The organism is Oceanisphaera sediminis (genome assembly GCF_039539745.1).
GTDB lineage: Bacteria > Pseudomonadota > Gammaproteobacteria > Enterobacterales > Aeromonadaceae > Oceanimonas > Oceanimonas sediminis.
In genome coordinates, this window is the sequence record NZ_BAABDS010000043.1 from 243 (window position 1) to 57,913 (window position 57,671).

Consider the following 57,671-nt stretch of genomic DNA (forward strand, 5'->3'; position numbering starts at 1 on the left):
TGAGCCATGATCAAACTCTTCAATTAAAGACTTGATGCTCAATGAATTACTGAAGTTTTGCTATTTCTAGTGCACTTCGACAAGACATTGAAAAACAATATTTTTTTGCTTCCCAACTGCCTGCGAGTGCCCACACAGTTTGCTTGATATATTGTTAAAGAGCGTTGACCTTGCTCAGGTCAGGGATGCGTATTCTACGCATTCCGGTTTGTTCGTCAAGCGTTGAATCAAACTTTGTTTTGTTCGTTTCAAACCCTTGTGACCGTTGGCGTGTTGCCCCGTGTCAGTGGATGCGCATTATAGGGAACCGCTGATTTTGCGCAAGGGCTTTTTTGATAAATAAAACCACCTGCTCACATATCAAACAATCCGCTTGTTTTTGTCGCTTTGCTATCTATATAGATGGCTTTCTCGCTTCTATTCTTAGCCTCAGGCTTATCGAGGACGCTTTGACGGATGCGCCCTTTGTGGGCTTGGGGTAAGATAGCGCCCCTTTTTTATTCCCCCTCTTCAGCTTGGAGAATTGAATGCCTTTTTCCCTCGGCCAACGTTGGATTAGTGATACAGAAACCGATCTTGGACTGGGCGCCATCGTCGCTATCGATGTGCGTATGGTGACCATGCTTTTTCCTGCCTGTGGTGAAAACCGCATGTATGCCAAGGACGATGCCCCTATTACCCGGGTGATGTTCAACCCCGGCGATAGCATCAGCAGCCACGAAGACTGGGAGCTGGAAGTGGCTTCCGTCACTGAAGACAAGGGTCTGTTAACCTACCACGGCACTCGCCTGGATACCGGCGAGCCTGCCAGCCTGCGGGAAACCTTTCTCAACCACTTTATCAAGCTGAACAAACCCCAGGAACGGCTGTTCGCCGGCCAGATTGACAAGATAGGTCGCTATAACCTGCGCTATCAGGCGCTGATGCACCAGTTCACCCAGCGCCGTTCGCCTCTGCGCGGACTGGCCAGCGGCAAGGTCAGCCTGATCCCGCACCAGCTGCATATCGCCAAGGAAGTGGGTAGCCGTTATGCCCCGCGCGTTCTGCTGGCGGATGAAGTCGGCCTGGGTAAAACCATCGAAGCCGGCATGATTATTCAGCAGCAATGGCTGTCGGGTCGCGCCAGCCGCATTCTGATCCTGGTACCGGACGCGCTGATCCATCAGTGGCTGATCGAAATGATGCGCCGCTTTAACCTGCATTTCGCGCTATTCGATGAAGAACGCTGCGTCGAGGCCTTTGCCGATGCGGCCAACCCATTCGACACCGAACAACTGGTGCTGTGCAGCCTCGATTTCATTACCAAGAAGCGCAAGCGTTTCGAGCAGTTGCATGAAAGCGACTGGGACCTGCTGGTGGTAGATGAAGCCCATCACCTGATTTGGGATGCCGAGCAACCCAGCCGCGCCTATGAAGTAGTGGAAGCACTGGCCGAAGATACCGCCGGTGTCTTGCTGCTGACGGCAACACCGGATCAACAGGGCCACGAGAGTCATTTTGCCCGTCTGCGCCTGCTCGATCCTGAGCGCTTCTATGATTACAACGCCTTTCTGGCCGAAGAAGAAGAATATCAGCCACTGGCCGCCGCCGCGGAAGCCCTGCTTTCCGACGCGCCACTGGATGAAACGGCAAAAGCCCGTCTGGCTCCCTTTATGGATGGCCAGGATGACGGCAGCCTGAGCGATCCGACCGCCCGCCAGCAATTGCTGGCTCAGCTGCTCGACCGTCACGGTACCGGCCGCCTGCTGTTCCGTAATACCCGTCAGGCCATCAAGGGTTTTCCCGCTCGTCAGTTGCATGTGCACCCCTTGCCGCTGCCAACCCAGTATAAAACCGCCATTCGCGTGGCCGGCATGATGGGCCGTCGACTGGACGATGCCAGCCAAGCGTTGCAGGCGCTGTATCCGGAGGAGATTTATCGCCAGTTTGAAGGTGGCGACAGTTCCTGGACCCAGTTCGACAGCCGGGTCGATTGGCTGCTGGAATATACCAAGGCCAGACGCAACGACAAGATTCTGATCATCACCGCCAAGGCCGGCGTGGCGCTGGCACTGGAAGAAGTGCTGCGGGTCAAGGAAGGCATTCGCGGGACCGTCTTCCACGAAGGCATGTCATTGCTGGAACGCGACAAGGCGGCCGCCTACTTTGCCCAGCAGGAAGGTGGCGCCCAGGTGATGATCTGCTCGGAAATCGGCTCCGAAGGCCGCAACTTCCAGTTCTCGCATCAGCTGGTGTTGTTCGATTTGCCGCTCAATCCGGATCTGCTGGAACAGCGCATCGGTCGCCTCGACCGTATCGGCCAGCAACACAACATCGACATTCATGTGCCTTATCTGGAAGGTACCGCCCAGCAGGCACTGACCCTCTGGTATCAACAGGGTATGGATGCCTTCAGCAAGCCCAATGCGGTTGGCCAGCCGGTCTATCAGCAAGTCGGCGAGCGACTGTTGGCGCTGCTGGCCGAACACGGTCAGGACGAAGCGGCACTGGAGCAGTTGATTGCCGATACCCGCATCCTCACCCGGGAACTCAACAGCCAGATGGAACAGGGCCGGGATCGTCTGCTGGAGCTGAACTCCAGCGGCGTGATTCTCGACCGGGATCTGGCGGCAGAGCTGACCGAGATTGACGAAGATCCGACGCTGGCCATCTTCGCCATCAAACTGTTTGATGAAGTGGGCGTGCATCAGGACGATCGCGGTGAAAACGCCATCGTGTTGCGTCCCACCGAGCAGATGCTGATCCCGAGCTTTCCCGGGTTGCCGGAAGACGGCGCCAGCATCACCTTCGACCGGGACACCGCCCTCAGCCGGGATGACTTGCACCTGCTGACCTGGGATCACCCGATGATCCGCGGCGGTATCGATCTGGTACTGGGCTCGGAAATCGGCACCACCTCGGTGGCCATTCTCAAGAACAAGGCACTGCCGGTCGGCACCCAGTTTCTGGAGCTGATTTTCGTGGCCGAATCGGCCCATCATGCCCAGCTGTATCGCTTTCTGCCACCCGCTCCTATTCGCTTGTTACTGGATAAAAACGGTAATGATCTGGCCGACAAGGTCAGCTTCGAGTCGTTCGACCGACAGCTCAGCCCGGTCAACCGTCATCTGGCCAGCAAGCTGGTGAATGCCTCGCAGACCATCATTCATCATCTGCTGCAACAGGCTCAGCCGGTGGCAGAAGCACAGATGCATGTGCTGGTCGAGCAGGCTCGTTCTCGCATGCAGGCGTCTATCGGCCAGGAATTACAGCGCCTGCAGCAGTTGGCCAAGGTCAATCCCAATGTGCGAGCCAGCGAGATTTCCCATGTGCAGGAGCTGCGGGACGAGATCGACAGCCTGCTTAGCCATACCCGCTTAAAACTGGACGCGATTCGGTATATCGTCGTCAGCCACCAATAAGGAAATAGCACCATGGTTTTGCTGCGTTACGATCCCCCGATGGATCCCCCGTTTGACGTGCTGTACCAGGATGACAGCCTGATCGTGCTGAACAAGCCCAGCGGCCTGCTCAGCGTACCCGGCCGGGATCCTGTTCATTACGACAGCCTGTCCTCTCGGGTAGCCCGCGTTTATCCCACGGTTCAGGTGGTCCACCGGCTGGACATGGCCACCTCGGGCGTGATCGTAATGGCACTGCACCCCAAGGCACACCGAGAGCTGAGTCGCCAGTTTCGCGAGCGTGAAACCGCCAAGTGCTATTACGCCTGGGTGTATGGTAATCCCAAACAAAGTGCGGGCAGTATCGATCTGCCCCTGTGCTGTGACTGGCCCAATCGACCACGGCACATGGTGGATCATAAAAACGGCAAGGCGGCGCTGACCCACTGGCGCTGTCTGCGCCGGCTGGAAGACCGCAGCCTGATCAAGCTGACGCCGATCACCGGCCGGTCACACCAGTTGCGGGTACATATGCTGAGCATCGGTCATCCCATTCTGGGCGACAATCTGTATGCCGAGGGAGAGGCACTGGAAATGGCGCCGCATCTGCAACTGCATGCCGCCGAGCTGGAGTTTCGCCACCCCCGAAGCAAGGAGTGGCTGAGCTTCACCGCCCCCGCCCCGTTCGACATGACATAATGGCGTTTCGGCCAAGGTGGTGGGCAGCATCTTTCCTGGCAGCCTGGCTGGTCGCACCGGTCAGCCAGGCTCGGCTCGACTGGGCGGCCTTCGAGCAATATCAGCCGGCCGCCCAGCTGCTGCGCTTCAACACCGCCAGCGCCAGTACCGCCGGCACCCTGATGATCTGGCCCGAACAGGGCCAGACTCATTATTGGCTGCCGATGGCCACATACTGGCAACAACGAGGCTGGGATTTCATTGTGCTGCAGCCCGATCCGGCTCAGCAGTCCTTCAATCCCGCCAGTGAGCAGCCCACCGCTCAACAGCGGCAATGGCAAGAGCAGACCGCGACTCGCCTGAGCGACGTGCTGGCCGGGCTGGAGTCATCCCCTCCCTTACTGGTGGTCGCACAAGGCAGCGCCGCACTCTGGTATCAACAGCTGGTCGACAGCACAGCACTGCCGCCGCCACAGGCACTGGTACTGCTGGATGCCTTGCCGGTTCCCTCTGCCGAACAGCAAATGCTGGCCATGAGCCTGGCCCGCAGCCCCTACCCGGTGCTGGATATCTATAGTCGACCTGACAGCCCATTAGCCTGGCACAATCAGCGGCGGCGCCGGCAACAGCTTGGTAGCAGGGGAAAAACCGATTATTTGGTGCAACACTTTGCCGCACCAGGCATGCTGGAAAAACAAATGGCCAGCTGGCTGATCCGTCTGGGTTGGTTACCCTTCCCCCCCAGCGCACCGGACTACTTGAAAGAACAATTAAAGGAACAACGCCATGAAACTGGTATTTCTGGATCGCAAAACCCTGGCACCGGAGATAACACTGCGCGCCCCGGCCTTCGAGCACCGCTGGCAAAGCCATGAAGAAACCGAACCCCATCAGGTACTGGAACGGCTGCAGGATGCGGATATTGCCATCGTCAACAAGGTGCGGCTCGGTGCCGACATACTGGCGCAACTGCCCCGGTTAAAACTGGTGGTGATTGCCGCCACCGGCAGCGACAACGTCGATCTGGACGCCTGCCGCCAGGCCGGTATTGCCGTGTGCAATATTCAGGACTATTCGAAAAACTCGGTGCCGGAACATGCACTGGCCATGATCATGGCGCTGAACCGCAGCCTCAATGCCTATCATGCCTCCGTGGTTGCCGGACGCTGGCAACAAAGCGGCCAGTTCTGTTATTTCGACTACCCGGTGCGGGATCTGGCCGACCAGACTCTGGGGCTGATCGGCTACGGCACCATCGCCAAAGACCTGGAAAAACTGGCCACGGCGCTGGGCATGAAGGTAATAGTAGGAGCACGCAAGGGACAGCCCGCCGGCAAAGGTCGGGTCGGCTTTGAACAACTGCTGAAGGAAGCCGATGTAATCAGCCTGCATTGCCCGCTGACTCCCGAGACCCGTCATCTGATCGGGGAGCGCGAACTGACACTGATGAAGGACGATGCCCTGCTTGTCAACGTGGGCCGCGGTGGCCTGGTGGACGAGGCGGCCTTGCTGGCGGCGCTGGCGCAAAAGCGCATCGGCGGTGCCGGGGTTGACGTAGTAAGCCAGGAGCCACCGGCACCGGATAACCCCTTGATGCAGGCGCTGCAGTATCCCAATTTCATACTGACGCCACATGTCGCCTGGGCCAGCCACAATGCCATGCAGCGACTGGCGGATCAGCTGATCGACAATATCGAGGCCTTTGCAGCAGGTCGGGAACAAAACCGGCTGGTCTAAAAACCGGGGACTCGGGATTGGGGATTAGGGAAGTAACGAATCCCTGCTCCCCGGTCCCCAATCCCGGTCTTTCAGCGGATCTTGCGCACCGCCTTGATGGTTTCCCACGCCTGCTGAATGTCCTGGGCTTTTTCCTTGGCCATGTCCATCATCTCCTTGGGCAGGCCCTGAGCCGCCAGCTTGTCCGGATGATGCTTGGACATCTGTCGCCGATAGGCGCGTTTCACCGTGCTGTCGTCGGCTCCCTCTTCCACTTCGAGAATACGATAGGCGTCACGTAGTCGCTCTGCTGGCGGTTGCGTATGGCCGGCCGAGCCATGACCCTGCCCCTGATGAAACCCGTGCAACTGGGCCTCGGCAAAGGCCAGCAACTGCTCCAGCTCGACTTCGGAAAAACCCAGTTCAACGGCAATGGTCAGCAACAGGCGACGTTCCTCCGGGTGCAACTCACCGTCGGCAAAGGCCAGCTGCAGCTGTACTTCCATGAAGAAGCGCAACAGGTTACGGCTGTCTTTGACTCGCGTGCGAAAACGGCGCAGGGTTTCGGTTAGCGGAAAATCGGCACTTTTACCCTCGCGAAAGGCGTTCTGGGCCTGCGCTCGTTGTTCGCCCTGTAACCGCATCTGGGTCATCAGCTGATCGGCCAGACGAATCTCTTCGCTCGATACCTGGCCACTGGACTTGGCCACATGGCCCATGGTGGCAAAGGTGGTATAGAGAAACTCGGCCTGAGCGCCCTTGTTGAACAGCCAGGCATTGGCCAGTTTCTTGTCGACCAGGTGCCCGAGCCATAACCCAAGCAGGGCGCCCGGAATATTGCCAATCAACAGGCCGAAGAAAAAGCCAATCAACTTGCCTTTTATATGTGCCAGCATTTATCCAGCCTCCGGGGCAGTCACTTGCAAAACGTGCCGAACGGCAACAGCAGTGCGCATCGGGAGCAAAAACCAATGGGGAACGGCTAACTTCATGAACGGGATCCTGGATGAAAAAATGACGCTAAAGCAGGGCCATAGTGCTGACCGCAAGAATGCTTTATCATAGCCCGCTACCATAAAGTAATGACACCAAAAGCTCAACCAGCCTCCAAGGGACGGTGTCGCCACGACAGGAATGCGAGCGTAAACCCATGAGAATACGGATTATCGGCTTTCCCCTGCTGCTTGTCTCAAGCCTGGCTCAGGCTCAGACCACAACTGAAACCACCGCAGAAGCGTCCCCGCTCCCTCTTAACTTCAGCCGTTGTTTCAGCCATGTTCCGCTGCGGGTGGACGCCACTCAGGGTGATCCCAACGCACCCATTACCGTCACCGCCGAGGTACTGAATGCCACGCGGGACGGCAAGATTCTGTATCGTGGCGATGTACAGGTCGCCCAGGAGCAACGTCGGTTCAGTGCCGATTACGTCGAGCTGGAACAGCTTAGCCGCGATGTGCTGGCCGAGGGCAACATCCACTTCACCGACGGCACCATCAGCGTAGACAGCGATGAGCGCCTGACCGGTAACCTCACCACCAGGGATACCGAGCTGGACGAGGCCAATTACCAGTTTCATGGCGAGAAGGGGCGAGGTCAGGCCAAACGGGTACAGCTGAGCGATAACGCCAACCAGGTTGAATTACAGGGCGCCAGCTACACCACCTGCCCGCCCGGCGAAGAAGTGTGGCAGCTCAAGGCCAGCTCGGTGCAGGTAGAACAGGATCAAGTGTTCGGCGAAGCCTGGAATGCGGTGCTCTGGCTGGGCGAAATGCCGGTGTTCTACTTTCCCTACATCAAGTTTCCGGTCAAGGACGAACGGCAAAGCGGCCTGCTCTACCCGACTATCGAGCTTGGTGGTTCAAACGGAAATGACTTCAGCTTACCTTATTACTGGAATATCGCACCCAACTACGATGCCACCCTGACGCCCCGTATCATGAGCAAGCGTGGCACCATGAGCCAGCTCGAATTCCGCTACCTGCCGGTAGAAGGACAAAGCGGCACCCTCTATGGCGAATATCTGTCTAGCGACGATCAGCTGGCCGACACCCAATGGCAGGATGACGCCCGCTGGCTATTCAACTGGCGCCATAACGCCCGCTTCGATGCCGATGGTCACTGGCGCGGCAACATCGACTACACCAAGGTCGCCGGCTGGGATTTCGCTTATTTTGACGATTTCTCGCCACCGGTCGGGCAACTGGTCGATAACCAGCTGATGCAATCGTTTCGCGGTGGCTATTATGACCGACACTGGCAGCTGACCACCGAGGTGCGGGATTACCAGATCCTCAGAGCCAATCAGCAGACCATGCCCTTCCAGCTGGCACCCAGCCTGGCGCTGACCAGCTATCGCGGCTTTGGTGAGTTCGATCTGGGGCTGGATTCCGAGCTGACCCGGTTCAACAACGACAACAACAATGCCTACCAGGCGACCCGTTTTCATGCGGAGCCCAAACTGGTGTATTCCGTCGTCAACCAGCCGGGAGCAAAACTCACCGCCGATGTGGGTGCATATTACACCCATTACGAGCAGGATATTCCAGACACGCTGGCTCCCTATTACCGTAACGTTCAGGGCTTTACCGCCGACAGTCTGGACTCCAGCGTCGACCGGCTGCTGCCCCGCCTGCGACTCAACGGCACCCTGGTGTTCGACCGGGAAGCCCAATGGTTTGAGCAGGACTTTACCCAGACCCTGGAGCCGCAACTGCAGTACCTGTATGTGCCGTTCAAGGAGCAGGATAATATCGGCCTGTACGACACCACCGATATGCGCCAGGACTACTACAGCCTGTTCAGCGACCGCCGCTTTGCCGGTCTGGATCGGATCAGTGACGCCAACCAGCTGACCGCCGGCTTCACCAGTCGCATCTACGATGCTGACAGCGTCGAACGGTTGCGCCTGGCCCTGGCCCAGACCTATAACTTTACCTCACCCCGTGTACGGCTGTTTCCCAGTGAGGAGCCCAGCGATTTCAAGCGATCCTTCCTGACTTTCGAGGGTGACCTGAACATCGACGGCAGCTGGTTTGTACATACCGAGGCCCAGCAGGACACCACCAATAGCCGGCTCGCCGCCGGCAATATCACCCTCGAATACAACGACGAGGGCAAGCTGGCCCAGCTTGGCTTTCGCCACCTGAACCAGACCTATTTTACGGATGCCAGCCTGGGCAATGATCTCAACCAGCTGGGGGGCACCTTCTCCTGGCCACTGGATCCGCAGTGGCGGCTGATTGGCGGTCATTACCGGGATATTGAACTAAGTCGCAATATCGATACTCTGATAGGGCTGCGTTACGACTCCTGCTGCTGGGCCGTCAGCCTGGTGTGGGAACAATCACAAAAAGAAGACTCGCTGCTCAGTCCGACCGAAACACAGCAGGAAACGCTGATCGGACTGCGCTTCGAACTGAAAGGCTTCAGCTCATTTGGCACCGGCAGCGGTGACTTTTCGCCGGGTACCAGCTTGTTGCCCTATTATCGCCCCTTTAATCTCAATAACTGATTTTCATTGCGCACAGGACTTGTCATGAATAATAGATGTAAACAACTGCTGATTGCCGCCGGTCTGGGCCTGATATCGGCCACCAGCCAGGCGGCGGAGCTGCTCGATAAAGTCGTTGCCGTCGTCAACCAGGATGTGGTGCTGGAAAGCCAGCTCGAAGGCCTGGTCACTCAGGTAAAACAAAGTGCGGCCACCGCCGGGCAGCCACTGCCGGATGAACAGTCACTGCGTCGACAGGCGCTGGATCGACTGGTACTCGAAAGCCTGCAACGGCAACTGGCCGAACGGCTGGGGCTGCGCATCACCGATACTCAGCTTGAACAAGCCATTACCAACATCGCCCGCAGCGAAGGCAAGACGCCCGAGCAATTGCGCGCCGGCATCAAGGCCGACGGCCTGACCTACGCCCGGTTTCGCGAGCAGGTACGCAACGAAATTCTGCTGAGTGAACTGGCGCGCAATCAGGTGCGCCGTCGCATCAATATTTCCGATCAGGAAGTCAAACAGGTGGTGCAGATGATCAAGGAGCAGGGCCAGAACCAGACTCGCTACCGGGTCGGTAATATACTGCTGCCGCTGCCCGCCACTCCCGACACCGAACAGTTGCGCCAGGCCAGCCGCCAGGCGGAAAAGCTGCTCAAGCAACTGGAGCAAGGGGCCGATTTCCGCAAGCTGGCCATTGCCCACAGTGCCGGTCCCAAGGCGCTTGAAGGCGGTGACTGGGGCATGCTGGGCATCAACGAAATGCCCTCCCTGTTCAGCGAAGCCGTGAAGAATAACCGCAAGGGTGATATCATCGGCCCAATTCGCTCCGGTGCCGGCCTGCATATTCTTACGGTGTTTGATACCCAGGGCAGCACAGCCAAAACCGTGCAGGCGGTTGAAGTCAGAGCCCGCCATATCCTGCTCAAGCCTTCCATCATTCTGAGTGAAGAAAAAGCCCAGTCCCGACTGGCCGGCTTTGCCCGCTCCATTCGTGTCGGTGAGGCCGGCATGGCCCAGCTGGCGGAGCAGTTTTCCGAAGATCCGGGCTCGGCCATCAATGGCGGTGACCTGGGCTGGGCGGCCCCGGAAATGTATGTCAGCAGCTTTCGTGACACCGTCAACCAGCTTGAGGTGGGCCAGCTCAGTGAGCCGTTCCGCTCCGAGCATGGCTGGCACCTGGTGCAGCTGGAGGACAAGCGTGTGATGGATGCCACCGAGCAGGCCACCGAGCAAAGAGCCTACCAGCTTATTTTCAACCGTCGCTTTACCGAAGAAGTGCAGACCTGGCTCGATGAGCTGAAAGATGAAGCCTATATCCGTATTGTCGACACTCATTTATCGAACGGTGAACTGTGATTTGTCAACGTATCGCAATAACGCCCGGTGAGCCCGCCGGCATCGGCCCCGAGCTGATGCTGGCCCTCGCCGAGCAAGACTGGCCGGCAGAGCTGGTGGTGATCGCCGATCCGGAGCTGATCCAGAGCCGGGCGGATGCCCTGGGCAAACAACTGACCCTGCAACCCTACCGGCCCGATCTGCCCCCTCGGCCCCAACGGGCCGGTACCCTGACCATAGCACCGGTCAAACTGGCCAAGCCGGCCTTGCCCGGCGTGCTAGACGAAGCCAATGGTCTCTATGTACTGGAAACCCTGAAACGCGCCTCCGACGGTAACATGAACGGCGAGTTTGCCGCCGTGGTAACCGGTCCCGTGCACAAGGGCATCATCAACAAGGCCGGGGTCTCGTTCAGCGGCCATACCGAATTTTTTGCCCAGCAGGCCAATGTGCCGGATGTGGTGATGTTGCTGGCCGCGCCGGGACTGCGTGTGGCTCAGGTCACCACCCACATACCGCTGGCCTATGTGGCCAAGGCCATCACCGAAGACCGGCTCAGCAAAATCATTCGTATTCTGCACGCCGAGCTGAAGACCAAATTCGCCCTGCCCAGCCCGCGTATCTATGTTTGCGGGCTGAACCCCCATGCGGGCGAAGATGGCCACCTGGGACGGGAAGAGCTGGATATCATCATTCCCACCCTCGAGACGCTCAGAGCCGAGGGCATGGATCTGGTGGGCCCCCTGTCGTCCGATACGGTGTTCCAGCAAAAATACATGCAGGATGCGGATGCCTTCCTGGCCATGTACCATGACCAGGGATTACCGGTACTGAAATATATCGGCTTCGGCAAGGCGGTCAATATCACTCTGGGGCTGCCCTTTATCCGCACCTCGGTGGATCACGGCACCGCCCTCGAACTGGCCGGAACCAATAAAATCGATGCGGGCAGCATGCTGTGCGCGCTTAATCAAGCCATTGAAATGATAGAAAAACGCGATGAATAGTAAGGTTCACCAGGGTCACAAGGCTCGTAAACGTTTCGGTCAGAATTTTCTGCATGATGACTACATCATCGATCAGATAGTCGATGCCATTCATCCCAGCGATGACTTTACCATGGTCGAAATCGGCCCCGGACTCGGCGCCCTCACCGGCCCGGTCTGTGATCGCATCCAGCGGCTCAACGTGGTCGAGCTGGATCGGGATCTGGCCGCTCGACTGGCCGAGCATCCCTTTCTGAAGGACAAGCTCAGCATCCATCAGGCCGATGCCATGAAGTTTGACTTCACTCAGCTGCAGGAGCCGGGCAAAAAACTGAAAATTTTCGGTAACCTGCCGTATAACATATCCACTCAGCTGATGTTTCACCTGTTCGAGTTTGCCGCGCACGTGGAAGACATGCACTTCATGCTGCAGAAAGAAGTGGTCAACCGGCTGGCTGCCGGTCCCGGCAGCAAGGCCTATGGTCGGCTGAGTGTGATGGCACAGTATTATTGCCAGGTGGTACCGGTACTGGAAGTCGGTCCCGACGCCTTCCGGCCCGCCCCCAAGGTAGACTCGGCCGTGGTCAAGCTGCTGCCTTACGAAGTACCGCCTTATCCGGCACAGGATATCGCCTGCCTGTCCCGTGTGGCCGCCGATGCCTTCGGCAAACGACGCAAGACCATTCGCAACAGCCTGAGCCATTTGTTCAGCGCCGACCAGCTCACCGCACTGGGGCTGGATCCGACCGCTCGGCCCGAGCAGCTGTCTCTGGTGCAGTACGTGACCCTGGCCAACGCCCTGGCCCAACGTAAGGAATAATTATGACCCCCGGCGCGATTCATATCATCACACAACCCCGTTATCTGGCCGACCGCTCCGCTCCCGATGAGCAGCATTATGTGTTTGCCTACACCATTACCATTCGTAACCGTGGTGATGAAAGGGTCAAGCTGATCAGTCGTCGCTGGGTGATCACCGATGCCAACGGCAAGGTCATCGAAGTGGAAGGCAGCGGTGTGGTGGGTGAGCAACCGAACATAGCGCCGGGGGAAGAATATACCTACACCAGTGGTGTCAGCCTGGAAACACCGGTGGGCGTCATGGAAGGCAGCTATACCATGACCCGGGAAGACGGTGGCGAATTCGAGGCGCCGATAGATGCCTTTCGTCTCGCCCAGCCCAACCTGATCAACTGATGGCCACCTACCTTATTGGCGATCTGCAGGGTTGCCTGGTCGAGCTGAATCAACTGCTGGCCGAAGTGGCCTTCAATCCGTCCCGTGACCAGCTCTGGCTGACCGGCGATCTGGTGGCGCGCGGGCCGGACTCACTGGGCTGCCTGCGCCGGATCATCGCCCTTGGCGATGCCGCCACTACCGTGCTGGGCAATCACGATCTGCATCTGCTGGCGGTGGCCCACGGCATCCGCAAGCCCAAGGCCGCCGACCGGATTGACGAGATATTACAGGCAGCCGACCGGGCCGATCTGCTGTACTGGCTGCGCCATCGACCGCTGCTGGCCGAACATGAACAGCACGGCTTTGCCATCAGTCATGCCGGCATACCACCACAGTGGTGTCTGGAGCAGGCTCGTACCTCGGCGCGCATGGCCGAAGCCGAGCTGCAGTCGCCTCATTACCGGGAGCGACTGCAACAGATGTATGGCAATCAGCCGGATTTCTGGCAGCCGACGCTGTCCGATACAGAGCGGCTACGCTATACCGTCAATGCCTTTACCCGCATGCGACTGTGCCACCCGGATGGTCGTCTCGACTTCGAGCACAAGGCCGCCCTGGCCGATGCGCCATCGACACTGGTACCCTGGTTCACATTACGCCAGGATCGCCAGGATCCACCGCTGATCTTCGGTCATTGGGCCGCACTGGAAGGCCGATGTGATGCCACCGATATCCATGCACTCGACACCGGTTGTGTCTGGGGCGGAAGCCTGACCATGTTGCACTGGGAAAGCGGAGAGCGTATCGCCACTCCCTGCCCGGTTTATGCTTGAAAGCCGTAAAGTGTGAGGTATAAAAAAGCCCGGCTCATCGCCGGGCTTTTTTATACCAATCTGGAAAACTAACTGGTCTCTTTAGCTGCCCTGTAAAGGTCGAACGAAGGGGCTACTCCACCGACACGCTAAACCGCATCCCTGCGACGCTCAGCACATGACGTCCTGTCATGTGATGGCCGCTGGAGTAGAACCCTTCATCCGCCCTCTGCTACGGAGTCACCTGCAGGGGCGACCTACAGACAACTCGGTGCTCGAGAAGAGGCAACAGAGATCGACTGCCACGACCGTGAAATGCCATGGACGGCATTTCCCGAGCCCTCAGGGATGAGTTTATGGCGTGTCGTGGGAGGCGGCTGTGTTGCCTCTGAGCTGAGGCCTTAATATGACCAAATCATTACTGAGATTGGTATAAAAAAGCCCGGCTTATCGCCGGGCTTTTTTACACACTCAGGCTCGCTCCAGCATCTGAAACCGGCAATCGTATCGATTGCGTTCGTCTGCCGGCCGTCGTTGCTCCGATACCAGCTGCCAGTCTGATTCAGCCAGAGGGAAATGGGTATCCCCTTCCAGGCTGGCTTCAATGCGGGTCAGATACAAACGGTGTGCCAACGGCATGAAGGCCGCATAGAGCTGACCGCCACCGATGATCATCACCTCGGCTTCATCCTTTAGCAACGCCAGCGCCTCGTCCGGAGAAGCAACCAGTTCGGTTCCCGCCGGCGCCTCGGCCAGGCGTGTGCTGACGATGACATTACGCCGTCCGGGCAGCGGCTTGCCGATGGAATCGAAGGTATTACGCCCCATCACCACCGGCTTGCCCAGGGTCGTTTGCTTGAAGTAAGCCAGATCTGCCGGCAGGTGCCAGGGCATACGATTATCTTTGCCGATGACCCGCTCTTGGGTCATCGCCACAATCAACGACACCATCATGAATTATTCCCGGGTATAGACAACATGACCATCGTCGTCGTCTTCATCCCAGTCGTCATCATCGTCATCGACCGACTCGGTATTTTCGGCCAGTGTAGCCTGATGATACTCATCCCACTTGAAGTTGACCGGCTCACGGGCTTCTTCCAGCTCTTTCTGGGTACGCGGGTTCTCATCCAGGAAGCTCATCAGCGCCTGAGTCAGCTCCTTGGTGCCTTCTTTACCGATGGCACTGATGCGGAACACGGGGCCTTTCCAGTCCAGTAGCTCGATGACCTTCTGTATGGTGGCTTCGGCTTCGTCTTCCAGTACCAGGTCCAGCTTGTTAAACACCAGCCAGCGCGGTTTGGCGGCCAGGGCATCGCTGTACTGCACCAGTTCATTGACGATAATGTCCGCATTATCCGCCGGATCGGACTCATCCACCGGTAGCACATCGATCATGTGCAGCAAGACCCGGCACCGCTCCAGGTGCTTGAGAAAACGAATGCCCAGACCGGCGCCATCGGCCGCGCCTTCGATCAAGCCGGGAATATCGGCAACTACAAAGCTCTTGTGGCCATCGCAACGCACCACGCCCAGATTAGGCACCAGGGTGGTAAAGGGATAATCGGCCACCTTGGGCTTGGCGGCAGAGACGGCACGGATAAAGGTCGACTTGCCCGCATTGGGCAGGCCCAGCAGACCCACGTCGGCCAGCAACAACAGCTCAAGCAGCAGGTTGCGGATTTCCCCCGGCGTACCGTTGGTCTTCTGCCTTGGCGCCCGGTTTACCGAGCTTTTGAAACGCGCGTTGCCCAGGCCGTGAAAGCCGCCCTTGGCGACCAGCAGTTTCTGGCCATGACGGGTCATATCGCCCAGAATTTCACCGGTCATTTCATCTTTGGCGCGAGTACCTACCGGCACTTTCAGCACCAGATCCTGACCACGCTTGCCGGTACAGTTACTGCTGCGACCATTTTCACCCCGCTCAGCACGGTGAAAACGTTCGAAATGATAGTCGATCAGGGTGTTGAGGTTCTCGTCGGCCAGCATATAAAGATCGCCGCCATCGCCGCCATCGCCGCCGTCGGGGCCCCCATTGGGGATGTATTTCTCACGGCGGAAACTAACGCAACCGTTACCACCGTCACCGGCTTCAACCCGGATTTCCGCTTCATCGACAAACTTCATTGTATTGCTCTCCCATTCGTTTCTGAGCGCAGTATATCCGGCTCAAACGCCGAATGTGCTTTTTGTAAAGCAAAAAGCCCCGCCGGTTGGCGGGGCTTTTTTAGTCCTGCTTGCAGCTTACTCAGCTACAATGCTAACGAACTTGCGGTTCTTGGGACCTTTAATCTCAAACTTCACCTTGCCGTCGGCTTTGGCGAACAGAGTGTGATCTTTACCCAGACCTACGTTGTCGCCGGCGTGGAACTTGGTTCCGCGCTGACGAACGATGATGTTGCCCGCCAGGACATTTTCACCACCAAAACGCTTGACGCCAAGACGTTTGCTTTCTGAATCGCGACCGTTACGAGTTGAGCCGCCTGCTTTTTTATGTGCCATGGAACTTAACTCCCCTCTTAGGCGCTGATACCAGTGATCTTAACTTCAGTGAACCACTGACGATGACCCTGCTGTTTGCGAGAGTGCTTACGACGACGGAACTTGACGATCTTGACTTTTTTGCCACGACCGTGAGCTACGACTTCTGCAACCACTTTGCTACCGTCGATGTAAGGAACACCAACTTTAACGTCTTCACCTTGAGCAACCATCAGCACCTTGTCGAATTCGACAGATGCGCCAGTTTCAACGTCCAGCTTTTCCAGACGAATGACCTGACCTTCGGCTACACGGTGCTGTTTTCCGCCGCTTTGGATTACCGCGTACATGATTATAACTCCGATTTTTGGCACTTTTACCCTCTTCGGGTCGTGCACTAAAACTGTTCTACAATGGTCGCGTATTGTACGCAGATTGATATGCCGAGACAAGTCCGCAACCATAAAAAAATCGGTCGCGCCGGCTTTAATCCCAAAGCCCGGCGGGGTGGCTTTATCCCTTTGACAAATAGTGTAAAATCCCAACATCAATGACTTCAGACTGCATCGTCCGGCTTATAACTTTATGGTAGATATCAACAAGATAAAACAACTGACCGAGCTGGATATGCAATCGGTCAACACACTGATCATGTCACGCCTGCAATCGGATGTGGCCCTGATCAACCAACTTGGCTTCTATATCGTCGGTGCCGGCGGCAAGCGTATGCGGCCCCAACTTACCGTGCTGGCGGCCCGCGCCCTGGGCTATGAGGGCAAGGCCCATATTACCCTCGCGGCCATCATCGAATTCATTCATACCGCCACCCTGTTGCATGACGATGTGGTGGACGAGTCGGATCTGCGTCGAGGCCGGGATACCGCCAATGCGCTGTTTGGCAATGCCGCCAGCGTGCTGGTCGGTGATTTTCTCTATACCCGCGCCTTTCAGATGATGACCGAGCTGGATAACATGAAAATCATGAATATCCTGAGCGACGCCACCAATATCATCGCCGAAGGCGAAGTGCTGCAGTTGATGAACTGCAACGACCCGGATACCACCGAAGACAGCTACATGCAGGTGATTTACTGCAAGACCGCCAAGCTGTTCGAGGCCGCTACCCGGCTGGCCGCCGTACTCACCCATCAGCCGCCCGAGATCGAGCAGGCCATGCTCGACTACGGTAAATACCTGGGTACCGCCTTCCAGCTGGTGGACGACATCATGGACTACAGCTCGGATAGCCACGACATGGGCAAGAACGTGGGTGACGATCTGGCCGAAGGCAAGCCGACGCTGCCGCTGCTTCGCGCCATGGCCGTGGGTAACCATGCCCAACGCGAGCGTATCCGTGACGCCATCGCCAACCGCACCGGCATGGAGCACCTCGAGGAGATCATGGCCATTCTGGCCGATACCAAGGCGCTGGAATACAGCCAGCAACGGGCTCAGGATGAGGCCCAGAAAGCCATCGACAGCCTGAACATACTGCCCGACTCAGAGCACAAGTCGGCCCTGGTTGCTCTGGCCCATATGGCGGTAGAGCGCAGCAGATAAGAAATGTGAGGGGTGAGGACGTGAAAACGCCAGCCCCTTGAGGCTGGCGTTTTTCATAAGCGCTGAGCGTTACGATCAAGCGTCGAAGGGGTGACGCAGAATCATGGTCTCATCACGATCCGGACCGGTAGAAATAATATCTATCGGCACACCGGTCAGTGTTTCAATACGCTTGATATAGTTACGGGCCGCCTGAGGCAGGCCTTCAACGGTAACAACACCAAACGTCTTCTCGCTCCAGCCGGGCATAGTCTCGTAGACCGGCGTCACGGTTTCGTAGTCTTCGGCGGCCATCGGTGGCACATCCTTGACCGAACCGTCGGGCATTTTATAGCCCACACAAATCTTGATCTCTTCAAGACCGTCCAGTACGTCCAGCTTGGTCAGACAGAAACCGGAAATGGAGTTCACCTGAATGGCGCGCTTCATGGCCACGATATCCAACCAGCCGGTACGACGCAAACGACCGGTAGTCGCACCAAATTCATGGCCCACAGTACCCAGGTGTTTACCGTCTGCATCCAGCTTCTCTTGACCGTCATAAAGCTCGGTAGGGAAAGGACCGGAGCCAACACGCGTGGTATAGGCCTTGATGATACCCAGCACATAGTCCAGATAGCAGGGACCAAAGCCGGAGCCGGTGGCCACGCCACCGGCGGTGGTGTTGGAGGAAGTCACGTAGGGATAGGTACCGTGGTCGATGTCCAGCAGCGTGCCCTGGGCACCTTCGAACATGATCTTGTCGCCCTTGATACGAGCCTTGTCCAGCACGTCGGTTACGTCCACCACCATGCTGGTCAGCAGCTCGGCATAGCCCTTGGCCTGCTCCAGCACGTCCTCATAAGAGACAGCTTCAGCACCATAAAAACCGGTGAGCTGGAAGTTGTAGTATTCAACAATTTCTTTCAGCTTAACGGCAAAGGCGTCCATGTTGGACAAATCGCCAACGCGCAAACCGCGACGGGCAACCTTGTCTTCATAGGCCGGGCCAATGCCGCGACCTGTGGTGCCGATGGCCTTGGCGCCACGGGCTTCTTCCCGGGCCACATCCATCGCCACATGATACTGAAGGATCAACGGGCACGCTTCGCTCAGCACCAGGCGCTCGCGCACCGGTACACCGCTGGCTTCCAGACCGGCCATTTCCTTCAGCAGCGCTTCCGGTGACAACACCACACCATTGGCAATGATGCAGGTACAGTTGTCACGCAGAATGCCTGATGGGATAAGATGGAGAACGGTTTTTTTACCATCGATGACCAGAGTATGACCGGCATTGTGTCCGCCTTGATAGCGCACAACATAACGGGCCTTGTCGGTAAGGAGGTCTACGACCTTGCCCTTGCCTTCGTCACCCCATTGGGTGCCAAGTACAACAACGTTTTGTCCCATTTTTCCTTTCACTAACTGTTAAGTTATTAAAAATGGAGTCTATCAAATTTTGACCAAGGTCGGAACATGATAAACCCGGCTTTAGGGAATATGTCAGGCAGAAAAAAGCCCGGTTTCCCGGGCTTTTTTTACTGCGGTTGTCCCGAAGGATTTTTTAGGTAGCGGAAGAAATCGCCCTCCGGCTTGAGGATCATCATGTCCCCCCCCTGCTCGAAGCTCTTGCGATAGGCTTCGAGGCTGCGGATAAAGCTGAAAAATTCCGGATCCGCCGAGTAGGCATCAGAATAGATGTTCGCAGCCAGTGCATCTCCCTGACCTCGCAGGGTACGGGAGTTACGCTGAGCTTCGGCGATCATCACCGTCACCAGTCGATCCGCTTCGGCCTTGATGATCTCGGCCTGCTCACGGCCTTCGGATCTGTGCTCTCGGGCCACCGCGGTACGCTCGGCTCTCATGCGCTGATAGATGGAATTGGATACTTCGGTCGGCAGGTTGATCTGCTTGATCCGCACATCCAGCACCTTGATCCCCAGCTCGGAAGACGACTCCAGCAAGCCACGCAGCGCACTTTCCATCACGTCGCCCCGCTCACCGGACACGATGTCGCGAATGGTGCGGCTACCGATCTCGGAACGCAGGCTGTTGTTGATCCGCCGACGCAGCAGGCTTTCGGCCTGCAAACGATTACCGCCGCCGGTCGCCAGATAGTAGTTGGCAAAGTTATCGATGCGCCACTTGACGTAGGAGTCGATGATCAAGTCTTTCTTCTCCGAGGTCACGAAGCGATCCACCTGATCGTCCAGGGTTTGAATGCGCGCATCCAGCTTGCGTACCTGATCGATCATCGGCACCTTGAAGTGCAGACCCGGCTCATAGACGGTGGGCAGATCGGAGCCTTGCTCCCGCTTCACCTTGCCGAATTGCAGCACTATGCCCCGCTCGCCTTCTACCACCACAAATACCGAGGAGTAGAGCACAATGACAATCAGGGCAAGAACCACGATTAATACTCTTTTCATCGCTTAGTTTCTCCCTGTTGGACGAATGGAACCGCTATCGGAGCCGGATCTGAGCTGTCCGCTGTCCGAACCGGCTTGCTTTTGTAAGCCGTTAATATAATCCGACGTGATGACATTGGGATCAACCCGGGCAGGACGGTTGGCATTCTGCTCGGCCAGTTTGTCCAGCGGCAGATAAAGCAGGCTGTTATTGCCTTCCGGCGTATCCACGATCACCTTGTTGACCTTGCTGTAGATCTCTTCCATGGTTTCCAGATAGATACGGTCACGGGTCAACTCGGGCTGCTGCCGATACTGAGGCAGCAGTTCACGGAAACGAGCCACTTCACCTTCTGCACGCAGTGAAACCTGTTCTTTGTAAGCTTCGGCTTCCTGCAGCAGGCGCTGTACCTGACCCCGGGCCTTGGGCTCGATTTCTCGGGCATAGGCTTCGGCTTCACGAATAAAGCGCTGTTCGTCTTCCTGCGCCGCAATGGCATCATCGAAGGCATCTTTCACTTCTTCCGGCGGACGCGCCGGCAGGAAGTTGAGATCCAGCACCGCCAGACCCAGCTGGTAAGGTTCGATGATCTGCTCAAGCAACTCACGCGTTTCCTGACGCACTCGCTCACGACCCACCGTCAGTACATCGTCCATGGTGCTATGACCCACCACATAGCGCAGCGCACTGTCGAGTGCCTGTCGCAGGCTGTCGTCGGCATTGGTTACGTTAAACAGGTAGTCACGAGGCTCAAGCACACGATACTGAACATCCATTTCGACGCGGACCAGGTTTTCATCCTTGGTCAGCATAAAACCGGATGCCGGTAGCGAGCGTACGGTTTCCACATCAACCGGAAACACTCGATCGATAAAGGTCGCCTTCCAGCTCAGGCCCGGCTCCACGCTTTGGTAGTAGTTACCAAATCGCAGCACCACGCCACGCTGGGCTTCGCCGATGGTATAGAAACCACTGACCACCCAGACCACCAGCGCGAGCACCAGCCCCACCACAATGCCGAAGGAGCCAATGCCACCACCACCGCCGCCGGAGCCGCGACGGCCCAGCAAGCCACCTAATTTACTACTCAGGTTACGAATAACCTGATCCAGATCCGGCGGGCCACCTTGTTGCTTGCCGTTATTTCCCCAGGGATCACGGTCTTTGCCACCATTTCCAGGCTCATTCCAAGCCATTTGTCTCTCCGTCTGTCTGGTTTATAAAAGTAACTTTACCAAGCAATCAATCGCTTATAAAGCGTGCTAGCTGTTCACCTTCCTGTTTAAGCAGACGATGCCAATCGGCCTGCTGCAACCGGATATCAACCACAAACTCTCCCTGCTCCCCAAACGCTTCATTCACGATTCCGTTCATGGCGTACAGTCGACTGCGCAGCCTGGACGCCGATGGCGGCAGAATCAGCCGATGTTCAACCAGCACCCCCGCCAGCAATTGATTGAGCGCCTCCAGCAGCCCCTCGATGCCCAGATCTTCCTGCGCCGACAGCCAGACGGCACGGGGCTTGCCCTCTTCATTCAGCTCGACCCGGCTACTGGGCTGCTCCAGCTTGTCTATCTTGTTGAATACCATCAACACCGGTACTTCGTCGGCATCAATCTGCTCGAGCACCGAATCGACTTCGTCGATATTTTCTCGCATCTGCTCATCGGCGCAGTCCACCACATGCAGCAAAAGATCCGCATCGCGGGTTTCCTGCAGCGTGGCCTTGAAAGCGGCGATAAGATCGTGGGGCAGATGGCGAATAAAGCCGACGGTATCGGCCAGGATCACCGGCCCGGCATCGGGCAGTTCAACCTTGCGCAGGGTCGGATCCAGGGTGGCGAACAGCTGATCGGCCGCATAGACACCGGCCTGGGTGATGCGATTGAACAGGGTCGACTTGCCGGCGTTGGTATAGCCGACCAGCGACAGGGTCGGAATCTCGTTGCGCTTGCGCGCTCGCCGGCCCTGCTCACGCTGACGCGAGACTTTTTCCAACCGCTTCTGAATATATTTGATGCGATCACGCAGCAAACGACGATCCGTTTCCAGCTGGGTTTCCCCCGGGCCACGCAGACCGATACCGCCTTTTTGGCGTTCAAGGTGAGTCCAGCCCCGAACCAGACGGGTCGACAGATGGCGCAACTGGGCCAGTTCGACCTGCAGTTTGCCTTCATGGGTACGGGCGCGCTGAGCGAAGATATCCAGAATAAGGCCGGTACGATCCAGCACCCGACACTTCACCTCCCGCTCCAGGTTACGCTCCTGGGCCGGGCTCAGGCTGTGGTTGAAGATCACCACATCGGCCTGATGCATCTGCACCAATGCCGCCAGCTCGTCTACCTTGCCGGTGCCGATAAAGAATTTGGGTTGCGGCGAACTCCGGCTCCCCGTCAGCACCGCGCAGATGGTGACGCCGGCAGAGTCGCTCAGTAGCTCCAGCTCTTCGAGATCTTCCCGTTCGCTGTCGTCGGCGAAATTGACGTGAACCAGAATGGCGGACTCACCACCTTGATAACGTTCAAACAAGGCCAGTCCTCCGTCTTTCGGAACCTTCGCACGGCATCAGGCCGCAATAAGGCGGCAAAGAATGGTAAATCAAGCTCAAGAAGGATCCTGTTCCGGTTCTGCGGGTTCTGCTCCACCGGTGGGCGGTGTCACTAAATGCACCGGCCGGGCGGGTACCACGGTGGAAATGGCATGCTTGTACACCATCTGACTGACGGTATTTTTAAGCAGAATAACGAATTGGTCGAATGACTCTACCTGTCCCTGCAACTTGATGCCATTCACCAGATAAATAGAGACCGGGACCCGCTCTCGTCGCAGCGCATTCAGAAACGGGTCCTGCAAAGATTGTCCCTTAGCCATCTTGTTGTCCTTATCTTTTGTCATTATGAAAATTGTTATTGTTGTCTTTCGTGTTGGGCCTGTCTGACCTGTGCAATCACGTCACGACTGACCTCTTTATTATCGGTGCCCAGCCATTGCAGATCCGGCCATCCCCTGAGCCAGGTCAACTGCCGTTTGGCCAGCTGGCGGGTAGCGGCAATACCGCGTTCCACCATTTCATCATAGCCGACAACCCCATTCAGGTAATCCCACATCTGTCGATAGCCGACACAACGAATAGACGGCAGATCGGGATGCAAATCACCTCGCTCATAAAGCGTTCGAACTTCCTGTTCGAAACCCTGAGACAGCATCAGCCGAAAACGCTCGGCAATACGTCGATGCAGCTCGGCCCGCTCGCTGGGTGCAATCGCAAACTGTAACACTTTGTAAGGCAAGGGATCACCCTTGCTCTGCGTTAATTCTGTGAGCGTTTTACCGGAAATACGAAAAACCTCCAGCGCCCGGGACAGCCGCTGCGGATCGTTGGGATGGATTCGCGCCGCCGCCACCGGGTCTATATCGGCCAGCTGTTCGTGCAGCTGGCTCCAGCCATGTTGCCGAGCTTCGGATTCAATTTGAGCTCTTACTGCGGCATCGGCACCGGGCAAGGGCGAGAGCCCTTCCAGTAACGCCTTGAAATAGAGCATGGTGCCGCCCACCAGCAGCGGAATGCGACCGGCCGCCGAAATCTCGGCCATCGCCGCCAGGGCATCACGCCGAAAATCGGCGGCCGAATAGGCCTCTTTGGGATCCAGCAAATCAATCAGCCGATGGGGAGTGACGGCCAGCTCGTCGGCCGTCGGCTTGGCAGTGCCGATATCCATGCCCCGATACACCAGCGCCGAGTCGACGCTGATCAGCTCGCAGGGCAGCTCCCGGCACAGCTCCATCGCCAGGCTGGTCTTGCCCGAGGCCGTGGGCCCCATCAAAAATATTGCAAGGGGTTCAGTCCCCATTTATCCACCTGTCTAGTTGTTGCTCTATCGCCACCGGCTGCAGAAACGGCGGTTCATCCGGCATGTCCGGCTGCAGCTGTTGCCACAAGGCTATCGCCTCGGCCATGGTCCAGCGTTGCCGAGCCGATCTGCCCTGGGCCGCCAGCCACTGACACAGGGCCGCCGGCTCGGCATCCGTCTCCCGCTCCAGCCGCGCCAGCAATTCGGGAAACAAACGGGCCAGATCCGCATGGCGCAGCGGCTGCGGTACCCGGGTCAGAATAATGGTGTCGCCGGCTGCGGTTTTCAACTCCAGCCCCAACTTTTGCAGCTGTGGCTGATGCCGCTCCAGTGCCGCTTGCTGCTTCACATCGAGGGCAAGTCGGATGGGCAGCAACAGCGGCTGCGGGGTCAGCCCCTGCTGCCAGACCTCGAGCAAGGCCAGGCCATCGGCATAGGCCCGGGCCCGGTCGAGATCACAGAGCCAGAGGCCTTGCCGATACAGCACCACCAACCCTCGCTCCTTGATCAGCAACAGGGGTTGACCCGATATGGATTCTGCCGGCGGCACGGCGGTATCGTGCGTGGATGACACTGGATACGGTGTCGGTAACGGTGATGAAGCCGTCTTCTGCCCGGCCGTATTCTGTTCGGCAGCAACGGTGGTCAACAGACCATCGATGCCCTGCCATTCACCGCGGCTGACCGCACTCGGGCGAGACTCGCGTGCAGACAGGCCACCGCCATAGCCATGACGGGGCGCCTGATAGCTGATCGACTCGCGCCGCGTGGCCGAACGGTCAGCTGCCGATGCCGTTGTCTCGAGCGGTTGTTCCAGTTCGCCGGTGTCGGTATTGACCCGTAATGGCGGTTCCGGTTGCGGTTGCTGCTCCAGCACCTGCAGCAGTACCTGACAGATAAAATCGTGCACCAGCCGTGACTGATGAAAACGCACCTCGTGCTTGGCCGGATGCACATTCACGTCCACTTCTCGCGCATCCAGCGCCAGATAAAGCACAAAGGCCGCATGCCCTTCTGCAGGCAGACGATCGCCATAGGCCTGGCGCACCGCATGATTGAGCAGTTTGTCCCGCATCATGCGGCCATTGACATAGGTATATTGCACATCCGGCTGGGCCCGGGCCGCACTCGGCGGTGCCAGCCAGCCCCATAACCGCAGGCCATGATGCTCGCTGTCGAGCTTCAGCGCCGAGTTCATGAAAGCCGGACCACATACCGCCGCCAACCGCTTGTCCTGCTGAGACGGCAGTCGACCGGCCCGGTACTGGCGTACCTGCTTGCCATTGTGACGCAGCACCAGATCGACGTCGAAACGACTCAGGGCGATACGACGGATCACCTCATCGATATGGCCGAACTCGGTTTTTTCGGTCCGCATGAACTTGCGTCGCGCCGGGGTATTGAAAAACAGATCGCTCGCTTCCAGCGTGGTGCCCTGCGGGTGCGACGCCGGCTGCAGTTTAACCGCCATGTCGCGCCCTTCTGCCATGGCCTGCCAGGCTTCGCTTTGCTCGGCCGTTCTGGAGGTCAGTGTCAGCCGCGATACGGAGCTGATGGAGGCCAGGGCCTCGCCGCGAAAGCCCAGACTCAGGATCTGCTCCAGATCCTCCAGGGTACTGACCTTGGAGGTAGCATGGCGCGACAAGGCCAGAGTCAGTTCGTCCTTGCCGATACCGCAGCCGTTGTCGCGAATGCGGATCAGCTTGGCGCCGCCCTTCTCGATATCAATCTCGATACGGGTCGCCCCCGCATCCAGGCTGTTTTCGACCAGCTCTTTTACCACCGAAGCCGGTCGTTCCACCACTTCACCGGCGGCAATCTGGTTGGCCAGCCGGGCCGGCAGTATCTGGATTGGCATATCAGCTCCCGGGAATATCCAGCACCTGGCCGATACGAACCACATCGGACTGCAGGCTGTTGTGTCCTTTCAACCGGCTGACGCTGATGCCGTAACGCTGGGCGATCAGTGACAGGCTTTCACCGGTTTGTACCTTGTGCTGGCGCGCCTTGCCCGCCGGCTCGCTGGCCATCATGGTGCCGCTGGCCGGGTTTTGTCGATAATAGGACTTGACCCCGGCCAGCACCGCCTGGGCCACCTTTTGCTGGTGTGATGCGCTGAGCAGCAAGCGCTCTTCCTGCGGGTTGGAGATAAAGCCGGCTTCAATCAGCAGCGAAGGAATGTCCGGTGATTTCAGCACCGCCAGGCTGGCATGTTCCGGCTTGCGCTTGTGCAGCCGCACCACCTTGCTCATGGCGGACAATATATGCTCGCTGATGGCGTAGCTGTCGGCCCGGGAGCGGTCCATCGACAAGTCGAGAAAGGTGCGGGTCAGATAAGGATTGCCGTCGGTCTGCGAGATCACCTGTCCCACGCCGCCCAACAGTTCCGATTGCCGTTCCTGCTTTTCCAGCCAGCCGGCCATTTCGCGATTGGCACGGTTGGATGACAACACCCAGACCGAGGCGCCGCGTGGGCCACTGTTGGCCACGCTGTCCGCATGGATGGAAAGCAGCAGATCCGCCTTGGCCTTGCGGGCAATCTCGGAACGCCGGTTGAGGTTGACGTAATAGTCACCGGTGCGGGTCAATACCGCCCGCATGCCCGGCTCTTTGTTGATGATGTTGGCCAGCCGGCGGGAAATGGCGAGGGTAATGTGTTTTTCCCGGTTTTTCTTCGGCCCTATGGCCCCGGGATCCTCACCGCCATGGCCCGGATCGATGGCAATGACGATTTCTCTTTTCCCGACCGGCATCATCTTGCGCACCGACTGTGGCGCCCGGCTTTTATCGGTATAAGGCAGGTCAATCACCAGTCGGTGGCCATAGTCGCCGGCCGGCGCCAGCGGAAAGACCACCGGCTTGACCCCGGACTTCAGCTCGAACACCAGGCGGTAACTGCTGGCCAGCGGGGGCTTGCTGTTGCGTATTTTGGTGATCAGCTCGCTGTTGTTGTTGATGGCGGAAAATTTGACCCGGCTCTGGGTCTGACTCAGATCCACCACCAGCCGATGAGGCCCGCTGAGCATAAAATACTCGTAGGCCGGCGCCGTTCCCATGTCGAGCACGATGCGGGTATTGTCCGGCGACGGCCAGATGCGGATGCTTTCCAGCTGGTTTGCCCAGGCCGATACGCTGAACCACAAACAGAAAAATGCCAGTATCGACTTCACCTTGTTATTTTCTCCAGTAACGCCACGCCAGCCGGGGTGCGGGCTTCCATCAATGCCTGGCGTTGTTCACCCTGATAGCGCAGTGTCACTTCCAGATCGGCCGATGGCAGCATACCGGCGCCTCGTTGGGGCCACTCCACCAGACAGAGGCTGTCGGGAGTAAAATAGTCACGAATTCCCATGTATTCCAGCTCTTCCGGATCGGCCAGGCGGTAAAGATCGAAGTGATAGACCTGCCAGCCTCCCACCTGATAGGGCTCGACCAGGGTGTAGGTCGGGCTTTTCACCTTTCCTTCATGCCCCAGGGCCTGAATGATGCCTCGGCTCAGGGTGGTTTTTCCCGCGCCCAGCTCACCGTGCAGAAAAATAATGAGCGCCTCACTGAAGGACTGCGCCAGTTTTTTACCCAACGCCAGGGTTTCTTGCTCATCGGCAAGCGTCAGGGTCAGCGTGTTAGTTGTCATGTTGATCATCTTGATTGATAAGACTTCTGAGTGGAGAGAATAAATCCGATGCCAGCAATCCGAGCATACCGCCATTGGTGGCGGCCTTGTCACCGGCCAGGCCATGAAGACACACCGCCACCGAGGCCGCGTTAAAGGGGGTCAGTCCCTGAGCCATAAAGGCGCCGATTATACCAGATAACACATCGCCCATCCCGCCCGACGCCATGCCGGGGTTGCCATAATGACATAATCTGACATGGTGCTCATCTGCTATCAAAGAGCCGGCGCCTTTCAATACCACCACACCACCATATTGTTGCTGAATGGCCCGCACCGCCGCCAGTCTGTCGGCCTCGATGTCGGCGGTCTTGCAGCCCAGCAGCATCGCCGCCTCACCCGGGTGGGGCGTCAGGACCCGGGGGCCGGCGAGCGGCAAGCGGTTGCGGCGACGAGCCAGCCACCAGAGCCCGTCTGCATCAATGACCATCGGCTGTGCGTCCGCAACCCCGGCCTCGATCGCCGCCTCAAACAGGTGCTGCGCCCAGACGTCTCGTCCCAGCCCCGGGCCCAGCACCAGTGCATCGGCCCATGCCCAGTCATTAACGTCGGAAAAAGCCGCCGTCATTAACTCGGGGCGCGTTAAATTCAGCACATGAACATGCTGCGGATGACTGAGCAGTCGTACCAATCCGGTGGCACAGCGCAAGGCGGCTTCACCGGCCAGCCGAATGGCGCCGTTCATACCAATATTGCCGCCGGCCACCAGCAGCCGGCCGGCCTCGCCCTTGTGGGCACCACGACGACGCCGGGGCAATTGCCGTCGTACCTGCTCCCACTGCATCAGGCCGGCCACCGGTGTCTGTTGCAGCCGGGGCTGAATGCCCAGGCTTGCCAGCAGCAATTGTCCGGTAACATCGGGCCCGCGCCCGGTCAGCAAGCCGGGTTTCAAGCCGATAAAAGACAGCGTCATCTCGGCCTCGACCGCCGCCCCCAGTATGCGGCCGGTATCGGCACAGAGTCCGGAGGGCACATCCACCGCCAACACCGGAGCGGGGGTCTGGTTGATAAGCTGAATATGCCGACGGGCGTCCTCTCTTACCTCACCGCTGAGACCGGTACCGAGCAGCCCATCGATGATCAGATCCGGCGTGTCCTGCAGCGCGTTCAGGCTTTCGATGGCGCCGCCATCGGCCCGGTAATGATCCCGGGCGGTGGCCGCATCGCCGCTCAAACGCTCGGCGTCTCCCATCTGCACCAGCTGCACGCGAATGCCGGCCGCCCGGGCCAGTCGGGCCACCACATAACCGTCACCGCCGTTATTGCCGCCGCCGGTAAACACCCACCAGTGCCGGGCGTGGGGCCAGTGGGAGCGGGCCAGTTCAAATACCGCCAGCCCGGCCCGGGTCATCAGCTCGAACATCGCCATGCCACAGGCGGCGGCTGCCTGCCGCTCTCCGACCCGGATCTGCTCCGATGTCCACAGTGACTGTGTTAAACTGTGAGGCTTTTCCAGACCGATAATGCCCATGACCGCTCCCGACTTTGAGACTTTGGCTCACGATATCAAGCTCTGGGCAGCAGAGCTAGGCTTTGACCAGGTAGGTATTACCGATACCGATCTCACCGAGCATGAGCCGCTGCTGGCCGACTGGCTGGACCAGGGCTATCACGGTGAAATGGACTACATGGCCCGCCACGGCATGATGCGTGCCCGCCCGCACGAGCTGCTGCCCGGCACCCTGAGAGTCATATCGGTGCGCATGAACTACCTGCCGGAGCAGGCGGCCATCGCCCGGGTGCTGAGCAGCCCGGATCTGGGCTACATCAGCCGCTATGCCCTGGGCCGGGATTACCACAAGGTGCTGCGTCAGCGACTGAAGAAACTGGCCGATAAAATCGAACTGCGGGCAAGCGAATTGGTCGCCCGCCCCTTCGTCGACTCGGCGCCGGTGCTGGAGCGGCCACTGGCGGCGAAGGCCGGCCTCGGCTGGACCGGCAAGCACTCTCTGCTGATCAATCGCCAGCAAGGCTCCTTTTTCTTTCTCGGCGAATTACTGGTCAACCTGCCCCTGCCCGTCGACCAGCCGGTGGAAGAAGGCTGCGGCAAATGTGTGGCCTGCATCACCACCTGCCCCACCGGTGCCATCGTCGCCCCTTACGTGGTGGATGCCCGCCGCTGTATCTCCTACCTCACCATCGAGCTGGACGGCCCCATTCCGGAAGAGCTTCGCCCGCTGATGGGCAATCGCATCTACGGTTGTGACGACTGTCAGTTGATCTGTCCCTGGAATCGCTTCGCCGATGCCAGCCGGGAGCCGGACTTTACCGCCCGGGATAACTTGCATACGCCCGAGTTGCTGGCGTTGTTCGACTGGAGCGAAGCCCATTTTCTCAAGCAGACCGAAGGCAGTCCCATTCGACGCATCGGTCACCGACGCTGGCTGCGCAATATCGCAGTGGCGTTGGGCAATGCCCCGGCAAGCCCGACCATCGTCGACGCCCTGGAACAGAAACGGGAAGAAGTAGATGAGGTGGTGCGGGAGCATATCGACTGGGCGCTGGCCCGGCAGCAGGCAAAACTGGCACAGGTGGATCGCAAGACGGAACGGCTGATCCGGGCGGTAGACAAGGGCATGCCCAAACACGCCCGCTGATCTCGCTGATAATGTATAGCGGTAGGTTTGGCCGAACGCTGATACCAAACTGATTAAATAACTGTTCTATTCGGTTGCTTTGCAAAAGTAGGCCAAAGGGCCCGCTCCGCCGACTCGCCGTGAACCCATCCTTGGGGGCTCAGCCGCACCATCCGTGGTGCGGATGGTCGGCTGAGCAGATCCCTTTGTCCTCCTCGATGCTGCAGAGTCATCTGTTGGTACTGTCTGCAGGCAACTCGGGGTTCAGAAAGAGGCAACAGAGACGAGCTCCCACGACCATGAAATGCCAGGGATGGCATTTCCGAGCCCCCATGGGGCAGCCTTCTGCCGTATATCTTTGTTGGGTAATGGACCGAATATCCAGTGAATATTCGCAGCTGTTACCCAGCAAAGATGGCTAGCCCAGTGGCGTGTCGTGAGAGCCGGCTGTGTTGCCTCTGAGTTCGGACTTGAGAAAGATCAGATCTTTATTCAGATTGGCATAAACACCTGATGGAGAGACAAATACAAAAAAACCGACCTGATGGTCGGTTTTTTTGTATTTGGAGCGGGAAACGAGATTCGAACTCGCGACCCCAACCTTGGCAAGGTTGTGCTCTACCAGCTGAGCTATTCCCGCAGTAATCTTTAACTCTGTGCATGGGGCCGCGTCGCGACCCTCATCAACTTCAGCAAGGCTTTGCTCTATCAGCTGAGCTATTCCCGCAAAACACTTTGTAACACTCAATATCGCTATGGTAGCAATACCGTCTTGATTTGGAGCGGGAAACGAGATTCGAACTCGCGACCCCAACCTTGGCAAGGTTGTGCTCTACCAGCTGAGCTATTCCCGCAATAACTTTCTTCGTGCCCAATATCGCTCTGGTAGCAATACCGTCTTGATTTGGAGCGGGAAACGAGATTCGAACTCGCGACCCCAACCTTGGCAAGGTTGTGCTCTACCAGCTGAGCTATTCCCGCATTTTTTTCAACTACAACTTTAACTTCTTAAAACACCGGTCTGGTAACCCATGTCTTCAATTTGGAGCGGGAAACGAGATTCGAACTCGCGACCCCAACCTTGGCAAGGTTGTGCTCTACCAGCTGAGCTATTCCCGCAAAACACTTTTTAATACTCAGTATCGCTCTGGTAGCAATACCGTCTTGATTTGGAGCGGGAAACGAGATTCGAACTCGCGACCCCAACCTTGGCAAGGTTGTGCTCTACCAGCTGAGCTATTCCCGCAAACTTTTTAACTCTGTGCATGGGGCCGCGTCGCGACCCTCATCAACTTCAGCAAGGTTAAGCTCTATCAGCTGAGCTATTCCCGCACTCTGGTTTAACCTGTAGTTATCAGCGGCTTGCTTCACAATTGCGACTGGCTACGGGAGGCGAATTATACGAGCCGATTAATCGAATGCAAGATTTTTTTCTAACTTGCATTCCGTTTGGTGAAAACATCGGCAAAAGAGTAAAGTCCGCTTATATCTTGAACACCGTCTTCCGGTAGAACTGCAGTTCGGCGATGGACTCGCGAATATCATCCAGTGCCTGATGGCTGCCCTTTTTGGTGAACTGCTCCAGCAAGGCCGGCTGCCAGCGACGTACCAGCTCCTTGACGGTGCTGACATCCACATTGCGGTAGTGAAAGAAGGCTTCCAGCACCGGCATGTGCCGCACCAGAAAACGCCTGTCCTGACCGATGGAGTTGCCACACAGCGGCGACGCCTGCTCCGGTACCCATTCACGCAAGAACGCCAGTGTCTGCGCTACCGCCTCTTCTTCGCTGACGGTGCTGGCCTGAACCCGCGCCACCAGCCCTGAGCCGGTATGAGTGCGCACATTCCACTCATCCATCTTGGCCAGTTCGGCCTCGCTTTGATGGATAGCCAGCACCGGCCCTTCGGCCAGTACATTCAGCTCTTTGTCGGTGATGATGCTGGCAATTTCGATGATCTTGTGTTCATCCGGCTCCAGGCCGGTCATCTCCAGATCAATCCAGACCAGGTTTTCTGCGTTTTGGCTCATGTTATCTCTCGAAGCTCGGTGGCAATAGGGACAAGTTCCAGCGGGAAAGTGTATCATAGCCGGCAATGAAAGCAGGTTCGAGGATATCGTGACCAAGAGAAGAAAACTCAGCAAAGGCCAGTCGCGACGGGTCAGTGATAATCACAGTCGCCGCCTGAAGCGCAAGCCGGCCGACACCATCGATGACAGCCAGCTCGGCCCCCAGCAGGACGGGCTGGTCATCAGTCGATTTGGTCAGCATGCGGATATTGAAGACAGTGAGCAACAGGTTCATCGCTGTAACATGCGGCGTACCCTGTCGTCACTGGTCACCGGCGACCGCGTGGTCTGGCGCCCGGGTCTCGATACCACTCAGGGCATCAGCGGCGTGGTGGAAGCGGTACACCCCCGGCAAACCGTGCTGACGCGCCCCGACTTCTACGACGGCATCAAGCCGGTCGCCGCCAATATCAGTCAGATAGTCCTGGTGTCATCGGTGCTGCCCGAACTGAGCTGTCACGTTATCGATCGCTACCTGGTCGCCGCAGAAGACGTCGAAATGCCGCCGATGATAGTGCTGAACAAGGTCGACCTGCTCAGTACGGAACAGCGTCAACAGGCCGAGCAGGCACTGCAGCGTTATCGCGATATCGGTTATCAGGTGTTGCTGGTCAGTTGCGATACCGGCGAAGGGCTGGAAGAGCTCAAAAATGCCTTTAAAGATCACACCAGTATCTTCGTCGGTCAGTCCGGGGTAGGTAAATCGTCGCTGGTCAATGCGGTGATGCCCGAAGTCGAGGCCGTGACCGGCGCCGTGTCCGACAACTCCGGCCTCGGCCAGCACACCACCACCACCGCCCGTCTCTACCATTTTCCGTCCGGCGGCTCGCTGATCGACTCACCCGGTATTCGCGAGTTCTCGCTGTGGCATCTGGATCCGGAACGGGTGGCCTGGTGTTTCCGCGAGTTTCGAGACTACCTCGGTGGCTGTCGCTTTCGTGACTGCAAGCACCGCACCGATCCCGGTTGCCTGTTGCAGCAAGCGAAAGAAGAGGGACGCATTCATCCCGAGCGCTTCGAAAGCTACATTCGCATCATGGACGCCATGGCCGACAAACCCACGCGCCATCATCCTACCGCCTGATTATCACCGTCATTTTTCGGAATCACCATGACAGACCATTTGAAAATTCTACTGCAATACCTGCTTCCCAAGCATCTGTTGTCCCGCCTCATCGGCCGCCTGGCCGCGATGGAAGGCGGCAAGCTGACCCAGTGGCTGATCCGGCGTTTCATTCGCCAGTATCGGGTGGACATGAGCGAAGCCCAGCATGAAAACCCGGCCCACTATGCCAGCTTCAACGACTTCTTTACCCGTGCGCTGAAAGAAGACGCCCGCCCGCTGGTGGCCGGTGACGAGGTGCTGGCCATGCCGGTAGACGGCGCCATCAGCCAGCTCGCGCCCATCGAGCAGGGCCGTATCATTCAGGCCAAGGGCCACGATTACAGCGCCCGCGCCTTGCTGGGCGGCGACAAGGCGCTGGCCGAGCCCTTCATGGGCGGCGACTTCGCCACCATCTATCTGGCACCGAAGGATTATCACCGCATTCATATGCCGGTCGACGGCGTGCTGAAAACCATGATTTACGTACCCGGCGAGCTGTTCTCGGTCAATCCGCTGACCGCTTCCCGCGTGCCGGAACTGTTTGCCCGCAACGAGCGGGTGGTGTGTATTTTCGATACCCCCGCCGGCCCCATGGCGCTGGTACTGGTGGGCGCGACTATCGTGGCCAGCATAGAAACCGTCTGGGCCGGTACCGTGACACCGCCCGCCGGCAAGCGGATTCAGCGCTGGGATTACGATCCGGCCACCGCCCCCCGCCTGGCCAAGGGCGACGAAATGGGCCGCTTCAAACTGGGCAGTACCGTGGTCTGTCTGTTTGCGCCCGGCAAGGTTACACTGTCCGAACAACTGCTGCCCGGCACGCCCACTCGTATGGGAACCGAGTTTGGCACCCTGAATCGGGGTTAACCCGAATAGCCGCGGCCCGAATTGATGGCCGCGGCCTGAACTTTCTTTTTGTCGAGAGCCAACCGTGTTTGCCCCCATCCTGTTGTTGTTAGCGTTACTGCTCCCCTCCCCGCTGTTGGCCGATCAAAGAGTGGCCGATATCGAGGCCATGCTGTCGGAAGTGCCCGAGGGTGATAAACCCGAACTGAAAAAGCTGCGCGACGATTATAACCAGGCCCTGCAGCTGGTGCGCGAAGGCGATCGTTATCAACAGCAGGCCAAAGACCTGAAGAAATTCATGGATGACTATCCGGTCGAGCTCAAGAAGCTGGAACGAAAGCAGGCCGGGCTCAAGCCGACCGACACCAGCCATATTCCCCAACTGGATGAAGAAGCGGTGCAGCAGGAGCTGGTGGATGTGCAGGCCCGGCGGCTGGAGCTGCGGCGTCAGCGGGAAGAATTGACCAATGCTCTCAACCTGCAGGAACTGAGCAACAGCGGCCTGCACGACCTGCTCGACGATCTGCGCCAGCAACTGCGCAACACCCAGCAAGCACTCGAGAAGCTGCAATTTTCCGAGACTCAGGGCCAGCAGGAAACTGCCACTCGCATCCTTGCCATGGCGCGGGAACAGAGCCTGCAACGCCGAATCCAGACGCTGGAGCTGGAGCAGCTGTCTTCCGGTAACAGAGACAGCATCAACCGGCTGAAACTGGACATACTGCAACGCCAGATACAGGATCTCGACGTCATCATAGACGCCCTGCAAAACCGCCAGAACGAATTGCGCCGCGCCACCACCGAAGCGGCCATTGCCGAAAGTGATCGGCTGCTGGATGAAGTGGAAACCGACTCCCTGCTGCTGGCCGAACAACAGGCGGCCAACCAGCGTCTGTCCGGGCTGCTGAGTGAAAAAAGCCGGGAAGTGGAATCGCTGCAGCTGGAATATCAGGCGGTGGAGCGGGCCGCCTCCGAGCTGGCGGACATGAAGGTCAATCTCAAGGAGCAACTGGAGTGGTTGCAGGTCAGCCGTGGTTTCGGTGAAAACCTGCGTAATCGCCTGAGCGACTTGCCCGCCCCCTATTCCCTGCCCCAGCTCGAAGCCCGTATCGTACAAAGCCGGGTCGACAAATATGGCTATCAGGAGTCGCTCGATAACCTGCGCAACAACAGCTATCGCACCGAATTATTGCTGAGCGACAAGGCCAGGGGGATCACCTCGCAACAACGAATGCAGATCGACGAACTGCTGGCCACCCAGCGGCGACTGCTGGAACGACTGATCAGCGCCACCGACAATCAAATTCATGAGCAGACCCGGCTGAAAGTCGCCTACAGCCGGCAGAACAGCCAACTACAGGAAATTCGCGCCCTGACCGACGAGCGTCTGTTCTGGCTGCCGGATTTGCGCCCCATCGGCAGCCAGTTTCCGGCGGCACTGATGGAAACCCTGGGCTGGCTGCTGACCCTGTCAACCTGGACCGCCCTGCCCCAGACGCTGCTGCAGCAAAGCGGCGCCAGCCTGACCCTCTACGGTCTCAGCTCGCTGCTGGTGGTTTACCTGTGGATCCTGAGTCGTCGCAGCCTGCGCGCCTATCTGGACAAAATCAGCCCGCATATCGGCAACGTGACCCAGGACAGATACGACTACACCTTTAATACCCTGCTGCTCAGCCTGCTGACCGCCATGCCGATACCGGCCCTGCTGTCGCTGCTCGGCAATGCCATCGACTCTCCCTGGGCGCCGCAGGTGGTGATCGCCCTGGCGGATGCCCTGCATCAACTGATGCTGCCGGTGTTTATTCTGCTGTTGGTCGGCAACCTGATGATGAGCAAGGGGCTGCTGGTGGTGCACTTCAACCTGCCCCACGATCGAGTGCGCCGGATCTGGCGCCAGTTTCAGACCCTGATGCTGGCTCTGCTGCCCGCCTTGCTGCTGTTTTATGTCGCCGATGAATACCGGGAATTCTCTCTGTATGACACCCTGGGCCGACTCAGCTTTGTGGTGATTTGCCTGCTGACCAGCCTGTTTTCCTGGCGATTATACCGGGAGGATTTGCCGCTGCTGGTCTCTCCGCCCCGCCAGGAACAACTGACTCTGATGAACCATATGCTGTGGGGGTTGCTGATCATAGCGCCCCTGCTGGCACTGGTTGCCACCATCATGGGCTACCTGTTCACCGCCCATACTCTGCTGCGCCAGCTGGAAGTCTCGGTGCTGATGGGCATGGGCTTTCTGATGTTCTACTACCTGGTGCGCCGCTGGATGCTGATCCAGCGCCGACGGCTGGCATTCGAGCGGGCCAAGGCCCGGCGGGCCGAGATACTGGCCCAGCGCAAGGAAAAGGAAGACACCATCGAGCATACCACCAGCCCCGAGGCGGAAGCCGCCGCCGTGGCCGAGGTGGATCTGGACACCATCAGCGCCCAGTCGCTGGGGCTGCTGCGCTCGGCGCTGATGCTGGGCTACATTCTCGGCCTGATGCTGCTGTGGTCCGAGATCAACAACGCCTTCAGTTTCCTCGACAGCATAGAGGTATGGCAGGTTTCCAGCTCTCTGGCCGGCGAAGACACCCTGGTGCCGATCTCGCTCAAGGATCTGGTGATCGCCGTGCTTCTGGTGGTGCTGACCCTGATCACCGCCCGCAACCTGCCCGGACTGATGGAGCTGAGCCTGTTACAGCACCTGAACCTGTCACCGGGCACCGGCTTTGCCATTACCACCATCTCCAAGTATCTGGTGCTGATGATCGGCGCCTTCACCACCTTCGCCATGCTCGGCATCGACTGGTCCAAGCTGCAGTGGCTGGTGGCGGCGCTGTCGGTGGGCCTGGGCTTTGGTTTGCAGGAGATCTTCGCCAACTTCGTCTCCGGCCTGATCATACTGTTTGAAAAACCGATCCGCATCGGCGACACCGTCACCATCCGCGATCTCACCGGCACCGTGTCCAAAATCAAGACCCGCGCCACCACCATAGTGGACTGGGACCGACGCGAGATCATAGTGCCCAACAAGGCCTTTATCACCGAGCAGTTCGTCAACTGGTCGCTGTCCGATGCCATCACCCGGGTTAAACTGCTGGTGCGGGTGCGGCTCGACGCCGATGTCGATCTGGTACAGCGCCTCACCCACGAGGCCATTCAAGAATGCGGCCGCATTCTGGATAATCCGGTACCGGAGGTATTTCTGGTGGAGCTGACCGACTCGGCACTGGTCTATGAAGTCCGGGTCTATGTGGAAGACATGAGCCACCGCATGCCCATGACGCACGAGCTGCACAACCTGCTGCTGGCCCGACTGCGCCAGCACGACATCAAGATACCGCACCAGCAGGTCGATATTCGCCTGCTGGGCGAACAACCCATGTCGTCCGCCCAGCGCGGTACCGGTGCAAGCAAAGAGCAGCCTGAGGCATAACGGCGGCTGAACTCCCTGATGCCAGACCTGGAGGCGGCTAGCGGGGAGTTCATCACGTCCGCCCTCGGATCCACTGTTGATTTTATAAGCAGAACAGGTGTAAATAACGCATCACTCCCGCTTGGAGTTCTGCTCATGTTTATCTTGCGCCTGTTCGCCCTGACACTGCTGCTAAGTGGCTGCACCGCCCCCTACGACTATGCCGAAGACACCGACTTCCAACGTTTCACCAGCGTGGCACTGGCACCATCGAGCGATGTCAACTCGCTCGATGGTGCCCGTATCGGTGCCGCGGCCGAGGCCATGCTGCCGGCCCGCGGCCTGCGCCTGACCATGCCGGCTCAGGCCTCGCTATGGCTGCATTATCGGTTGCTGCAGGAAACCAAACTGCTGACTACCATGCCAAGCATGTTTTCTCGTCACGGGAGCGTCTGGGACGATGAAGAGCGGGTCTATGGCGCCGTGCGCCAGCAAAGACTGGAGCTGTGGCTGACAGAGCCGCAAAACGGCAAGGTACTGTGGCGCAGCAAACACCCCAAGGCCTTTCCCGCCGACAATATCAACGGCATGGCGCGCAGTCGGCGCATCGAACAGCAGGTCGCGGAGCTGCTGAGCAACTATCCGCCCCGACCGTGAGGCCTGAAGCGTGAAGCGTGAAGCGTGAAGCGTGAAGCGTGAAGCGTGAAAATGCAACACAGCGACACCGCAGTATCAAGGAAGACAAAGGGAGCTGCTCCAGCGACCATCACATGACAGGGTCGTAAAATACTCCTGCCATTCCGTCATTCCCGCCGCCCCTGGCGGTCAGATGTCATGTGCTAAACATCACATGGGTGTGTGTGCAGCGGGTCGGCGGAGCGCAACCGCGCTGCGGCCTCGCTTAGCGCCATTCCGAATAGGGTGTCAGCGGTGTCACCGGCATATCCAGATCGCCCAGCCAGGGTGCAAAATGATAGCGCAGGTACAAAAAGCCGTGTCCTGGGGCATAATCATCGCTCAACTGCCAGTTCAGGCCGCCCCCGACTATCCAGTGCTCATTCAGCCGGTATTCTCCCCGGGCCGCCAGGCTGATGCTCGGGCCGTCGCCGCTGTCCGAGTCGTTGGTTCGAGCCGCATTAGGCCGCAGCGGTTTGCCGCTGGCTTCAATGGCCGACCACTGCCCCGGATAAAGATCGGCGCCTTCAGAGCGGGACCAGGACCAGCCCGGTGATGCCTCAAGCACACCAGACCAATGCTCGCTACGACGGGTATAGCGCACCGGAAACCCCAGCGACACATAACGCTGGGGGCTGTAATAACCGCCCTGGCCCAGGGTGTCTTCGCTCAGATCTTTCTGGTACTGAAAATACAGCAGAGAGGCGCCTGCGCGCAGCTGTTCGTGAGGTTGCCTGATCAAGCGGTAGTAATAGCCGGTCATGGCGCTTAAACGCTGATTGCTTTCTACCCGCTCGCCATCCAGTGAGTGTGCCCCAAGACTACCCCAGACGCCGTGCTCCTCTCCCTGATCGTGGCTCACCCCCATAGTCAGGCCGGTAGCGGTCACCCCGCCCCAGCTCAAGCCGGTCACCGGATCCACCGATCCGGCATAGGATACCAGTGAGTTGCTCATGGGCCGGCGCGACAGGGTCAGGCTGTAGCCCAGTCTGTTCCAGTCGCCATTGTAGTTCAGCCCACCCAGCCAGTTGCTCACTTCAAAGCCAAATGGAGAATGTCCCAGATCCCAGCTCCAGTGCTCACTCTGCCAGCCCACCGCCAAGCCGGTGCCGGCGGTATCGAGCGAGCCGAAGGTGCAGCCGCCAATCACCGTATTGCAGCCACCAAAGCGCTCATCGGCGTCGGGCGTGCCCGCATTCAGGCCCACCCGCTCGGCCTGCAGCCAGGCACGGCCGTTTACCCAGGGCCACTCGGCCCGCAGCTGGGTGGTGTTCAGGGTGAGGTCACTCACCCCTGTTGGGTTGTTATCAGTACGCCATCCCAGATCATGCTGCAGTTGCAGCGTCATATTTTGCCGGCGATAAAGGTCGGCGCTTTCACGCTTCAGGCTACGCTGCAGCCAGTCGTCTTCCGCTCTGGCCCGGCTGGCCTGGGTCAGTGCCGCGCCGTCGAGGGGAGACAGCGCATCGTGTGGAAGCTCACCTGACGCCACCAGGCCTCGCCCGTAGAGCCGCAGGGCCTGTTCTGGCATTGGTTGCAACCGGGCTGCATCGCGCAACAACAAGGGATCCGTCGGCGCCCTGGCCACCAGAACGGCCATTTGTTGCTCCGCCTGTTGCGACTCGCCAATACCGGCCAGCAGGTTAATATACCGGCGGCGCTGGTTAACGCTGGCATTATCCGGCAGCGATTGGGTCTGTAACCATTGCCGGGTCTGCTTCGGCTGTTTCAGCGCCAACCGGCTTTCCGCCACGCCCAGCCAAGCATCGATACTATCGGGGACCTCATTATAAAGCTGCTCATAGGCACTCTGTGCCTGCCGGTGTTTCCCCCGCTCCGTCAACCAGCCGGCCAGCAGCAGGCGATTTTCCACCGTGCCCGACTGCTGCAACAAGGCTCGAGCCTGCTCCTCACGGCCCTGTTCACGCAGCTGCACTGCCTCGGACCGGCGCAGACTGCCTTCAAGCCGGCTGGCAAGCACACTCATGTCCTCTGACCAGCGTTCGGGAGCAATCTGTTGAAGACTGGCAAGGGCAGCTTTGCCGTTATTGCGTGAAGCCAGAAACTGGGCATGGGCATGACGGACTTGTGGATCGTTTCCATGGTTGCGCAACAGGGGCGCAAACACCTCTGCCGCGGCTGTGTCTTGCCCTTGCTCCTGCAGCAAGGTCGCCAGACGGTAGCTCAGCCAGGGTTGCGGCGACGCAGACCGCGGTGCCTTTTGCAGCAGAGCAATAGCTTTCTCTGGCGTCTCTCGATAAAAATCGACCAGGGCATAGAGCACTCGGGCATCACCTGGGGCCTGCTTTCGGGCTTGCAGCAAGCGGCGCTCGGCCTCGGCGTCATGACCCAAGGCAAGGGCGGCATCAGCCAGGCCCAGCAAAGGCAATGCATCGCCGGGCCTCAGGTGCCGGGCCCGTTCAAAGGCACCCTGCGCCCGCGCCGGATCTTCACTGGCCAACGCCTGTCGGCCACGCTCATACCACACCAGGCTTTGCGCATATTGATGCAAGTCCTGCCACTTCGAGATGACCCGCCCACTCTGCTCCAGTCGTACCGCCCGGGCCAGAGCGGCTTCTGCCTCTTTGTAGCGCTCTAGCTGGATCAGCGCCTGACCATGTGCACCGTGCAGTCCGGCATCTTGCGGATACTGTTTCAGTGCCCGGCGAAGCCGGGGCAGAGCCTGGTTGTAACGACTCTGCTTCACCAGGGCGATACCCCGTTGTCCGGCCCGCCAGGCAGGATCCTTCAGCAAGGCCTGCTGTTGCTGCCACTCTCGCCGACCGCCCGCCTCGTAACTACTGCCTTCATAACGACGAAGAAAACGTTGCCACAAGGCTTCACTCTGATCCGATACCGGCAGCTCGATAAGGTAGTTGTATTCCAACTCGGCGGCCCGGCTAAGCGCCGACGGGTGACTGGCCAGTTCCCCCAGCAGCGCCAGCGCTCGCTGTGGCTGGTTTTCCGACAGCCAGAGCCGGGCCAGCAGCAAACGCAAATCGGGGCTGCCCGGGTAACGCTCATCCAGTTGCTGTAGCCGCTCTAGGGCCAGGGCGCGCTGGCCATCCACTCGGGCCTGGGTGCGCCAGTGCTCTAGCCCCAGGTTCAGGCCGGGCGGCGTATCTCCCCACAACCGCCGGTATAGGGCCATGGCCTTCTCGGGCTGGCCACTGGCTGTCAGCAACTGCGCCTGCTGCCGTAGCGACCGGCCTTCGTCCTGGTGGGCTTTAACCATGGCCCGGGCCTGCCGCAGCAACTGCGGATCTCCCCCTGTCTGCACCAAGCTCTGCAGGCTGGCCCTGGCCTGCTCCATATCATTCTGACTCAGGCTGAACTCAACTCCTGCCAGCAATATATCGGCGTCCCGGGGGGCCAGTAACGTCAGCCGCCTCAGGGCGTTTTCAACCATGTCATCCCGGTACAGCGCCTGCCCCGCACGCATCTGCTCCAGCAACAGGACGCGCTGTTCGGCGGTGCTGCCTGGCTCGGCCAAGGCGGCCGGAACTGCCATTAACAGGCCGACACTGGATAAAACACCTATTCGCATGAATCCTCCCATGGCACGAGTAATCGGCCTTTTTTATCGAAACGATAGCGTTGCTCCTCCCAGCCAAGCCCAAACAACAGCAGGGAGCGATCATAGTAGGCTCTGGAGTCGGGAGGGCTGGTGCGCAGCCGTTCCCGCTGACGTGCCAGCTCCGCTTCAAACCCGGGGATAGCCGCCAGCATGGGCAGCAGAGCGGCAGAAAACCCCGCCGGGCCGACACCTTCGGTGTGTCCGGTCACCGCATTGACCCGCTCCGGCGGCACGCCGGCTTGCCGGGTCATCGCCAGCATGGGGGTGTAGTGCGCCAGCAGCTCATCCCGCCCTGGCGTGTCCGGCGCCGACAGCCCCAGCCACAAATACACGCGAATCGCATCATAACTGCCGAGCTCACCAAAGCCGGACTGTCCGTCGACAGACCACATGACCCAGTCTGGTGCCAGCCCGGCCGGTGCCGTGTTCAGCAACAGCCATCGGGTACTGGAGGCCAGGTCTTGCCACACTACCGCCTCGCCACCAAAGCGAGCCAGCAACGGCAAGGGCAGGTAACTGGGGTTAAGCATCCAGCCCCGAGGTTTGCCAAAACCCGTATTACCGGGCAACAGCCCCAGCCCCAGCCCTGGCATCATGCGCAGGCTCTGGGCCGCCGAGCGCCACAGCAACTCCCGTCCCAGGCGCGTATACTCGGGCTGCTGCCACAGCCTGCCCGCTTCCAGCAGGCTGTAGGCGATCCACAAATCCGAGTCGGCGGCATTGTTGCCATCAAGTATGCGCCAGTCGCCATCTTCTCCCTGCCCCCATTGCCAGGCCGGCAGCCGGGTACTCAAATCGCCACCGGCAAGGTTGTTTTGAGTCCAGCGCAACAAGCGTTCAAAGGCGGCTTTGTCGTTGGCCACCAGAGCAAAGAACAGGGCATAGCTCTGCCCTTCCGACGTGGTGATGGCCTGCGAAGACGAATAATCAATAATGCGACCGTCTTCGCTCATCATGGCCACCTTGTATTGCTGCCACAGCGGCCAGTCACAGTCCGGCCATGCCGGCAGAGGCTGCAGCAACCACAACAGTGCCAACACGGCCGCTTTCATGGATCAGTCCTCGTTGCTCAGATTACGCTGGTGTGCCAGCCAGCGCAGGCTGCGCCACAGCAGCACCGCCAGCAGCAAGGCGCTCAGCGCCGACAACAGCGCCAGCCATACCGGATGTGGTGACAGCAGGTACCACAACTTCAGCCACCAGGGCAGGTAGCCAACAAAGTACTGCTCACCCACAAGCTGGCTGTTGACCCCGCTGTCCCGGAGCAGGGCAAGAGAGCCAAACACATTGCTCATTCTGTCTTCATCGTGAAGGGTCTGACGCAACAAGGCGTAGTCCTGGTCGTTATTACCCAGCAATGCCACCAGGCTACGTCCGGATACATAGGGAGACTCCATGCCGATCAGTGCCGCCAGTGGCCCAGTCGCCGATACCGCGATTCGAGCTCCGGCGGCAAAGGTGTCCTGGCTCAGCCGTTGAGGCGCACTGGCCTGCACCGGCGCTGCGTTGGCTGCCTGCAGCAACCAGTTCGAAGCAGGCTCAAGATGGGCACCCGCCGCTTGTTCCAGGCCGGCCGGCAACTGACCAAACACCAGCAAATCCACATCGTGCCCGCTGGCCTGATCCGGGTCATGGGTCACCTGAAGCGCCATGGCCGGATAGCCGGTCTGGGCCGAGATCCGGGCCAGGGTATCCAGCATCAGCCCGGTCAGTTGAGAAGAAGGCATTTGGGGTATCAGTACCATGGTTTCTGACAGGTCCGCCATACGGCTGAACGGAAAGCCGCTGTGTACAAAGGCCGTCAGATCCGGCATGGCCTTGAAATGATAATAATCGGAGAAGTCGATGCTCGAGTTCTCGTCGATCACCGCCTGGCTGCCCACCGCCAGAGTGGTCTGGCAATGCTCTGGCTGGGCACTGCCAAAGGTGGTGGCAAAGCTGAAATCGTAACGAATGGTATTGCGGGCGCCGATCTTTATCGACGGCACCATCAGCCGGTCATGGGCATTGGCGGTTTCATTGGAGGTCATAGCCAGACGCAGCTTTTCCAGCTGCCCGGCCTGCCCGCCGGCAAGCGACAGGCTGCCGATAAACTCGCCATTGATACTGATATTGAGACGGGAGTCATCCTTCGCCGAGGGCGTGGTATAACGGTAACGGGTTTGCAGCGGAATACCCTCGTTTCGCCAGACGAACAGATCTGGTGGCAGGCGAACCGTCAGCTCGATGGGATCAGGGATCAGTCCGCTGGCCTGGAGCTGGCCCGGATATTCCACCAGCTCGGCAAAGCGTACCGGCCTGTCGGTAGGCGTCCAGTTGGGTGCATCATAGGGTTTGCGCGGCGCCAGGGGCTGTACCTCGTCGATCACGACCCGTTCCCCCCGCAACAGTTTGCCACCCAGCGCCAGGGCCCGCACCGCCCGGGCAAGGTGCTCGCTGTTCTCCCCCTGTACCAGCAGCAATTTGGTATAGGGATCATCCGGGTGGCCCATCAGCCGCACTTCGGCTCCCTCGACCGGTGGAAAGCGGCCGTTATCATGCATAAAGGCGGGCCTGTGTTCATTGGTGGATAGCACCAGAATGCGGCCTGGTGGCTGCCGCCGTACCACCGGTGGCAGGCTGTCGTAACTCACGTCAAACCCGGCACCGCGCCAGCCTGCCAGGCTGCCGAAATAGGAAGCCAGCACTCCCGCCGCCTGCAGCTCGTCGGGCCCTGAATCCTTTGCCAGCACCATCTCAAGCCGCAATGGCTGGTTATCATGACGATCAAAAAAAGGTAACGGGAAATGGGACAGATCATTGCTCAGTGCCAAAGCCTGCTCGGTCAGCTCCACCCGGCTGTTTTTGGCCAGGTTGAGCCAGAGGGAGCTGTGGGCGGGGTCTTCGCAAATGTCTTTGTAATGACCCACGAACTCGATGCGCAGCTGGTTGAAATCGGTGATCAGACGCGGATCCAGCCGAACACTTTTCTCGACCAGCCGGCCCGGCTCGCCTCCCTTGATCACGAGGGTATCCATCAATACCTCGTTCAGGTATACCCGCAAATGTGATAACTCCGGCAGCAGGGCCGGTGACGGCGTGTAGGCCAGTTTCAATACTGCCTCACTGGCCAGCCGATCCCGCCGCAGGCCAAAGGTGATCTGCTGAGTGTTTTTCACTCCTCTCAGCAGCATGTCCCTGTTTTGGGTCAGCTGACCAAAACTGTGACTCTCCGTCCAGGTGGGTAAACGACCATTACCAGACGGTATTTGGGCAAGGGCGGCTGTCGCCCACAGCATAACAAGGCTGGCAATCAGCAGGCTCGACAATCGGCTCATAAGGTTGTCCACTCCCGTTTTTCTGAATCGACACTAGCCTGGGGCCAGCGCGGCAAAAAGGAGCCCAGCCAGTGCAACAACGCCTGCAGGGGCTCACACAGCAAACGCAGCCAGCGGGGCATAAACTGCCACAGTCGGGCATAGCCCCGGATGCCAATGGCAAACACCTCCAGCAGGCTCTGCAAGGGTCGCTCCCGCCCTCGCGGCTCCAGCCAGTTCAGCCAGGCATCGGCCCGGGCAAAGGTGCACTGCACAAAATCAATGCGTTGCTCCCGGCTGAGCTTGGTAAGATGAATGACCAGAACATTGTCATGGGAACGGCAGACCACACCAGGAAAGACATGCTCCCGCTCGCCACGCCGCAGTAACAGGGACACTTCGCAGCCCATCGCCAGCGACGCGACACCGCGCACCCGAATGGCGACCCCGTCATCGGAATAGTCCAGCAGCACACCGGAATAAAGATGCCCACCGGGCAGGCGCAAGGTAGCCGGCAAACGAGTACTGACTCTGGGACTGTGCCGCACCTGACGGGCCTCGGCAGCGATAGCCACGGCGGCCCCGATGATCAGCAGGTTGTACAGCACCCACAGACTGGTCACCACCACTGTGCCCTGCTCGGCGGCGGGACCATACATAAATCGCCATACCCCCACTCCCAGGCCGGCCAGGTTAAGCAATGCCAGCACCAGATAAGGCCGGGCTATACGCCAGTCGAACTGGGTCTGCTCCACCAGTCCGCCCTTGGCGGTGACGTTGAACTTGCCTCTGGACGGTGCCAGCAGCGCCACCATGGTGGGACGGGCGATATACCAGGCCAGTACGGTTTCATAAACTTCACCCCAGAAGGTTTGACGGTAGCGACCCTGCATGCGCGCCGCGGTCAGACTGGAATGCATCATGTGCGGCAGCACATAGAGAAGCAGCAAGGTGGCCGGCGCATAGATGATGTAGGCATGCAGCAGCAAAAAGGCCAGCGGTGCCAGCAAAAATACCAGCCGGGGCACACCGGCCAGAAAGTGCAGCATAGCGTTGACATAGCACAGCCGCTGAAACAGGGTCAGGCCCTTGCCCAGCAGAGGATTGTCGATACGAAATATTTGTGCCATGCCTCGGGCCCAGCGAATACGCTGGCCCACATGGGCTGACAGGCTTTCTGTGGCCAGCCCCGCAGCCTGGGGAATGCGCATATAGGCTGAGTTCCAGCCCCGGCGGTGCAGACGCAGGGCGGTGTGGGCATCTTCGGTCACCGTGTCCACGGCTATGCCGCCCACTTCCTCCAGGGCGCTGCGCCGCAGCAGGGCGCAGGAGCCACAAAAGAAGGTGGCGTTCCACATGTCGTTGCCATCCTGCACCAGGCCATAGAACAGCTCCCCTTCGTTGGGCGTGCGCCGGAACAGCCCCAGGTTGCGCTCTACCGGATCCGGCGAAAAAAAGTGGTGGGGAGTTTGCACCAGTGCCAGCCTGGGATCCTGCAGAAAACCGCCGGCAGTAAGCTGTAAAAAGGAGCGCACCGGTACATGATCGCAGTCAAAAATCGCCACCAGTTCACCACTGGTCTGCTTCAGGGCATGGTTGAGGTTGCCGGCCTTGGCGTGATGGTGCTCGGTACGGGCAATGTAACCTACTCCCGCCTCGTCGGCGAAACGGCGAAACTCCATGCGTCCGCCATCATCCAGTATGTAGATATTCAGTTTGTCCGCCGGCCAGTCGATGCCCAGGGCCGCATATACGGTGGTGCGCACCACCGACAGGGGTTCGTCATAGGTAGGAATCATCAAATCCACCGACGGCCACAACCGGGTATCTTCGGACAATGGCACCGGCTGCCGTTTAAGCGGCCAACAGGTTTGTACATAGCCCAACAGCAGGATCAGCCAGGAGTAGGTTTCCGCCGCCAGCAAAATCAGCCCCAGGGTCAGATCCAGGCTGTCGTTCCAGTTAAGGGTCGAGCTGTAACGCCACCACAGGTAGCGGCAGGAGATCAACACCGACAAAGCTATCATCAGCAGTATGGGAAAACGCCCGGAAAGACGGCGTACCACCATGGCCAGCGACCACAGCAGCAAAACAAAAAACAGCTGTGCTGTGTAATCAAAAGGCTGGGTAACCCCCAGCAGGGCCAGTAACAAGGCCAGTACCAGTATCAGCCAGATGGTCAGGCGACGCTTGCTTCGGCCCCGCTTGCGCCACCAGGTTCTGCCTCTCACCGTCCGAGGTGTCGTTACCCTGTCTGCCAGGGGGCGAAAAAGCCGGTTGTGCAACCAGCTCTGGAGTTGCTCCTGCTGCAGCCGAAGCCAGGCCAGGCTCTCAAGCAGCCACGCCTTAACACCGGTGCGACGTTCGGGCCTGGGCCTGAACAGCAGCAGCCAGCACCCCTGAATGAGGTAACGCAGTGGATCTCCCGGTCGTGGCGGCTGGCATTCAAGATGCGACAACCCCCGTGCTTTCAGCAGACGGTGCCAGTTCGCCTGTTCCAGAGGCAATATCAACCAGGCTAGCAACTGCCAGCCGGTCAGCCACAGGGCGGTGACCCGGCCGGCCCCACGCCGGCGCAGTGCTGCATAGGAAAACGCCGGACTCAGCATGCCGCCTCCCGTTTGCCCATACACCACACCGCCAGACTGTGAATGCGTTCGGCGGTTTCACTCTGGGGGGCATAAACCCCCAGGGGAAGCTTGTACGCCAGCGCTTCGGCCATGGCTTCGTCCTGATGCAGCACCAGCGGCAGCAAACAACCGGCAAACTGATGGCGCCACAACAGCAACAAATCCTGCTGCAGCTGGCTGACGGGATCATGGCCGTTTATCAGCAGCCACTCCGGTTCGGGCTGCTGCTGCAGCAGCACCTGACAGGCCACGTCGGGTCGGATCAGCCGCAAATCCAGATCGGGTTCCAGGCTTTTCGCATGTCCGGGCAGGGCCTGAGGCGTATCAAACAACACCCAGTCAAAATCATCCCTGAGTCCCGACAAACGCCGGTTCCATTCACCAGGGCGGTTTCTGAACCACAGCTCGAGGCGCTCCTGCTCTTCACGGACCAGTCTTCCATAGGGCAACAGACACAGGCCCGGCTGCAATTCCAGGGCTTTTTCCCGCCAGCTTTCCCCCTGCGCCCAGCCGTCGGCATAGGCAAAAGGCAGCTCAAAATGCAGGCCCAGCATATTGCCGGGAGACAGATCCACCATCAATACCCGCTGGCCGAGTCGGTGCAGTGTCTGCGCTAGTGCCGCCAACACCGATGTCACCCCCACTCCGCCACGAATACCACTCAGACGAAGCAGGGTCATGAACCGGCCTCCTCCTGCTGCTGTACTTCCGCTTCAGCAAAAACAAGCTCGGCCAGCAGCGGCCAGCGCTGCAACGCCAGCTCAAGACGCTGTTGCTCGGCGATATCCCTGTGCTGCCACCGGCCGAGCTGCCGGTGCAGATACAGGGTATCGTCCGCCGGCCTCATCGCCTCCTTTACCTTGTCGTGTAGGTTAACCAATCGCTGTTCTCCTTCAGCCTGATATAAGTCGCATCCTGCTCCTTCACCACCAAACTACCCGCATTTTCCGCCACCCAGGACGTGGCGGGAAGCCCCTCGATCAGCCGGGAAAGGTCAACCTTTCCTCCCTCGGTCACCTGCTGACGATACAGCCGAGCCACCAGCTCACTCAGTGCCGAATAGCTGCTGTCCTTTGTCACATGCAATGGCCCGGCGGCATTGCTGACCATGCCAAACAACCTGACCCCCACCGGCACATGGGTAATGGCGGGAACGGGCAGCTCGCGCATGCCCGGGATTTGCATGCGGTCGCCACGCAAATTGGCCCCATGCTCCGGCACCAGCACCACCATCACGGGCCGGCCACTTTGCTCCAGCTGATCAAAAAGATGCTCAATATCATTAAACAGCTGCCTGGCCCGCTCCCGGTAACTGGCCGGCTGAGTGTCACCGTCCGCCATGATCCGGCGATTGCCGTCATGCAAGGAGATGGAGTTGTAATACAGCGCCCTGGCCTGTCCGTCCCGTTGCAGACGTTGCTGCCACCAGCGGCCAAGTACTTCCCCATCCCGTCGAATGGGAGCACCGTCAAAACCGATAAGGTAGCGCGACAGCCCCTGCTGCTCTACCACTGGCTGTGCCAGCCCGCCCTGACGCTGTACCTCGCCCAGAAAGTCGTCGAACTGCCCGTTGTGGTTAAGGGCCAGATCGGTGCCAAAGCCCAGATTACGCAAATTATCCATCAACATGCACTGTTGTGGTGCCGATTCAAACAGACTGGCATGACTGCCCTGGCCGCAACCGGCACGCAACAGGCGAATGGCCGCCGGCCCACTGTAGGAGGTTGCCGCGTTAAAGCGATCAAAAATCACATCCAGGCGTTCAAACAAGGTGTGGGATCTCAGCCCTACTGCATCGAGATCGTCCCAGCCAAGGGAACAAATATTGAGCAACAGTAAGTCAAAGGGGGCCTGTGCGTTTGTCGAAGCCGGAAAGTCCGTCTTCAGCGCTTGCTGGGTACGATAGAAATACTGCAGTTTTTCATCCAGCGTCTGCGCTAATGAGCCGGCCGGTGTTACCGTTTCGGACGATGCCATCGGCAGAGGCGCTACCATGCCTATAGACTGCAGCGTCAGCCAGGCCAGGCCGGCCAGGGTAAAGGTCGTAAAACGAACCCAGGTATGCAGATAAACGTAGGCAACTACCGTAGCCAGCAAGAGGCCACATAACTGCCAGTTGACGAAACGACCTGCCAGCTCCATCAGATAGTCCCAGGTGAAATCGGTAACGCCGGGCTGGGCCAACAAACGGGAAAAAGGGGGCAGCCAACTGTCCTGGTACAACAATGCCAACGCCAGTGGCAGGACCAGCAGCAGACGCAGACGTTGGGGCCACTGCCCTGGCAGGGGAAGCAACAATAAGGCCGCCAACGCCAGGTTGGGCAGCGGTTGCAGATTCAGGTACCCCAGCCACAGCAGCAGCAGCTTGCTCAGAAAATACAGGTTCCAGTGCCCCAGGCCTCGCCATGCCGACCCGGATTCAGCCTTCACTCCGCTCATGTCCGGTCTCCCTTCTCTTCGCCCGCCGCACGCCCCTGTGCCTGAGGTAACGGTTGGGCCGGCATCGCCTCAACAGGGCGAGCAGCTCACGTCCACAACGAGCCAGTACCCACCACAGGAGCAGCGTCAACGCGGCATTCACCAAAAACAATAACCACAGATCCGAATACATTTACTGCTCCCGGACGTTAAGGTAAAACGGACGCCGGCCAAAATGACGCTGCCTGGAGGCAAAAGCCGGCTCCGATGGCGTTTCATACGCCAGAGCCGGTCTCTGCTGGTCCTGCTCGAACCGCTGCCTGGGCAGCATTTTCGTATCGAACAAGGGGCGACACTCGCTGAACAGCTCCTGCCAGGGCAAATGAAAGGCATTGGCCAGGGCAGCCTCCCTTGCCTCGTCCGGGCAGGCAAACAAAAACAGATAACAGCTGTCGTCCAGCAAACAGGCCAGATCGCCCTGCCGGCGCAGATTGAACTGGCTCAGGCATAATTCTGCATTCAGGCCCAGACGCAGGGGCAAGGCCAGCAACTGATGGGGGATTTCTCCACTGGCAGCCCGGAACACCCCATCGACGTAACGGTAAAACTCCCGCGGGCTCAGCAAGCCGCTGGCAGCAGGGGGCTGAAAACGTCGCAATAATTGCTCGATATCACCGACCGATGGCCGTTGCCAACGTTGCCCCGGCAAGCAATGCAACAAAGACAAAAACTGGGCATGAGACACCCCGGAAGGGATCACCAGATTGGCACCACACTGCAGCAGCAGATCCTGCTCCACCTCCCGCAGGCAGGGGTACAGTTTGCGTATCGCCAATCTGAGCCCGGGGCCGCGAAAACGGCGCAGGGAATGAATGCGCTGGGCCAGAACAGTCAACTCTTCGTTGCTCTCGACCGCAGCCACCAGAGTGCCTTCGCTCGCTGTTATTGCCTTCTGCCAAAAGTCCTCTTCTGGCTCCATTATCTGCCAGTCGGCCGCCGGTGCCGGCATATGCTCCAGTGCCGCACGCTGAATCAACACGCCTTTTTCGTTATGAGCGGAGTCATGCTGCGCCACGCTGGCAGGGCGCACGGCAAACCGGCCGTCCTTCAGCAGGAGTTCATAATCGACACCGGCCAGCAACCCGAGGGCATTACGCCAGCCATCAACCCGCAACTGGATGCTGTTATCATTTCGCTCGAGTCGCAACAAACCATTCACCTGTCCGGCCAGTGTGGCTGGCAAAACCTGCTCCTGGCCATGGCACAACACCAGCATGGTAAGCCCGTGCCGGCTGGCCCAGACCTGTAATGACAGTGCCCACGCCTTCTTCCTGCCCCCCTTCATCTGTACCCGGGTTGCAGGCAGCAACAGCAACAGAACCCCTGTGTTTACACCACTTCGCCCCAGCTCGGCAGTCAGCCATTTCAGATCGGCGCCACGCCGGCCCGGTGCCAAAGAAAAGAGGGATATCTGATCAGGTCCAGCCTCGTCCGGTACCATGGCCAGCAATTCATCCTGCTCGTCATCGGCACACACCAACGTGGTTTTCAGGTTTGCAGGCAGCGCCGTTAGCAGGCTGGCAGCCAGCAACAGCATATCGTTCCGCTTGGTTAGCGACACCCAGTACAGACCCGGCTCACTCACCAGAGCCGCTTCTCGTGGCAGATGTTTTACAGCAAGGGCAAGAGACAGCATAAGGTGTAAGTTCCCCTCGAGCGATGACGCAGGGTGCACAGAAAAGGATACGTTCGAAACTTAAATCTAGACCCCGACGCCATATGCGTCCAATCGCCTTTAGATATCTTTCATCGTATTGAAAAGAGGCAACAGAGAACGGCACCCACGACCGTGAAATGCCACAGCCGGAAAATGCTCCTGCCGTTCCGGCATCCCCGCCATTCCTGCGGTCAGACGACATTTCTCAAACCCTCAGGGGCGAGCTTGTCTCACCGTGACGAACGGTTGCAGCCTGACCGAGCATCCAGTGAGTGTTCGCAGCAGGCTGCAACGGTGAGTGTCATTTATCAGTGGCGTGTCGTGGGAGGCGGCTGTGTTGCCTCTGATCTCGGGGTTAAAATGATCAGATGCTTCTTCAAATTGGTATCACTCGACAAATCGTTGCAACTGCATTTCCTGCAGTCGGCTCAGGGTGCGGCGAAAGGGAAAGGCCAATGCGCCCTCGGTGTATAACTCGTGCAACGGCACCGCCGCCTCGATATAAAGCGGAATACCGCGATCGTAGCATTCATCGACCAGGGCGATAAAACGGCGCACGCCGTCGTCTTGCCGGGTCAACATGGGTAGCTGGCGATCTCCGGCCGCCACCTGTTTGATACCGTCCTCGGTACCGCGCGCGATATTCGCCTTCAGGCCGCTGCCGGTGAGTCTGGGCACCTCGCCCAGCAGAATATGATGAAAGCGGTCACACAGCTCGATGAAGTCCGGCGCCGCCAGCGGTTGTTCACACAAATCGTGATAACGACACCAGAGCAACTCACCACCGCGTTGCACCACGCGTATCTGCCGATGCCCCAGCAGCAACGGCTCGGCACTGCATTCACCCGCGGCCAGCTCGGCAAACACCGCCGCCAGCGCCTGCGGCTGCTTTATCCAGTAGCGGGGTTGCAACCGCCCCGGATGCAGCCGGTGATCTTCACCGCCGTCCACGCTCACCAGCTGCATATGACGCTGCATCGCCGCCACCGCCGGCAGAAAGCGCTCGCGATTGAAGCCCTCCGCATAGAGGCCGTCGGGCGGCTGATTGGAGGTAGTAACCAGCACCAGTCCCTGCTCGAACAGCTGTTGCAGCAAACGGCCCAGCAGCATGGCGTCACCGATATCGCTGACGAACAACTCGTCCAGGCACAGCACCCTTACCTCGGCCGCCAGCTCCTGCGCCAGCAAGATGAGAGGGTCTTCCTGCCCGGTCAGTTGAAACAGCCGCTTGTGTACCCAGCGCATGAAATGATGAAAATGCTGTCGTTTCGCCGGCACGGTCAGACTCTGGTAGAAACGGTCCATCAACCAGGTCTTGCCTCGGCCTACCGGCCCCCACAAATAGACGCCGGAAATATTCGACTCACCGGCCTGCAACTGCCGGTAACAGCGCTCCAGACATTCGGCAGCCCGATGCTGGGCCGCGTCATCTTTAAAACCGGATTCAATGGCCTGCCGATAGGCGGCATAGGGAGACAAGGCTGACATCAGATCCTCTATCTGAACGGGTATCAGCTGACTATTAAGCCAGATTCTGCGCCAGACTGACAATCCGGGTGGCGGCAGAAATAAAAACGGCCTGCCCGACAGCGCCGGGCAGGCCGTTAACCCAAGGGGTATTTCAATCAGGCCAGCGCTTTCACCAGCTCCAGCACGTCCAGCTCGATGCCATCCAGCTCGGCGTCCCAGTTGGGACCAATGCGTACACCGTCTTCCGACATGTCTTCTACCCAGACTTCAAGAAACTCGGGCAGGGTGATTTCAAAGGGTTCGTACTCGGCCCATTCGTCTACACACTGCACTTTTGCTTCATTCTCGGTAGACCACACCGGCATGACTTCGGTATCTTCAAACTCGGACGAGTCGCAAACGACCCACTCCTCGCCGAAGCGCAGCCCCCACATCACCCGGTTGGCTGTGACTTCATCGAGAAAACGCTGGTAATTTTGCTGGTGGCTATCGCTCATGTTGTTCACCTTTGGGCTGATAACGGGGAAGATACCCCAGATGGGGCGATACTGAACCAAATCCCCCCTAGACTCAATCAAAAACAATACTAATACAGCACGCCACAAGGGCCAAAGGTCCACACTTAACATAGGAGGTGGTGTATGAAATTACCCGCCAAAAACCGGGTCGCCAGCCTGGATGTAGACGCTCAATATACCTTTACCCCCAGCTGCCCGGACGAGCTGCCGGTACCCGGCGGCGATACCATTGCCGATGAGCTTAATCGCCAGGCCGCCTTTGCCGACTGGCGCCTGGGCTCAAAAGATGCTCACTCACCCCAGGCCCTGTGGATCAGTAGCGACAAGCAACCGCCGTTCAGCCCCATAAAAGGCGCCAACATGGACATTCGCTGGCCCCGCCATGCGGTACCCGGCACCCCCGGTTTTGAACTGCTGGACGGCCTGCCCCACCCGGCCGACTATGACTTTTTCGTGTGGAAAGGCGTGGAGCCGGACATGCACCCCTACGGCGCCTGTTATCACGACCTGGCCGGAAACATGAGTACCGGCATGATTGAATACCTGCGCGATCGAGAGATCAATACCGTGCTGGTGGGTGGCCTGGCCACCGACTACTGCGTGCGTCATACCGTGCTGCAACTGCTGGATGCCGGCTTCAACGTGGTGGTCAACCGTTCCGCCATTCGCGGCGTGGCGGATGAATCCAGCCGTCATGCCATTGCCGAGATGATACAACACGGTGCCCACTTCGTGCACGACAGCCGTCAGCTGGAGCAAACCGATGACTGATCCCGTGATTCGCTCGCTGCTCGACACCGATCTGTACAAGTTCACCATGATGCAGACGGTGTTGCATCAGTATCCGGCTGCCGAGGTGGAATACCGCTTTCGCAGCCGTAATGCCGAACTCGATTTCGGCGACTGCGTCGAAGAGATCGAAGCCGAAATCGAGCATCTTTGTCAGTTGCGGCTGACCGAAGACGAGCTCGCCTATCTGGGCCGGCTCGACTACATCAAGTCCGATTTCATTCACTTTCTGCGACTGTTCCGGCTGGATCGGCGCTTTATCCATCTGAGTTGCCATCAGGGTGAGCTGGAATTGAGCATCAAGGGGCCCTGGCTGCACACCATACTGTTTGAAGTGCCGCTGCTGGCGATCATCAGCGAGGTCTATTGCCGGCGTCATGCTGTCGGCACCGACCTGGCGGCGGCCAGAGCGCGACTGCAGGATAAAATCAGCCTGGTGCAAGACGACAGCGATAACGACGATTTCCGCTTTTCCGACTTCGGTACCCGCCGCCGCTACTCCCGCGCCTGGCAGCAAGAAGTGGTCACCGCCCTCGCCCAACAGTTACCGCTGCAGTTTGCCGGTACCAGCAACCTGGATTTGGCCCGGCGACTGGGGCTTAAGCCGGTCGGCACCCTGGCCCATGAGTTCATGCAAGCCTTTCAGGCGCTGGGGCCGCGGCTTATCGACAGTCAGAAGATGGCACTGGAAGCCTGGGTGCACGAATACCGGGGCCGGCTCGGCATCGCCCTGACCGATGTGGTGGGCATGGACGCCTTTCTGCGCGACTTCGATCTTTACTTCGCCAAGCTGTTCGATGGCCTGCGCCAGGACTCGGGCGACCCGGTGGAATGGACCGAAAAAGCGCTGGCCCACTATCGCCGCATGAACATAGACCCGCGCAGCAAAACCCTGGTCTACAGCGATGGCCTGACCATGCACAGCGCCCTGGATCTGTACCGGCGTTTTCGGCATCAGTGTCGTCCGGCCTTCGGTATCGGTACTCACCTGACCAACGATCTCATGAGTCATTCGCCCATCAACATGGTGATCAAGATGATCAGCTGTAACGGTCAGGCGGTGGCCAAACTGTCGGACAGCCCGGTCAAGGCCATGTGCGAAGATCCCGGCTATCTGGCCTATCTGGCGCAGGTGTTCGACGTCGATCTGGCCACGGTCAAATAGCGTGACACTGTAAACTTATAATTACATCAACTGTAAACCCGGCCCGGGTGCTGCCCTTCTCAATCGTTCGCCGTCTCTCTACAGTAGAGACTGAGATTGATTAAAAAGTGGGAATGCCCGATGAATGCGACCCAGTATGTGGCCCGCAAACCGGACGCTGATGGAGTCATCCATTACAGCGAAGAAGAAAATGCCATCTGGCATACTCTGATCGCACGCCAGCTGGCGTGCGTGGAGGGCCGGGCCTGCGACGAATACGTGGCCGGTCTGGCCCGGCTGGCACTGCCTCATGACCGCATTCCCCAGCTGGACGACATTAACCGGGTGCTGAGCCCAGCCACCGGCTGGCAGGTGAGCCGGGTGCCGGCGCTGATCTCCTTCGATCGCTTCTTTGAACTGCTGGCCAACCGGCGTTTCCCGGTGGCCACCTTTATTCGCAGCCGTCAGGAGCTGGACTACCTGCAGGAGCCGGATATCTTTCATGAGCTGTTTGGCCACTGCGCCCTGCTCACCAATCCGGCCTTCGCCCGCTTCACCCATATCTACGGCCGGCTGGGGCGCGACGCCAGCCCCCGGGATCGAGGGTTTCTGGCACGCTTGTACTGGTTTACCGTAGAATTCGGCCTGCTCAACACCCCGAGCGGACACCGCATCTACGGCGGCGGCATCCTGTCTTCGCCGGGGGAAACCCGTCATGTGTTCGAGTCGGACATGCCCGAGTTTCGCCCCTTCGAGATACTGGATGTGCTGCGCACCCCTTACCGTATCGACATCATGCAACCCATCTATTATGTACTCGACTCCATCGACGATCTCTTTGCCATCGCCGAGATGGATATCATGGCCGAGGTGAAAAAAGCCCGCCGTCTGGGGCTGTTTACCCCGACCTTTGCCGCCAAACAAAATGCCAGCTAAAGGAGTAAACATGACCGAACTTGCCCAACAACAGTGCGAGGCCTGCCGGGCCGATGCCCCCAAAGTCAGCGACGCCGAACTGGCCGAGCTGATGCAAAAGCTGCCGGACTGGGCACCAATGGCCCGTGACGGCGTGCTGCAACTGGAGCGGGAATTCAAATTCAAGAATTTCAAACTGGCCTGGGCCTTTGCCGACAAGGTAGCCGAGCTGGCCGAAACCGAGTTTCATCACCCCACCATCACCCTGGAATGGGGCAAGGTCACCGTCACCTGGTGGACTCACGCCATCAAGGGCCTGCACCGTAACGACTTCATCATGGCGGCCAGAACCGATTTGCTGCTGGATTGATATTTGCTCAAATGACTCGGCATCTGGATCTCACGGTGCTGCCGGATTGCGCCGCATGAATGGCCGCCGATGGTAGGGTCGAATTTATTCGACCGATGTAGCTGCGGTGCCAGGCTCGTTGGTCGAATAAATTCGACCCTACGACATCTTTAGTCACGAGGACTGCACAAACGACAAACAAAAACGCCCGGCGCAAGGCCGGGCGTTTTTTGTCGGTAAACAAATCGCTGTCAGTTGGCGGTCAGGGCGCGACCGTCGGCGGCGAAGATCTGCAGAGTACCATCACCCTGCTGCTCGACACGCCGGCTCTGACCCAGAATATCCAGCATGGTGCGTTCCCGCTCCATTTGTTTCGGGGTACACAGCATCATGGTGCTGGCCAGATCGCCGACGCTGAGCTGATCCCTCTGCAATTGGTAACTGCCGTTGAAACTGTTGCAGAAGGCCTGCCCATAAAGGCGGCCATCATCACCAAAATTCAGGCTCGCCCTGGACGAGGCAGGAACGGCCACGCGTTGAGGTTACGCACCTGCCACTCACTGCCAGGCAGCGGCGTAACCACGCCCTGCTCGCTCACCTGACGCAGTACCAGATTACCCAGCTCGGTCATGCCCGCTTCGGC

Annotated in this window: 48 protein-coding genes, 5 tRNA genes and 1 rRNA gene (2 of these 54 cut by a window edge); 20 read left to right on the forward strand and 34 right to left on the reverse strand. The window is 58.8% G+C overall.

From position 1 onward, the window contains the following. Positions 1–26, reverse strand: a 16S ribosomal RNA gene (locus ABD827_RS15445) (its annotated part extends 242 nt beyond the left edge of the window); the annotation flags it as partial. A 501-nt stretch (positions 27–527) separates the two neighbouring features. Here ABD827_RS15445 and rapA point away from each other — a divergent pair. The 4 genes from rapA to ABD827_RS15465 are packed head-to-tail and all read left to right on the forward strand — an operon-like array spanning position 528 to position 5,795. Beyond that, on the forward strand, positions 528–3,401 hold the full coding sequence (rapA, locus tag ABD827_RS15450) for an RNA polymerase-associated protein RapA (RefSeq protein WP_344965575.1): 2,874 nt from the start codon (positions 528–530) through the stop codon (positions 3,399–3,401). 18 nt (positions 3,402–3,419) lie between these two features. Next, positions 3,420–4,079: an RluA family pseudouridine synthase gene (locus ABD827_RS15455; RefSeq protein ID WP_344965662.1), complete on the forward strand. Its 660-nt coding sequence runs from the start codon at positions 3,420–3,422 to the stop codon at positions 4,077–4,079. Further along, the gene (locus tag ABD827_RS15460) at positions 4,079–4,933 is read left to right on the forward strand and encodes a DUF3530 family protein (protein WP_344965576.1); all 855 of its coding nucleotides are present in this window, start codon (positions 4,079–4,081) and stop codon (positions 4,931–4,933) included. The genes ABD827_RS15455 and ABD827_RS15460 overlap by 1 nt, the downstream gene beginning before the upstream one ends. Next, positions 4,845–5,795, forward strand: a complete 951-nt coding sequence (locus ABD827_RS15465; protein WP_344965577.1) for a D-2-hydroxyacid dehydrogenase — start codon at positions 4,845–4,847, stop codon at positions 5,793–5,795. The genes ABD827_RS15460 and ABD827_RS15465 overlap by 89 nt, the downstream gene beginning before the upstream one ends. Before the next feature lie 71 nt (positions 5,796–5,866). On the opposite strand, the gene djlA is transcribed toward ABD827_RS15465, so the two are convergent. Next, the gene (gene djlA / locus ABD827_RS15470; protein ID WP_344965578.1) at positions 5,867–6,670 is read right to left on the reverse strand and encodes a co-chaperone DjlA; all 804 of its coding nucleotides are present in this window, start codon (positions 6,668–6,670) and stop codon (positions 5,867–5,869) included. A 254-nt stretch (positions 6,671–6,924) separates the two neighbouring features. Here djlA and lptD point away from each other — a divergent pair, with 254 nt between their 5' ends. From lptD to ABD827_RS15500, 6 genes are read left to right on the forward strand one after another with little or no spacing between them, the layout of a single operon-like run. Beyond that, the gene (gene lptD / locus ABD827_RS15475; RefSeq protein ID WP_344965579.1) at positions 6,925–9,285 is read left to right on the forward strand and encodes an LPS assembly protein LptD; all 2,361 of its coding nucleotides are present in this window, start codon (positions 6,925–6,927) and stop codon (positions 9,283–9,285) included. 24 nt (positions 9,286–9,309) lie between these two features. Next, the gene (gene surA, locus ABD827_RS15480) at positions 9,310–10,626 is read left to right on the forward strand and encodes a peptidylprolyl isomerase SurA (RefSeq protein WP_344965580.1); all 1,317 of its coding nucleotides are present in this window, start codon (positions 9,310–9,312) and stop codon (positions 10,624–10,626) included. After that, positions 10,623–11,612, forward strand: coding sequence for a 4-hydroxythreonine-4-phosphate dehydrogenase PdxA (pdxA, locus tag ABD827_RS15485; protein WP_298723263.1), 990 nt, complete (start codon positions 10,623–10,625; stop codon positions 11,610–11,612). The genes surA and pdxA overlap by 4 nt, the downstream gene beginning before the upstream one ends. Continuing rightward, positions 11,605–12,411, forward strand: coding sequence for a 16S rRNA (adenine(1518)-N(6)/adenine(1519)-N(6))-dimethyltransferase RsmA (gene rsmA, locus ABD827_RS15490; RefSeq protein ID WP_344965581.1), 807 nt, complete (start codon positions 11,605–11,607; stop codon positions 12,409–12,411). Before pdxA ends, rsmA begins: the two co-directional genes overlap by 8 nt. Positions 12,412–12,413: 2 nt before the next feature. Further along, on the forward strand, positions 12,414–12,788 hold the full coding sequence (gene apaG, locus ABD827_RS15495) for a Co2+/Mg2+ efflux protein ApaG (protein WP_298723269.1): 375 nt from the start codon (positions 12,414–12,416) through the stop codon (positions 12,786–12,788). After that, positions 12,788–13,603, forward strand: a complete 816-nt coding sequence (locus tag ABD827_RS15500) for a symmetrical bis(5'-nucleosyl)-tetraphosphatase (RefSeq protein ID WP_344965583.1) — start codon at positions 12,788–12,790, stop codon at positions 13,601–13,603. The genes apaG and ABD827_RS15500 overlap by 1 nt, the downstream gene beginning before the upstream one ends. Positions 13,604–14,053: 450 nt before the next feature. Here ABD827_RS15500 and folA read toward each other — a convergent pair whose 3' ends face one another. The 4 genes from folA to rplU form a co-directional block, all read right to left on the reverse strand. Next, positions 14,054–14,536, reverse strand: a complete 483-nt coding sequence (folA, locus tag ABD827_RS15505) for a type 3 dihydrofolate reductase (RefSeq protein WP_344965584.1) — start codon at positions 14,534–14,536, stop codon at positions 14,054–14,056. A gap of 3 nt (positions 14,537–14,539) precedes the next feature. Beyond that, positions 14,540–15,709, reverse strand: coding sequence for an Obg family GTPase CgtA (cgtA, locus tag ABD827_RS15510; RefSeq protein WP_298723278.1), 1,170 nt, complete (start codon positions 15,707–15,709; stop codon positions 14,540–14,542). Positions 15,710–15,826: 117 nt separating this feature from the next. After that, positions 15,827–16,084, reverse strand: coding sequence for a 50S ribosomal protein L27 (rpmA, locus tag ABD827_RS15515; protein WP_104487426.1), 258 nt, complete (start codon positions 16,082–16,084; stop codon positions 15,827–15,829). Between the two features lie 17 nt (positions 16,085–16,101). Beyond that, positions 16,102–16,413, reverse strand: coding sequence for a 50S ribosomal protein L21 (rplU, locus tag ABD827_RS15520; RefSeq protein ID WP_188630616.1), 312 nt, complete (start codon positions 16,411–16,413; stop codon positions 16,102–16,104). 235 nt (positions 16,414–16,648) lie between these two features. On the opposite strand from rplU, the gene ispB reads away from it, so the two are divergent. After that, complete coding sequence (gene ispB / locus ABD827_RS15525) at positions 16,649–17,623, forward strand: octaprenyl diphosphate synthase (protein WP_344965585.1); 975 nt, start codon at positions 16,649–16,651, stop codon at positions 17,621–17,623. 75 nt (positions 17,624–17,698) lie between these two features. Here ispB and ABD827_RS15530 read toward each other — a convergent pair whose 3' ends face one another. From ABD827_RS15530 to ABD827_RS15575, 10 genes are all read right to left on the reverse strand, one after another. Beyond that, the gene (locus ABD827_RS15530) at positions 17,699–19,015 is read right to left on the reverse strand and encodes an adenylosuccinate synthase (protein WP_344965586.1); all 1,317 of its coding nucleotides are present in this window, start codon (positions 19,013–19,015) and stop codon (positions 17,699–17,701) included. 128 nt (positions 19,016–19,143) lie between these two features. After that, positions 19,144–20,034, reverse strand: coding sequence for a protease modulator HflC (gene hflC / locus ABD827_RS15535; RefSeq protein ID WP_344965587.1), 891 nt, complete (start codon positions 20,032–20,034; stop codon positions 19,144–19,146). Between the two features lie 3 nt (positions 20,035–20,037). Next, complete coding sequence (hflK, locus tag ABD827_RS15540) at positions 20,038–21,210, reverse strand: FtsH protease activity modulator HflK (protein WP_344965588.1); 1,173 nt, start codon at positions 21,208–21,210, stop codon at positions 20,038–20,040. 46 nt (positions 21,211–21,256) lie between these two features. After that, positions 21,257–22,543 carry a ribosome rescue GTPase HflX gene (hflX, locus tag ABD827_RS15545; protein ID WP_344965589.1) on the reverse strand — a complete coding sequence of 429 codons (1,287 nt, stop codon included), beginning with the start codon at positions 22,541–22,543 and terminating at the stop codon, positions 21,257–21,259. A 75-nt stretch (positions 22,544–22,618) separates the two neighbouring features. Further along, on the reverse strand, positions 22,619–22,885 hold the full coding sequence (gene hfq / locus ABD827_RS15550; RefSeq protein ID WP_298723311.1) for an RNA chaperone Hfq: 267 nt from the start codon (positions 22,883–22,885) through the stop codon (positions 22,619–22,621). 35 nt (positions 22,886–22,920) lie between these two features. Next, positions 22,921–23,865 (reverse strand): tRNA (adenosine(37)-N6)-dimethylallyltransferase MiaA, encoded by a 945-nt coding sequence (miaA, locus tag ABD827_RS15555; protein WP_344965591.1) that lies wholly within the window; start codon positions 23,863–23,865, stop codon positions 22,921–22,923. After that, a complete protein-coding gene (mutL, locus tag ABD827_RS15560) occupies positions 23,855–25,723 on the reverse strand; it encodes a DNA mismatch repair endonuclease MutL (protein ID WP_344965592.1) in 1,869 nt (622 codons plus the stop codon). Before mutL ends, miaA begins: the two co-directional genes overlap by 11 nt. 1 nt (position 25,724) lies before the next feature. Beyond that, positions 25,725–27,035: an N-acetylmuramoyl-L-alanine amidase gene (locus ABD827_RS15565; RefSeq protein ID WP_298723320.1), complete on the reverse strand. Its 1,311-nt coding sequence runs from the start codon at positions 27,033–27,035 to the stop codon at positions 25,725–25,727. Then, positions 27,032–27,499 carry a tRNA (adenosine(37)-N6)-threonylcarbamoyltransferase complex ATPase subunit type 1 TsaE gene (gene tsaE / locus ABD827_RS15570; protein ID WP_344965593.1) on the reverse strand — a complete coding sequence of 156 codons (468 nt, stop codon included), beginning with the start codon at positions 27,497–27,499 and terminating at the stop codon, positions 27,032–27,034. The genes ABD827_RS15565 and tsaE overlap by 4 nt, the downstream gene beginning before the upstream one ends. Beyond that, positions 27,489–29,009, reverse strand: a complete 1,521-nt coding sequence (locus ABD827_RS15575) for an NAD(P)H-hydrate dehydratase (protein ID WP_344965594.1) — start codon at positions 29,007–29,009, stop codon at positions 27,489–27,491. The genes tsaE and ABD827_RS15575 overlap by 11 nt, the downstream gene beginning before the upstream one ends. Between ABD827_RS15575 and queG the strand changes: the two genes are divergently transcribed. After that, positions 29,008–30,135 carry a tRNA epoxyqueuosine(34) reductase QueG gene (gene queG, locus ABD827_RS15580; RefSeq protein ID WP_344965595.1) on the forward strand — a complete coding sequence of 376 codons (1,128 nt, stop codon included), beginning with the start codon at positions 29,008–29,010 and terminating at the stop codon, positions 30,133–30,135. The two genes, ABD827_RS15575 and queG, sit on opposite strands and share 2 nt — an antisense overlap. A 543-nt stretch (positions 30,136–30,678) precedes the next feature. On the opposite strand, the gene ABD827_RS15585 is transcribed toward queG, so the two are convergent. The 6 genes from ABD827_RS15585 to orn all read right to left on the reverse strand — a co-directional run bounded on the left by ABD827_RS15585 (position 30,679) and on the right by orn (position 32,143). After that, positions 30,679–30,754: transfer RNA gene (locus tag ABD827_RS15585), tRNA-Gly, on the reverse strand. A 138-nt stretch (positions 30,755–30,892) separates the two neighbouring features. Then, a tRNA-Gly gene (locus tag ABD827_RS15590) sits at positions 30,893–30,968 on the reverse strand. 51 nt (positions 30,969–31,019) lie between these two features. Next, positions 31,020–31,095 (reverse strand) — tRNA-Gly (locus ABD827_RS15595). Positions 31,096–31,157: 62 nt separating this feature from the next. After that, positions 31,158–31,233, reverse strand: a tRNA-Gly gene (locus ABD827_RS15600). A gap of 51 nt (positions 31,234–31,284) precedes the next feature. Further along, positions 31,285–31,360, reverse strand: a tRNA-Gly gene (locus ABD827_RS15605). Positions 31,361–31,597: 237 nt separating this feature from the next. Beyond that, positions 31,598–32,143, reverse strand: coding sequence for an oligoribonuclease (gene orn, locus ABD827_RS15610; protein WP_344965596.1), 546 nt, complete (start codon positions 32,141–32,143; stop codon positions 31,598–31,600). Between the two features lie 88 nt (positions 32,144–32,231). Here orn and rsgA point away from each other — a divergent pair, with 88 nt between their 5' ends. From rsgA to ABD827_RS15630, 4 genes are all read left to right on the forward strand, one after another. Continuing rightward, complete coding sequence (gene rsgA / locus ABD827_RS15615) at positions 32,232–33,266, forward strand: small ribosomal subunit biogenesis GTPase RsgA (protein WP_344965597.1); 1,035 nt, start codon at positions 32,232–32,234, stop codon at positions 33,264–33,266. 27 nt (positions 33,267–33,293) lie between these two features. After that, entirely contained in the window at positions 33,294–34,154 is an 861-nt protein-coding gene (gene asd, locus ABD827_RS15620; protein WP_344965598.1) for an archaetidylserine decarboxylase, read from the forward strand. A 64-nt stretch (positions 34,155–34,218) separates the two neighbouring features. Further along, entirely contained in the window at positions 34,219–37,551 is a 3,333-nt protein-coding gene (gene mscM, locus ABD827_RS15625; protein ID WP_344965599.1) for a miniconductance mechanosensitive channel MscM, read from the forward strand. Positions 37,552–37,686: 135 nt separating this feature from the next. Next, positions 37,687–38,187 (forward strand): DUF4136 domain-containing protein, encoded by a 501-nt coding sequence (locus ABD827_RS15630; RefSeq protein ID WP_344965600.1) that lies wholly within the window; start codon positions 37,687–37,689, stop codon positions 38,185–38,187. A 244-nt stretch (positions 38,188–38,431) separates the two neighbouring features. Here the strand turns inward: ABD827_RS15630 and ABD827_RS15635 are convergent, their stop codons facing one another. From ABD827_RS15635 to ABD827_RS15680, 10 genes are all read right to left on the reverse strand, one after another. After that, complete coding sequence (locus tag ABD827_RS15635) at positions 38,432–41,752, reverse strand: cellulose synthase subunit BcsC-related outer membrane protein (protein WP_344965601.1); 3,321 nt, start codon at positions 41,750–41,752, stop codon at positions 38,432–38,434. Next, complete coding sequence (gene bcsZ, locus ABD827_RS15640; RefSeq protein WP_344965603.1) at positions 41,743–42,834, reverse strand: cellulose synthase complex periplasmic endoglucanase BcsZ; 1,092 nt, start codon at positions 42,832–42,834, stop codon at positions 41,743–41,745. The genes ABD827_RS15635 and bcsZ overlap by 10 nt, the downstream gene beginning before the upstream one ends. Positions 42,835–42,837: 3 nt before the next feature. Beyond that, entirely contained in the window at positions 42,838–45,099 is a 2,262-nt protein-coding gene (gene bcsB / locus ABD827_RS15645; protein ID WP_344965604.1) for a cellulose biosynthesis cyclic di-GMP-binding regulatory protein BcsB, read from the reverse strand. Further along, positions 45,096–47,687, reverse strand: coding sequence for a UDP-forming cellulose synthase catalytic subunit (gene bcsA / locus ABD827_RS15650; protein WP_344965605.1), 2,592 nt, complete (start codon positions 47,685–47,687; stop codon positions 45,096–45,098). Before bcsA ends, bcsB begins: the two co-directional genes overlap by 4 nt. After that, on the reverse strand, positions 47,681–48,388 hold the full coding sequence (bcsQ, locus tag ABD827_RS15655) for a cellulose biosynthesis protein BcsQ (RefSeq protein WP_344965606.1): 708 nt from the start codon (positions 48,386–48,388) through the stop codon (positions 47,681–47,683). Before bcsQ ends, bcsA begins: the two co-directional genes overlap by 7 nt. After that, complete coding sequence (locus ABD827_RS15660; protein ID WP_344965607.1) at positions 48,385–48,555, reverse strand: cellulose biosynthesis BcsR family protein; 171 nt, start codon at positions 48,553–48,555, stop codon at positions 48,385–48,387. The genes bcsQ and ABD827_RS15660 overlap by 4 nt, the downstream gene beginning before the upstream one ends. An 8-nt stretch (positions 48,556–48,563) precedes the next feature. Continuing rightward, entirely contained in the window at positions 48,564–50,147 is a 1,584-nt protein-coding gene (bcsG, locus tag ABD827_RS15665; protein WP_344965608.1) for a cellulose biosynthesis protein BcsG, read from the reverse strand. A gap of 172 nt (positions 50,148–50,319) precedes the next feature. Beyond that, entirely contained in the window at positions 50,320–51,822 is a 1,503-nt protein-coding gene (locus ABD827_RS15670; protein WP_344965609.1) for a BcsE family c-di-GMP-binding protein, read from the reverse strand. Positions 51,823–52,230: 408 nt separating this feature from the next. Beyond that, positions 52,231–53,331, reverse strand: a complete 1,101-nt coding sequence (gene zapE / locus ABD827_RS15675; RefSeq protein WP_344965610.1) for a cell division protein ZapE — start codon at positions 53,329–53,331, stop codon at positions 52,231–52,233. 137 nt (positions 53,332–53,468) lie between these two features. Then, positions 53,469–53,810 (reverse strand): DUF2750 domain-containing protein, encoded by a 342-nt coding sequence (locus ABD827_RS15680; RefSeq protein WP_104488073.1) that lies wholly within the window; start codon positions 53,808–53,810, stop codon positions 53,469–53,471. A gap of 144 nt (positions 53,811–53,954) precedes the next feature. On the opposite strand from ABD827_RS15680, the gene ABD827_RS15685 reads away from it, so the two are divergent. The 4 genes from ABD827_RS15685 to ABD827_RS15700 all read left to right on the forward strand — a co-directional run bounded on the left by ABD827_RS15685 (position 53,955) and on the right by ABD827_RS15700 (position 57,049). Beyond that, positions 53,955–54,602 carry an isochorismatase family protein gene (locus ABD827_RS15685; protein WP_344965611.1) on the forward strand — a complete coding sequence of 216 codons (648 nt, stop codon included), beginning with the start codon at positions 53,955–53,957 and terminating at the stop codon, positions 54,600–54,602. Then, the gene (gene pncB / locus ABD827_RS15690) at positions 54,595–55,785 is read left to right on the forward strand and encodes a nicotinate phosphoribosyltransferase (protein WP_344965613.1); all 1,191 of its coding nucleotides are present in this window, start codon (positions 54,595–54,597) and stop codon (positions 55,783–55,785) included. Before ABD827_RS15685 ends, pncB begins: the two co-directional genes overlap by 8 nt. A gap of 120 nt (positions 55,786–55,905) precedes the next feature. Beyond that, a complete protein-coding gene (gene phhA / locus ABD827_RS15695; protein ID WP_344965614.1) occupies positions 55,906–56,700 on the forward strand; it encodes a phenylalanine 4-monooxygenase in 795 nt (264 codons plus the stop codon). Positions 56,701–56,710: 10 nt separating this feature from the next. After that, on the forward strand, positions 56,711–57,049 hold the full coding sequence (locus tag ABD827_RS15700; protein WP_344965615.1) for a 4a-hydroxytetrahydrobiopterin dehydratase: 339 nt from the start codon (positions 56,711–56,713) through the stop codon (positions 57,047–57,049). Positions 57,050–57,279: 230 nt separating this feature from the next. On the opposite strand, the gene ABD827_RS15705 is transcribed toward ABD827_RS15700, so the two are convergent. Both ABD827_RS15705 and ABD827_RS15710 read right to left on the reverse strand, forming a co-directional pair. After that, a complete protein-coding gene (locus ABD827_RS15705) occupies positions 57,280–57,561 on the reverse strand; it encodes an META domain-containing protein (RefSeq protein ID WP_344965616.1) in 282 nt (93 codons plus the stop codon). Continuing rightward, on the reverse strand, positions 57,528–57,671 hold the 3' end of the coding sequence (locus tag ABD827_RS15710; RefSeq protein WP_344965617.1) for a YbaY family lipoprotein. The gene runs 354 nt beyond the window's last position; only the last 144 of its 498 coding nucleotides appear in the window; the start codon falls outside the window, past its right edge — the gene reads right to left on this strand; it ends in the stop codon at positions 57,528–57,530. The genes ABD827_RS15705 and ABD827_RS15710 overlap by 34 nt, the downstream gene beginning before the upstream one ends.

Excerpts from the sequence above, each read along its gene's own strand:
- lptD (WP_344965579.1), top strand. The coding sequence starts at position 6,925 with ATGAGAATACGGATTATCGGCTTTCCCCTGCTGCTTGTCTCAAGCCTG.
- bcsZ (WP_344965603.1), bottom strand. The coding sequence starts at position 42,834 with ATGAAAGCGGCCGTGTTGGCACTGTTGTGGTTGCTGCAGCCTCTGCCG.
- rapA (WP_344965575.1), top strand. The coding sequence starts at position 528 with ATGCCTTTTTCCCTCGGCCAACGTTGGATTAGTGATACAGAAACCGAT.
- ABD827_RS15685 (WP_344965611.1), top strand. The coding sequence starts at position 53,955 with ATGAAATTACCCGCCAAAAACCGGGTCGCCAGCCTGGATGTAGACGCT.
- ABD827_RS15660 (WP_344965607.1), bottom strand. The coding sequence starts at position 48,555 with ATGAGGCCGGCGGACGATACCCTGTATCTGCACCGGCAGCTCGGCCGG.
- pncB (WP_344965613.1), top strand. The coding sequence starts at position 54,595 with ATGACTGATCCCGTGATTCGCTCGCTGCTCGACACCGATCTGTACAAG.
- ABD827_RS15680 (WP_104488073.1), bottom strand. The coding sequence starts at position 53,810 with ATGAGCGATAGCCACCAGCAAAATTACCAGCGTTTTCTCGATGAAGTC.
- ABD827_RS15460 (WP_344965576.1), top strand. The coding sequence starts at position 4,079 with ATGGCGTTTCGGCCAAGGTGGTGGGCAGCATCTTTCCTGGCAGCCTGG.
- apaG (WP_298723269.1), top strand. The coding sequence starts at position 12,414 with ATGACCCCCGGCGCGATTCATATCATCACACAACCCCGTTATCTGGCC.
- ABD827_RS15670 (WP_344965609.1), bottom strand. The coding sequence starts at position 51,822 with ATGCTGTCTCTTGCCCTTGCTGTAAAACATCTGCCACGAGAAGCGGCT.
- surA (WP_344965580.1), top strand. The coding sequence starts at position 9,310 with ATGAATAATAGATGTAAACAACTGCTGATTGCCGCCGGTCTGGGCCTG.
- hflC (WP_344965587.1), bottom strand. The coding sequence starts at position 20,034 with ATGAAAAGAGTATTAATCGTGGTTCTTGCCCTGATTGTCATTGTGCTC.
- ABD827_RS15635 (WP_344965601.1), bottom strand. The coding sequence starts at position 41,752 with ATGCGAATAGGTGTTTTATCCAGTGTCGGCCTGTTAATGGCAGTTCCG.
- queG (WP_344965595.1), top strand. The coding sequence starts at position 29,008 with ATGACCGCTCCCGACTTTGAGACTTTGGCTCACGATATCAAGCTCTGG.
- mutL (WP_344965592.1), bottom strand. The coding sequence starts at position 25,723 with ATGCCAATCCAGATACTGCCGGCCCGGCTGGCCAACCAGATTGCCGCC.
- miaA (WP_344965591.1), bottom strand. The coding sequence starts at position 23,865 with ATGGGGACTGAACCCCTTGCAATATTTTTGATGGGGCCCACGGCCTCG.
- ABD827_RS15500 (WP_344965583.1), top strand. The coding sequence starts at position 12,788 with ATGGCCACCTACCTTATTGGCGATCTGCAGGGTTGCCTGGTCGAGCTG.
- folA (WP_344965584.1), bottom strand. The coding sequence starts at position 14,536 with ATGATGGTGTCGTTGATTGTGGCGATGACCCAAGAGCGGGTCATCGGC.
- ABD827_RS15530 (WP_344965586.1), bottom strand. The coding sequence starts at position 19,015 with ATGGGACAAAACGTTGTTGTACTTGGCACCCAATGGGGTGACGAAGGC.
- bcsG (WP_344965608.1), bottom strand. The coding sequence starts at position 50,147 with ATGAGCGGAGTGAAGGCTGAATCCGGGTCGGCATGGCGAGGCCTGGGG.
- ispB (WP_344965585.1), top strand. The coding sequence starts at position 16,649 with ATGGTAGATATCAACAAGATAAAACAACTGACCGAGCTGGATATGCAA.
- ABD827_RS15630 (WP_344965600.1), top strand. The coding sequence starts at position 37,687 with ATGTTTATCTTGCGCCTGTTCGCCCTGACACTGCTGCTAAGTGGCTGC.
- rplU (WP_188630616.1), bottom strand. The coding sequence starts at position 16,413 with ATGTACGCGGTAATCCAAAGCGGCGGAAAACAGCACCGTGTAGCCGAA.
- bcsB (WP_344965604.1), bottom strand. The coding sequence starts at position 45,099 with ATGAGCCGATTGTCGAGCCTGCTGATTGCCAGCCTTGTTATGCTGTGG.
- ABD827_RS15700 (WP_344965615.1), top strand. The coding sequence starts at position 56,711 with ATGACCGAACTTGCCCAACAACAGTGCGAGGCCTGCCGGGCCGATGCC.
- djlA (WP_344965578.1), bottom strand. The coding sequence starts at position 6,670 with ATGCTGGCACATATAAAAGGCAAGTTGATTGGCTTTTTCTTCGGCCTG.
- asd (WP_344965598.1), top strand. The coding sequence starts at position 33,294 with ATGACAGACCATTTGAAAATTCTACTGCAATACCTGCTTCCCAAGCAT.
- rsmA (WP_344965581.1), top strand. The coding sequence starts at position 11,605 with ATGAATAGTAAGGTTCACCAGGGTCACAAGGCTCGTAAACGTTTCGGT.
- phhA (WP_344965614.1), top strand. The coding sequence starts at position 55,906 with ATGAATGCGACCCAGTATGTGGCCCGCAAACCGGACGCTGATGGAGTC.
- hfq (WP_298723311.1), bottom strand. The coding sequence starts at position 22,885 with ATGGCTAAGGGACAATCTTTGCAGGACCCGTTTCTGAATGCGCTGCGA.
- hflK (WP_344965588.1), bottom strand. The coding sequence starts at position 21,210 with ATGGCTTGGAATGAGCCTGGAAATGGTGGCAAAGACCGTGATCCCTGG.
- bcsQ (WP_344965606.1), bottom strand. The coding sequence starts at position 48,388 with ATGACCCTGCTTCGTCTGAGTGGTATTCGTGGCGGAGTGGGGGTGACA.
- ABD827_RS15575 (WP_344965594.1), bottom strand. The coding sequence starts at position 29,009 with ATGGGCATTATCGGTCTGGAAAAGCCTCACAGTTTAACACAGTCACTG.
- tsaE (WP_344965593.1), bottom strand. The coding sequence starts at position 27,499 with ATGACAACTAACACGCTGACCCTGACGCTTGCCGATGAGCAAGAAACC.
- orn (WP_344965596.1), bottom strand. The coding sequence starts at position 32,143 with ATGAGCCAAAACGCAGAAAACCTGGTCTGGATTGATCTGGAGATGACC.
- ABD827_RS15465 (WP_344965577.1), top strand. The coding sequence starts at position 4,845 with ATGAAACTGGTATTTCTGGATCGCAAAACCCTGGCACCGGAGATAACA.
- cgtA (WP_298723278.1), bottom strand. The coding sequence starts at position 15,709 with ATGAAGTTTGTCGATGAAGCGGAAATCCGGGTTGAAGCCGGTGACGGT.
- rpmA (WP_104487426.1), bottom strand. The coding sequence starts at position 16,084 with ATGGCACATAAAAAAGCAGGCGGCTCAACTCGTAACGGTCGCGATTCA.
- bcsA (WP_344965605.1), bottom strand. The coding sequence starts at position 47,687 with ATGCTGAGTCCGGCGTTTTCCTATGCAGCACTGCGCCGGCGTGGGGCC.
- zapE (WP_344965610.1), bottom strand. The coding sequence starts at position 53,331 with ATGTCAGCCTTGTCTCCCTATGCCGCCTATCGGCAGGCCATTGAATCC.